47 protein-coding genes (1 of these 47 running past the window's edge) are annotated in these 49,295 nt (G+C 74.0%); 26 read left to right on the forward strand and 21 right to left on the reverse strand.

Going from position 1 to position 49,295, the window contains the following annotated elements; all coding sequences use genetic code 11:
• Nucleotides 1-190 carry the 5' end (the start) of an AAA family ATPase gene (locus GV155_RS03505; protein ID WP_201300042.1) on the reverse strand. Its footprint begins 1,013 nt before the window's first position, so the window shows 190 of its 1,203 coding nt (coding positions 1-190); the start codon lies at nucleotides 188-190; the stop codon falls past the left edge of the window.
• Between the two features lie 76 nt (nucleotides 191-266).
• Complete coding sequence (gene mdo / locus GV155_RS03510) at nucleotides 267-1,559, reverse strand: NDMA-dependent methanol dehydrogenase (protein WP_160005282.1); 1,293 nt, start codon at nucleotides 1,557-1,559, stop codon at nucleotides 267-269.
• Nucleotides 1,560-1,759: 200 nt separating this feature from the next.
• Between mdo and mftF the strand changes: the two genes are divergently transcribed.
• From mftF to GV155_RS03540, 6 genes are all read left to right on the forward strand, one after another.
• Nucleotides 1,760-3,235, forward strand: coding sequence for a mycofactocin biosynthesis glycosyltransferase MftF (gene mftF, locus GV155_RS03515; protein WP_160005284.1), 1,476 nt, complete (start codon nucleotides 1,760-1,762; stop codon nucleotides 3,233-3,235).
• Nucleotides 3,236-3,316: 81 nt separating this feature from the next.
• Nucleotides 3,317-4,588 carry a transcriptional regulator gene (locus tag GV155_RS03520; protein WP_160005286.1) on the forward strand — a complete coding sequence of 424 codons (1,272 nt, stop codon included), beginning with the start codon at nucleotides 3,317-3,319 and terminating at the stop codon, nucleotides 4,586-4,588.
• A 140-nt stretch (nucleotides 4,589-4,728) separates the two neighbouring features.
• Nucleotides 4,729-5,235, forward strand: coding sequence for a (2Fe-2S)-binding protein (locus tag GV155_RS03525; protein WP_160005288.1), 507 nt, complete (start codon nucleotides 4,729-4,731; stop codon nucleotides 5,233-5,235).
• Nucleotides 5,232-7,718 carry a xanthine dehydrogenase family protein molybdopterin-binding subunit gene (locus GV155_RS03530; RefSeq protein ID WP_160005290.1) on the forward strand — a complete coding sequence of 829 codons (2,487 nt, stop codon included), beginning with the start codon at nucleotides 5,232-5,234 and terminating at the stop codon, nucleotides 7,716-7,718. The genes GV155_RS03525 and GV155_RS03530 overlap by 4 nt, the downstream gene beginning before the upstream one ends.
• The gene (locus tag GV155_RS03535; protein WP_160005292.1) at nucleotides 7,715-8,569 is read left to right on the forward strand and encodes an FAD binding domain-containing protein; all 855 of its coding nucleotides are present in this window, start codon (nucleotides 7,715-7,717) and stop codon (nucleotides 8,567-8,569) included. The genes GV155_RS03530 and GV155_RS03535 overlap by 4 nt, the downstream gene beginning before the upstream one ends.
• Before the next feature lie 7 nt (nucleotides 8,570-8,576).
• Nucleotides 8,577-9,320 carry an SRPBCC family protein gene (locus tag GV155_RS03540; protein WP_160005294.1) on the forward strand — a complete coding sequence of 248 codons (744 nt, stop codon included), beginning with the start codon at nucleotides 8,577-8,579 and terminating at the stop codon, nucleotides 9,318-9,320.
• Nucleotides 9,321-9,415: 95 nt separating this feature from the next.
• Here GV155_RS03540 and gndA read toward each other — a convergent pair whose 3' ends face one another.
• From gndA to GV155_RS03555, 3 genes are all read right to left on the reverse strand, one after another.
• The gene (gene gndA / locus GV155_RS03545) at nucleotides 9,416-10,873 is read right to left on the reverse strand and encodes an NADP-dependent phosphogluconate dehydrogenase (RefSeq protein ID WP_160005296.1); all 1,458 of its coding nucleotides are present in this window, start codon (nucleotides 10,871-10,873) and stop codon (nucleotides 9,416-9,418) included.
• A 65-nt stretch (nucleotides 10,874-10,938) separates the two neighbouring features.
• Entirely contained in the window at nucleotides 10,939-11,571 is a 633-nt protein-coding gene (locus tag GV155_RS03550; protein ID WP_160005298.1) for an alpha-ketoglutarate-dependent dioxygenase AlkB, read from the reverse strand.
• Nucleotides 11,572-11,641: 70 nt separating this feature from the next.
• Entirely contained in the window at nucleotides 11,642-12,067 is a 426-nt protein-coding gene (locus GV155_RS03555; protein WP_160005300.1) for an SRPBCC family protein, read from the reverse strand.
• Between the two features lie 59 nt (nucleotides 12,068-12,126).
• Here GV155_RS03555 and GV155_RS03560 point away from each other — a divergent pair, with 59 nt between their 5' ends.
• The 3 genes from GV155_RS03560 to GV155_RS03570 all read left to right on the forward strand — a co-directional run bounded on the left by GV155_RS03560 (nucleotide 12,127) and on the right by GV155_RS03570 (nucleotide 16,381).
• Complete coding sequence (locus GV155_RS03560) at nucleotides 12,127-12,879, forward strand: ABC transporter ATP-binding protein (RefSeq protein ID WP_160005302.1); 753 nt, start codon at nucleotides 12,127-12,129, stop codon at nucleotides 12,877-12,879.
• A 6-nt stretch (nucleotides 12,880-12,885) separates the two neighbouring features.
• On the forward strand, nucleotides 12,886-15,441 hold the full coding sequence (locus tag GV155_RS03565; RefSeq protein ID WP_160005304.1) for an ABC transporter permease: 2,556 nt from the start codon (nucleotides 12,886-12,888) through the stop codon (nucleotides 15,439-15,441).
• Nucleotides 15,442-15,658: 217 nt separating this feature from the next.
• A complete protein-coding gene (locus tag GV155_RS03570) occupies nucleotides 15,659-16,381 on the forward strand; it encodes a GntR family transcriptional regulator (protein ID WP_160005306.1) in 723 nt (240 codons plus the stop codon).
• Between the two features lie 72 nt (nucleotides 16,382-16,453).
• Here GV155_RS03570 and GV155_RS03575 read toward each other — a convergent pair whose 3' ends face one another.
• Nucleotides 16,454-16,810 (reverse strand): hypothetical protein, encoded by a 357-nt coding sequence (locus tag GV155_RS03575; protein ID WP_160005308.1) that lies wholly within the window; start codon nucleotides 16,808-16,810, stop codon nucleotides 16,454-16,456.
• Between the two features lie 66 nt (nucleotides 16,811-16,876).
• Here GV155_RS03575 and GV155_RS03580 point away from each other — a divergent pair, with 66 nt between their 5' ends.
• Nucleotides 16,877-17,668 (forward strand): copper homeostasis protein CutC, encoded by a 792-nt coding sequence (locus GV155_RS03580; protein WP_160005310.1) that lies wholly within the window; start codon nucleotides 16,877-16,879, stop codon nucleotides 17,666-17,668.
• Nucleotides 17,665-17,925, forward strand: coding sequence for a DUF4031 domain-containing protein (locus tag GV155_RS03585; RefSeq protein ID WP_160005312.1), 261 nt, complete (start codon nucleotides 17,665-17,667; stop codon nucleotides 17,923-17,925). The genes GV155_RS03580 and GV155_RS03585 overlap by 4 nt, the downstream gene beginning before the upstream one ends.
• Before the next feature lie 22 nt (nucleotides 17,926-17,947).
• Here the strand turns inward: GV155_RS03585 and GV155_RS03590 are convergent, their stop codons facing one another.
• From GV155_RS03590 to GV155_RS03630, 9 genes are all read right to left on the reverse strand, one after another.
• Nucleotides 17,948-18,628 carry an HD domain-containing protein gene (locus GV155_RS03590; protein WP_236553929.1) on the reverse strand — a complete coding sequence of 227 codons (681 nt, stop codon included), beginning with the start codon at nucleotides 18,626-18,628 and terminating at the stop codon, nucleotides 17,948-17,950.
• A gap of 8 nt (nucleotides 18,629-18,636) precedes the next feature.
• The gene (locus GV155_RS03595) at nucleotides 18,637-19,506 is read right to left on the reverse strand and encodes an oxygenase MpaB family protein (protein WP_160010787.1); all 870 of its coding nucleotides are present in this window, start codon (nucleotides 19,504-19,506) and stop codon (nucleotides 18,637-18,639) included.
• Between the two features lie 163 nt (nucleotides 19,507-19,669).
• Nucleotides 19,670-20,878: a phosphoglycerate dehydrogenase gene (gene serA / locus GV155_RS03600; RefSeq protein WP_160005314.1), complete on the reverse strand. Its 1,209-nt coding sequence runs from the start codon at nucleotides 20,876-20,878 to the stop codon at nucleotides 19,670-19,672.
• 80 nt (nucleotides 20,879-20,958) lie between these two features.
• Nucleotides 20,959-21,654, reverse strand: coding sequence for a class I SAM-dependent methyltransferase (locus GV155_RS03605; protein WP_160005316.1), 696 nt, complete (start codon nucleotides 21,652-21,654; stop codon nucleotides 20,959-20,961).
• A complete protein-coding gene (locus tag GV155_RS03610; RefSeq protein ID WP_160005318.1) occupies nucleotides 21,651-22,466 on the reverse strand; it encodes an ABC transporter ATP-binding protein in 816 nt (271 codons plus the stop codon). The genes GV155_RS03605 and GV155_RS03610 overlap by 4 nt, the downstream gene beginning before the upstream one ends.
• On the reverse strand, nucleotides 22,463-23,467 hold the full coding sequence (locus tag GV155_RS03615; RefSeq protein WP_160005320.1) for an ABC transporter substrate-binding protein: 1,005 nt from the start codon (nucleotides 23,465-23,467) through the stop codon (nucleotides 22,463-22,465). Before GV155_RS03615 ends, GV155_RS03610 begins: the two co-directional genes overlap by 4 nt.
• Nucleotides 23,468-23,510: 43 nt before the next feature.
• The gene (locus GV155_RS03620) at nucleotides 23,511-24,626 is read right to left on the reverse strand and encodes a FecCD family ABC transporter permease (RefSeq protein ID WP_160005322.1); all 1,116 of its coding nucleotides are present in this window, start codon (nucleotides 24,624-24,626) and stop codon (nucleotides 23,511-23,513) included.
• Between the two features lie 117 nt (nucleotides 24,627-24,743).
• Nucleotides 24,744-26,387 carry a DNA repair helicase XPB gene (locus tag GV155_RS03625; protein ID WP_160005324.1) on the reverse strand — a complete coding sequence of 548 codons (1,644 nt, stop codon included), beginning with the start codon at nucleotides 26,385-26,387 and terminating at the stop codon, nucleotides 24,744-24,746.
• Between the two features lie 139 nt (nucleotides 26,388-26,526).
• Nucleotides 26,527-28,812: a helicase C-terminal domain-containing protein gene (locus GV155_RS03630; protein WP_160005326.1), complete on the reverse strand. Its 2,286-nt coding sequence runs from the start codon at nucleotides 28,810-28,812 to the stop codon at nucleotides 26,527-26,529.
• A gap of 39 nt (nucleotides 28,813-28,851) precedes the next feature.
• Between GV155_RS03630 and GV155_RS03635 the strand changes: the two genes are divergently transcribed.
• Nucleotides 28,852-29,706, forward strand: a complete 855-nt coding sequence (locus GV155_RS03635; protein ID WP_236553931.1) for a PP2C family protein-serine/threonine phosphatase — start codon at nucleotides 28,852-28,854, stop codon at nucleotides 29,704-29,706.
• Nucleotides 29,707-29,731: 25 nt separating this feature from the next.
• The gene (locus GV155_RS03640) at nucleotides 29,732-30,715 is read left to right on the forward strand and encodes an FHA domain-containing protein (protein WP_160005330.1); all 984 of its coding nucleotides are present in this window, start codon (nucleotides 29,732-29,734) and stop codon (nucleotides 30,713-30,715) included.
• Nucleotides 30,716-30,746: 31 nt separating this feature from the next.
• Here GV155_RS03640 and lepB read toward each other — a convergent pair whose 3' ends face one another.
• Entirely contained in the window at nucleotides 30,747-31,475 is a 729-nt protein-coding gene (gene lepB, locus GV155_RS03645; protein ID WP_236553933.1) for a signal peptidase I, read from the reverse strand.
• A gap of 81 nt (nucleotides 31,476-31,556) precedes the next feature.
• Here lepB and GV155_RS03650 point away from each other — a divergent pair, with 81 nt between their 5' ends.
• Nucleotides 31,557-32,138, forward strand: a complete 582-nt coding sequence (locus GV155_RS03650; protein ID WP_236553935.1) for a histone deacetylase — start codon at nucleotides 31,557-31,559, stop codon at nucleotides 32,136-32,138.
• Nucleotides 32,139-32,215: 77 nt separating this feature from the next.
• Here GV155_RS03650 and GV155_RS03655 read toward each other — a convergent pair whose 3' ends face one another.
• Together GV155_RS03655 and GV155_RS03660 are read right to left on the reverse strand one after the other, a co-directional pair.
• Nucleotides 32,216-32,752 (reverse strand): class I SAM-dependent methyltransferase, encoded by a 537-nt coding sequence (locus tag GV155_RS03655; protein WP_160005332.1) that lies wholly within the window; start codon nucleotides 32,750-32,752, stop codon nucleotides 32,216-32,218.
• Complete coding sequence (locus GV155_RS03660) at nucleotides 32,749-34,950, reverse strand: S8 family serine peptidase (protein ID WP_160005334.1); 2,202 nt, start codon at nucleotides 34,948-34,950, stop codon at nucleotides 32,749-32,751. The genes GV155_RS03655 and GV155_RS03660 overlap by 4 nt, the downstream gene beginning before the upstream one ends.
• Nucleotides 34,951-35,062: 112 nt before the next feature.
• Between GV155_RS03660 and GV155_RS03665 the strand changes: the two genes are divergently transcribed.
• Together GV155_RS03665 and GV155_RS03670 are read left to right on the forward strand one after the other, a co-directional pair.
• Nucleotides 35,063-35,692 carry an HAD family hydrolase gene (locus GV155_RS03665; protein ID WP_160005336.1) on the forward strand — a complete coding sequence of 210 codons (630 nt, stop codon included), beginning with the start codon at nucleotides 35,063-35,065 and terminating at the stop codon, nucleotides 35,690-35,692.
• A gap of 51 nt (nucleotides 35,693-35,743) precedes the next feature.
• Nucleotides 35,744-36,139 (forward strand): cold-shock protein, encoded by a 396-nt coding sequence (locus GV155_RS03670; RefSeq protein ID WP_160005338.1) that lies wholly within the window; start codon nucleotides 35,744-35,746, stop codon nucleotides 36,137-36,139.
• Nucleotides 36,140-36,169: 30 nt separating this feature from the next.
• Here the strand turns inward: GV155_RS03670 and GV155_RS03675 are convergent, their stop codons facing one another.
• Nucleotides 36,170-37,936: an MFS transporter gene (locus GV155_RS03675; RefSeq protein WP_160005340.1), complete on the reverse strand. Its 1,767-nt coding sequence runs from the start codon at nucleotides 37,934-37,936 to the stop codon at nucleotides 36,170-36,172.
• Between the two features lie 91 nt (nucleotides 37,937-38,027).
• Between GV155_RS03675 and GV155_RS03680 the strand changes: the two genes are divergently transcribed.
• The gene (locus tag GV155_RS03680) at nucleotides 38,028-38,801 is read left to right on the forward strand and encodes a DUF3027 domain-containing protein (protein WP_236553936.1); all 774 of its coding nucleotides are present in this window, start codon (nucleotides 38,028-38,030) and stop codon (nucleotides 38,799-38,801) included.
• A 27-nt stretch (nucleotides 38,802-38,828) separates the two neighbouring features.
• Here the strand turns inward: GV155_RS03680 and GV155_RS03685 are convergent, their stop codons facing one another.
• A complete protein-coding gene (locus tag GV155_RS03685) occupies nucleotides 38,829-39,467 on the reverse strand; it encodes a class I SAM-dependent methyltransferase (RefSeq protein WP_160005344.1) in 639 nt (212 codons plus the stop codon).
• Nucleotides 39,464-39,823, reverse strand: a complete 360-nt coding sequence (locus tag GV155_RS03690) for a DUF2530 domain-containing protein (RefSeq protein WP_236553938.1) — start codon at nucleotides 39,821-39,823, stop codon at nucleotides 39,464-39,466. Before GV155_RS03690 ends, GV155_RS03685 begins: the two co-directional genes overlap by 4 nt.
• A 65-nt stretch (nucleotides 39,824-39,888) precedes the next feature.
• Between GV155_RS03690 and GV155_RS03695 the strand changes: the two genes are divergently transcribed.
• The 9 genes from GV155_RS03695 (at nucleotide 39,889) to tuf (ending at nucleotide 49,186) form a co-directional block, all read left to right on the forward strand.
• A complete protein-coding gene (locus GV155_RS03695; RefSeq protein WP_160005346.1) occupies nucleotides 39,889-41,367 on the forward strand; it encodes an NCS2 family permease in 1,479 nt (492 codons plus the stop codon).
• A 488-nt stretch (nucleotides 41,368-41,855) separates the two neighbouring features.
• Nucleotides 41,856-42,269 (forward strand): acyl-CoA thioester hydrolase/BAAT C-terminal domain-containing protein, encoded by a 414-nt coding sequence (locus GV155_RS20385; RefSeq protein ID WP_201300044.1) that lies wholly within the window; start codon nucleotides 41,856-41,858, stop codon nucleotides 42,267-42,269.
• Nucleotides 42,266-42,754, forward strand: a complete 489-nt coding sequence (locus GV155_RS03705; protein WP_160005348.1) for a GNAT family N-acetyltransferase — start codon at nucleotides 42,266-42,268, stop codon at nucleotides 42,752-42,754. The genes GV155_RS20385 and GV155_RS03705 overlap by 4 nt, the downstream gene beginning before the upstream one ends.
• Nucleotides 42,755-42,908: 154 nt before the next feature.
• Nucleotides 42,909-43,352, forward strand: coding sequence for a MarR family winged helix-turn-helix transcriptional regulator (locus tag GV155_RS03710; RefSeq protein WP_236553940.1), 444 nt, complete (start codon nucleotides 42,909-42,911; stop codon nucleotides 43,350-43,352).
• The gene (locus tag GV155_RS03715) at nucleotides 43,353-44,648 is read left to right on the forward strand and encodes an MFS transporter (RefSeq protein WP_160005352.1); all 1,296 of its coding nucleotides are present in this window, start codon (nucleotides 43,353-43,355) and stop codon (nucleotides 44,646-44,648) included.
• 228 nt (nucleotides 44,649-44,876) lie between these two features.
• Nucleotides 44,877-45,251 carry a 30S ribosomal protein S12 gene (rpsL, locus tag GV155_RS03720; RefSeq protein ID WP_160010795.1) on the forward strand — a complete coding sequence of 125 codons (375 nt, stop codon included), beginning with the start codon at nucleotides 44,877-44,879 and terminating at the stop codon, nucleotides 45,249-45,251.
• Nucleotide 45,252: 1 nt separating this feature from the next.
• Nucleotides 45,253-45,723 carry a 30S ribosomal protein S7 gene (gene rpsG / locus GV155_RS03725; protein WP_160005354.1) on the forward strand — a complete coding sequence of 157 codons (471 nt, stop codon included), beginning with the start codon at nucleotides 45,253-45,255 and terminating at the stop codon, nucleotides 45,721-45,723.
• 86 nt (nucleotides 45,724-45,809) lie between these two features.
• Nucleotides 45,810-47,921, forward strand: a complete 2,112-nt coding sequence (fusA, locus tag GV155_RS03730) for an elongation factor G (RefSeq protein WP_160005356.1) — start codon at nucleotides 45,810-45,812, stop codon at nucleotides 47,919-47,921.
• Between the two features lie 68 nt (nucleotides 47,922-47,989).
• Nucleotides 47,990-49,186, forward strand: coding sequence for an elongation factor Tu (gene tuf / locus GV155_RS03735; protein WP_160005358.1), 1,197 nt, complete (start codon nucleotides 47,990-47,992; stop codon nucleotides 49,184-49,186).
• The last annotated feature ends 109 nt before the right edge of the window (nucleotides 49,187-49,295 follow it).

Raw genomic sequence — 49,295 nt, forward strand, 5'->3', positions numbered from 1 at the left:
GGGCCAGGCTGAGCGCGAGCTGCGTCTTGCCGACCCCCGCGGGCCCCTCGAGCAGCACCGGCTTGTCGAGCCGGGTCTGCAGGAAGACCGTGGTGGCCAGCCGGTCGTCGACCAGGTAGCCGTGCTCGGCGAAGCGGGCCTTGGTGTCGGCGACGTCGGCGAAGTCGGGTTCGGGTGCGGCGAGGGTCAACGTCAGCTCCGGGAGGTGGGTGGTGGGGAGACGGGTCGGGCGGCGCCGCGGTGCGGCGCCGCCCGGGGAGGACTGCTCAGATGAGCAGGTCGTCCAGGTCGCCGTTCATGCAGTGGTCGACCACGGGCTGCACCGTCTCGAAGGTGCACTCCTTGGCGTTGCCCGGCGTGCAGGCGTCACCGAGGACGTGGTTGGTGATCCGGGCCACGTCGGCCTCGTCACCGCTGATCACCTTGGCGTTCTCGTAGAACGCGGTCGGGCCCTGGCCCAGGCGGTTCTTGGAGTAGCTGTCGGCGGTCACGTCGACGAACCGCTCGGTGATCCCCACGTCGCGCAGCAGCCGGATCGACGCGGCGAGCGCGGCGTCGGCGGCCTGGATGTCGGTCATGCCGTGGGTGTCGATGTCCATCGCCCGGGCGATGTCGGCGAACCGCTTGTACTGGCTGGGCATGTTGAACGCCCAGACCCGCGGCAGCGCGATCGCGTTGTTCAGGCCGTGGTGGGTGTCGTAGAAGGCGCTCACCGCGTGCGAGATCGAGTGGATGATCCCGAGGCCGCCGGAGTTGAACGCCTGGGCGGCGATGTACTGGGCGTACATCATCCCCTCGCGGCCGGCGAGGTCCTGGCCGTTCCACACGGCCTGGCGCAGGTGCTCGTTGGTCAGCTTGATCGCGTGCAGCGCGTTGCCGAGCGAGGGCTGGAAGTTCAGCCGCGAGACGTACGGCTCGGAGGCGTGCGCGAGCACGTCGAACCCGCACTGGGCGGTGTAGTCCACCGGGCAGTCGAAGTAGAGGACCGGGTCGTCGATCGCCAGCGAGGTCACGGAGGCGTCGTCGAAGGCGACGTACTTGTGCGGGTTCTCGGGGTCGGTCGTGGTGTCGGTGATGACGTAGGCCCACGAGGTCTCCGAGCCGGTGCCGGCCGTGGTGGAGACCGCGATGTGCGGCGGGTTCTTCGGGTTCTCGGACATGTTGAAGCCCTCGAACTCGTTCACGTTCCGGCCGTCGTGCGCCACCGAGACGCGGGCGCCCTTGCAGGCGTCGTGCGAGGAGCCGCCGCCGATGGAGACGAACGAGTCGCAGGCGTTCTCCTGGTAGAGCTTCACCGAGTCCATGACGTTGTAGTCCTTGGGGTTGGACTCGACCTTGTCGTAGACCACCACCTCGAGACCGTGGTACTTCATCGACTCGACGATCTTGTGCACGATGTCGGTGCCGCGGAGGCCCGACGTCATGACGAGGGTCTTGCGGAAGCCCATCTTGAGGGCCTCCGGGCCGATCATCTCGTGCGCCCCCGGCCCCATCAGGGCTCGGGGGAACGGGTGGAACTCCTTGATCGGGAACGGCTTGAGCAGCTCGTCGACCTGCATGTCGGATCCTCCTGGGGTGTGGCGATGGGCTCTCGGCGGACGCTAGGAGTGACCCACCCCACACGCCAGACGAGGACCCGAAGACTCCTCCGCGGGCGGGGGCCGACCCTGCCCGTCCGGACAGGTCCCCCGGGTCCCCCGGACGGCGCGCCCCGGGGTCGGGTGGTCCGGGCGGCGGGGACCGGCCACGATGGCCCGCGATGACCACGCCGCCCCCGACCGCCGCGCCCACCGTTGCGCCCGCCGCCACGCCCGTCCCCGAGGGCACCGGTCTGCGCCTGCTGCCGGGTGCCCGGCTGGGCTCCCGCGCGGCGGACGGCAGCCGGACCCTGACGGGGTACGGGGCCGACCGCGTCCTGCGGCTGGTGCCCCGCGCGGCCGGGATCGTGGCCGGGCTGCCGGCGCTGGTCGAGGACCCCGTGGGTCGGCGGCTGGCCCGCACCCTGCTCGACGCGGGCGTGGCCGAGCCGTGGTGGCCTGACGCCCCGCCGGGCGACGACACCGTGGCCGACGTGACCGTCGTGGTGCCGGTGCACGACCGCCCGGACGAGCTGGCCCGGCTGCTGTCCGCGCTGCCTCGCGGGCTGCCGGTCGTGGTCGTCGACGACGCCTCGGCCGACCCCGGCGCGGTCGCGACCGTCGCCGCCGCGCACGGCGCCCGGCTGCTGCGGCACGCGGTCAACCGGGGTCCCGCCGCGGCGCGCAACACCGGCCTGGCCGCGGTCACGACGCCGCTGGTGGCGTTCGTCGACTCCGACGTGGTGCCCGACCCGGGCTGGCTCGGCACCCTGCGCCGGCACCTCGACGACCCGCTGGTGGCGGTCGCCGCGCCCCGGGTGCTCGCGCTCGCGGGGGCCCCGTCGGCGGGCCGCCTGGCGCGGTGGGTGGCGGCGTACGAGACCGACCGGTCCTCCCTCGACCTCGGCGCCCGCGCCGCCCAGGTCCGCCCCCGGGCGCCGGTCTCCTACGTCCCGAGCGCCTGCTGGCTCGCCCGGGTCGGGGCGCTCGGCGGCGGGTTCGCCGAGGAGCTGCGCAGCGGCGAGGACGTCGACCTCGTCTGGCGCCTGGTCGCCGGGGGGTGGCGGGTGCGGTACGAGCCCGCCGCGCGGGTGCGTCACGACCACCGCGCGGGGCCGGCGGCCTGGCTGCGGCGCAAGGCCTTCTACGGCGGCTCGGCCGCCGACCTGGCCCGCCGCCACGGCGACGCCGTCGCCCCGGTCGTGCTGACGCCCTGGGCGGCGGTCACCGCGCTCGCCCTGCTGGCCCAGCGCCGCTGGTCCCTGCCCGTCGCGGGGGCGGCGTGGGGCACCGCGATCGTCGTGCTCGCGCGGCGGCTGCCCGGGGAACGGCCGACCGCGGACGCCGCCGTCCTGGCCACCCGCGGCCTCGGGGCCGTCCTCACCCAGATCGCCGCGTCGCTGACCCGGCACCACTGGCCGCTGGCCGTCCTCGCCGCCACCCGCTCCCGCCGGGCCCGCAGGGCGGTGCTGGTCGCGGCCCTGGGGGAGGGCCTGTGGGACCACCACCGGGTCGGGGCGACGCAGCCGCGGGCGGCGTACGTCGTGGCCCACCGCCTCGACGACCTCGCCTACGGTGCGGGCGTCTGGGTCGGCGTGGCGCGCGCCCGCTCGCCGCGGGCGCTGCTGCCGGTGCTGCTGCGCCGTCCCTCACGCTAGACCGGCCTGCGATCGCGTGAGGGTCGTCACAGCACCGGTGCTAGGTTCGGCGCGACCGAGGGAAGAGCACCGGGGGAGCCGATGGGGACCGACGAGCTGCACAGCCGGAAGGTCCAGACGCTCAAGGCGTGGACCTCCTTCGTCGAGAACGGCGACTCCACCGACTCGGTGGTGCGACCCGAGATCCTCTCCAGCTGGACCCGCTCGGTGGCTGCCGTGCCGACCGGCGTCGAGGCCGCCCCGATGTCGGATGAGGACGAGACCGCGTCGCTGTGGCAGGACTCCCCGCTGCAGGAGGCCGTGGCCGGGGTCGAGGCCGAGCTGCGGCGCACCGCCGAGGACGGCGACCTCGTCCTGGCCGTGACCGACGCCCAGACCCGGATCCTGTGGACCTACGGCGGCCGCGTGATGCGCCGCAAGGCCGAGACCGTGAACTTCGCGCCGGGTGCCCGCTGGGACGACCAGTCGGTCGGCACCAACGCCCTCGACCTGGCGACCCGGATGGCCACGCCGTCGATGGTGTTCTCCGCCGAGCACTACGCCCCGATCGTGCACAACTGGGTGTGCTGGGCCGCGCCCGTCTTCGACCCCCACAGCGGCCGCCAGATCGGGGTCATCGACCTGTCGACGACCTGGGACCGCAGCCACCCGATCGGGCTGGCCACCGCGCGGGTGATGGCGCGGCTGATCGAGTCCGCGATGCCGCGCTCGGCCTACCAGCCGACCGCGCTGGAGGACCTCATCGGCCAGGCCGACGGCGGCCCGGTCGGCGACGCGCTCGAGTCCGAGCCCGGCCTGGTGATGCGCCTGCTCGGCACCGCCGAGGTGCGCCACGACGGCCAGCGGCTGCTGCTCAACCGTCGCCAGACCGAGATCCTCGCGCTGCTCGCGCTGCACCCCGAGGGACTCTCGCTGGACCGGCTGCACGCGCTGGTCTACGGCGACCAGGCCGTCACGCTCTCCACGCTCAAGGCGGAGGTCTCGCACCTGCGCTCCGCCCTCGGTGGCCAGCTGGCCTCGCGGCCCTACCGGCTCACGATGCCGGTGACCACCGACGTCGACCGGGTGCTGGACCTCCTGCGCGCGGGCCAGGTCGCCCGCGCCGTACGGGCCTACGGCGGCGACCTGCTGCCCGGCACCAACAGCCCGGCGCTGTCCGAGCTGGCCGACTACGTCGCCGTCGCCGTGCGGGAGGCGCTGCTGGTCGACCCGGAGCCGGCCGCGGTGCTGCGCTACGCCGACCTCGCGCCGTACGACGTCGAGGTCGTCGAGAAGTGCCTGTCGGTCCTGGGGGACCGTCACCACACCGCGAAGCCCCTGCTCAAGGGCAAGCTCGCGGCCGCCTCGCGCTGAGCCCGGGCCGGGGTGGCACCCCCAACCATCGGCCAACCGTCGCGACCTAGCGTCAGCCTCACGAGAGACCCACGTCACACGCGGGTCCGGTGACCGTCCGTGCTCACGCACGACAGCCCACGCAAGGGAGCGAGCAGGCCATGGCGAAGATCAGCCTCACCGTCGACGGAGCGAAAGTGTCCGACGACGTCGAACCCCGCACGACCCTCGTGCAGTACCTGCGCGAGAAGCTCGGCAAGACCGGCACGGTCGTCGGGTGCGACACCAGCAACTGCGGCGCGTGCACGGTGCACCTCGACGGCACCTCGGTGAAGTCCTGCAACGTGCTGGCCGTGCAGGTCGACGGCGCGTCGGTGACCACGATCGAGGGCCTGGCCAAGGACGGCCAGCTGCACCCGGTCCAGGAGTCCTTCCGCAACTGCCACGGACTCCAGTGCGGCTACTGCACGCCGGGGATGATCATGCAGAGCGTCGCCCTCCTGGAGGAGAACCCCGACCCCACCGAGGAGGAGATCCGCCTCGGTCTCGAGGGCAACCTGTGCCGCTGCACGGGCTACCAGAACATCGTCAAGGCCGTGCAGGAAGCGGCCGGCACGCGCGCCGGCGCCTCCACCGCCGGAGCCGTCGCAGAGGAGATGGACTCATGACCACCACCCAGGACCGTCCCGCCGTCGCCAAGGAGATCGGGCAGGAGCGCCGCCGCAAGGAGGACCAGCGCCTGATCACCGGGCGTACCCGGTGGACCGACAACATCGTGCTGCCCGGGATGCTGCACATGGCCATGGTGCGCAGCCCCTTCGCCCACGCGAAGATCACCTCGATCGACAAGTCCGCGGCGGAGGCCTCGCCCAACGTGGTCTCGGTGCTGACCGGCGCCGACCTCGGCGAGAGCCAGGGCGTGCTGATCAACGCCTGGGCGATCACCACCGACCAGGTCACCCCGACCCACCTGCCGTGCCCCATCGACAAGGTCAGCTTCGCCGGCGAGATCGTGGCCGTCGTGGTGGCCCGCACCCAGGCCGAGGCCCGGGACGCCGCCGAGCTCGTCGACGTCGAGTACGAGGAGCTCCCGGCCGCGCTGGACCTGAAGAAGTCCGCGAACGACGAGGTGCTCGCGCACCCCGACCTGGGCACCAACAAGTCCGCGTTCTGGAAGTTCGACTCCCTCGAGGCCGGCACCGGCAGCAGCATCGACGAGGCGATCGAGAAGGCCCGCACCGACGGCGTCGTCATCGAGCGCGAGTACCGCCAGCAGCGCCTCATCCCGGCGTTCATGGAGCCCCGCTCCACGGTGGTCGACCCGACCGGCGAGCAGATCACCATGTGGTCGGCCACCCAGGTGCCGCACATCCTGCGCTTCGCGCTGGCCGCGACCACCGGGGTGTCGGAGTCCAAGATCCGCGTCATCGCCCCCGACGTGGGCGGCGGCTTCGGCGGCAAGCTCCAGACCACCCCCGAGGAGTGGCTGACCTTCGCCATCGCCAACCGCCTGGGCAAGCCGGTGAAGTTCACCGAGACCCGCTCGGAGAGCCTGATGGTGGCCCACCACGGTCGCGACCAGTGGCAGAAGCTGACCCTGGCCGCCGACAAGGAGGGCAACGTCCTCGGTCTCAAGGTGGACCTGCTCGCCGACCTCGGGGCGTACGTCTCCCTCGTCGGTGGCGGCGTGCCCGTGCTCGGCGCGTTCATGTTCAACGCGATCTACAAGTTCCCGGCCTACCAGTTCAACTGCCAGACGGTGCTGACCAACAAGACCTGGACCGACGCCTACCGCGGCGCCGGGCGGCCCGAGGCCACCTTCGGCATCGAGCGGATGATGAGCGAGCTCGCCGCCGAGCTCGACATGGACCCGCTCGAGCTGCGCGAGAAGAACTGGATCAAGCACGAGGAGTTCCCCTTCACCACGGTGGCCGGGCTCGAGTACGACACCGGCAACTACGAGGCCGCCACCGCGCTGGCCCGCGAGATGTTCGGCTACGACGACCTGCGCGCCGAGCAGAAGCGTCGCCGCGACGCCGGCGACAAGGTCCAGCTCGGCATCGGCATCTCCACCTTCACCGAGATGTGCGGCCTGGCCCCCTCGCGGGTGCTCGGGCAGCTCAACTACGGCGCCGGCGGCTGGGAGCACGCGTCGGTACGCATGCTGGCCACCGGCAAGGTCGAGGTCGTCACCGGCGCCTCCGCGCACGGCCAGGGCCACGAGACGGCGTTCAGCCAGATCGTCGCCGACCGGCTCGGGGTCGCCTTCGACGACGTCGAGGTGCTGCACGGCGACACCCAGATCGCGCACAAGGGCCTGGACACCTACGGCTCGCGCTCCCTGGTCGTCGGCGGCGAGGCGCTGGTCAAGGCGGCCGACAAGGTCGTCGAGAAGGCCAAGCCGGTCGCGGCCCACCTGCTCGAGGCCTCGGTGGACGACATCGAGTTCGAGGGCGGCCGGTTCACCGTCCGCGGCACCGACCAGGGCCTGGCCATCGGGGAGATCGCCGCGGCGATGTTCTCGGCGCACGACTACCCCGAGGGCATGGAGCCGTCGCTGGACTCCGAGGCCACCTTCGACCCGGTGAACTTCAACTACCCCCACGGCACGCACCTGTGCGCCATGGAGGTCGACACCGAGACCGGTGCGGTCAAGATGCGCAAGTACGTCTGCGTGGACGACATCGGCACCGTGATCAACCCGTTGATCGTCTCGGGCCAGATCCACGGCGGCCTGGTCCAGGGCATCGCGCAGGCGCTGTGGGAGGAGGCGGTCTACGACGACGCCGGGACCCTGGTCTCCGGCTCGTTCGTCGACTACCTGCTGCCGACGGCCGCCGACACGATGAACTACGAGATCGACCACACCAGCACCCCGTCGATCACCAACACGCTCGGCACCAAGGGCGTGGGCGAGGCGGGCACGATCGCCTCCACCCCGGCCGTGGTGAACGCCGTCGTCGACGCCGTGCGCCACCTGGGCGTCAACGACATCCAGATGCCGTGCACGCCCGAGCGCGTCTGGAAGGCCGTCAACGGCGTCGGAGCGGGGGGCGAGGCCTCGACCGAGGGTGCCGCCGCCGCTCACTTCGACCCGGCGACCGGCATGGAAGGCACCACCGACCGCACCACTGGAGGGACGCAGGCATGATCCCCGCACCGTTCGAGTACCTCGCGCCCACCACGGTCGAGGACGCCCTCGCGGCCCTCGCCGAGCACGGCGAGGACGCCAAGATCCTCGGGGGCGGCCAGAGCCTCCTGCCGGTCCTCCGGATGCGCCTCAACGCACCCGAGATGGTCATCGACCTCGGCAAGATCGAGTCGATCCGGGGCATCCGCGACGACGGCGACGCCATCGTCATCGGCGCCATGACCACCCACGCGGCGGTCGGCTCCGACCCGCTCGTGGCCGAGCACGCCGCCCTGGTGAGCAGGGCCGTCGACCACCTGGCCGACGCCCAGATCCGCCACCGGGGCACCTTCGGCGGGGCCCTGGCCCACGCCGACCCGGCCGGTGACCTGGGAGCCCCGGCGCTCGCGCTCGGCGCCCAGTTCGTCATCGCCGGCCCGGGTGGCACACGGACCGTCGCGGCCGACGACTTCTTCATCGACCTCTTCGAGACCGCCATCGGGGAGGACGAGATCCTCACCGAGGTCCGGATCCCCAAGCACACCGGCTGGGGTGCGCACTACGAGAAGTTCGTGCGCGTGGCCCACCAGTGGCCGATCGTGGCCGTGGCCGCGGCGGTCCGGGTCGAGGGCGGCGTCATCGCCGAGGCCCGGGTCGGGCTGACCAACATGGGCAACACCCCGCTGCGTGCGCGCAGCGTGGAGGAGGCCCTGGTCGGCGTGCAGGCCACCGAGGACGCGGTGCGCGAGGCGGCCGGCAAGGCCGCCGACGGCACCAACCCGCCCTCGGACCTGAACGGCCAGGCCTCGTACCGCAAGCACCTGGCCACCGTGCTGACCCGGCGCGCCGTCGTGACCGCGGCGGGGGGCTGATCACTCGATGGACCTGTCCCACTCGTTCACCGTGCCCACCTCGGTGGACGCCACCTGGGCGCACTTCCAGGACCTGGGGGCGCTCGCGGAGTGCTTCCCCGGGGCCACCATCGGCGACTACGACGAGCAGAACTTCTCCGGCACGGTGAAGGTCAAGCTCGGTCCGATCGCCCTGGTGTACTCCGGGAGCGGCACCTTCGTGGAGAAGGACGACACCGCCCACCGCTTCGTGGTGGACGCCAAGGGCAAGGACAAGCGCGGCAACGGCACCGCCGGTGCCAAGGTGACGCTGTCGATGCAGGACGCCGACGGCGCCACCGACGTGCAGGTCCTCACCGACCTCAACGTCACCGGCAAGCCGGCGCAGTTCGGGCGCGGTGTGATGCAGGACGTCTCCGACAAGCTGCTCGGCCAGTTCGTGGCCTGCCTGGAGAAGACCCTGTCCGAGGGACCCGCGGAGGCCCCGGCCGCCGCGGTGACCGAGTCGGCGGCGGGAACCTCCGTCGGCGACGAGGCGCAGGGTGAGCCGGCCGTCGTGGCGGCCTCCCCGGCGGCCTCCGGCGGCGAGGCCCCGGCGACGGCTCCGGCCGCCCCGCGGCCTGCGGCTCCTCGCCCGGCACCGGCGAAGGAGGACGACGCGCTGGACCTCGGCGCGGCCGTCATCCCGATCCTGGTCAAGACCTACGGCCCGCAGGCGGCCATCGCCCTGGTGATCGCGGTCGTGGCCTACCTGGTCGGCAAGCGCCGCTGACACGCAGATAGTCCCTGACGAGATCGTCGCGGATCACCTCGATCCAGAACGATCTCGTCAGGGACTATCGCTATTTCAGGCCCGGACGGGTCCGGTCAGGACTGGTCCTCCTCGGACAGGTCCCCGGCCCACAGGGTGTGGAACGTGCCCTCGCGGTCGGTGCGCCCGTAGGTGTGCGCGCCGAAGTTGTCGCGCAGGCCCTGGATCAGCGCGGCCGGCAGCCGGTCGCGGCGCAGGGCGTCGAAGTAGGCCAGCGACGAGGCGAACGCGGGGACCGGTACGCCCACCCGTGCGGCCGTCGCGACCACCTCGCGCCAGGCGTCCAGCCCGTCGCGGACGGCGTCGGCGAAGTAGGGGTCGACCAGCAGCGAGGGCAGGTCGGCGCGCTCGGCGTACGCCTCGACGATCCGGTTGAGGAACTGCGCCCGGATGATGCAGCCGCCGCGCCAGATGGTGGCCATGTCACCGAGGTCGACGTCCCAGTCGTTCTCCTCGCTGCCGGCCTTGATCTGGTCGAAGCCCTGGGCGTAGGCGACCACCTTCGAGGCGTAGAGCGCCGCGCGGACCTGGTCGACGAAGGTGTCGCGGTCGACCTCGACGTCGGCGAGGTCCGAGCCGAAGGTCTCGGCCGCGGCCCTGCGCTGCTCGGTGTGGCCGGAGATGCTCCGGGCGAAGGTCGCCTCGGCGATGCCGGTGACCGGGACGCCGAGGTCGAGCGCGCTCTGCACGGTCCAGCGGCCGGTGCCCTTCTGCTCGGCGGCGTCGCGCACGACGTCGACGAACGGGGCGCCGGTGTCGCCGTCGGTGTGGGCGAGGACGTCGGCGGTGATCTCGATCAGGAACGACTCGAGGTCACCGTCGTTCCACTCGCGGAAGACCTGCGAGATCTCGGCCGGCTCGAGCCCGCCGACGGTGCGCAGCAGGTCGTACGACTCCGCGATCAGCTGCATGTCGGCGTACTCGATGCCGTTGTGCACCATCTTCACGAAGTGACCGGCCGCGCCGGGCCCCACGTGGGTGGTGCACGGGGTGCCGTCGACCTCGGCGGCGATCGAGGTCAGCACCGGCCGCAGGCGCTCCCAGGCGTGCTCGGAGCCGCCGGGCATGATCGACGGCCCGTTCAGCGCGCCCTCCTCGCCGCCCGAGACGCCCATCCCCACGAAGTGGAGGTCCTTCTCGGCCAGCGCGGCCTCGCGGCGCACGGTGTCGTCGTAGTGGGCGTTGCCGGCGTCGACCACGATGTCGTCGGGGTCCAGCAGCGGGACCAGCTCGTCGATCACGGCATCGGTCGGGGCGCCGGCCTTGACCATGATCACGATCGCCCGGGGACGCTCGATCGCGGCCACGAACTCCTCGAGGCTCTCGGTCGGCACGAAGTCGCCCTCGTCGCCGAACTCCTCGACGAGGCTCGTCATCTTGCCGGTGGTCCGGTTGTGGACGGCGATCGTGTGGCCCTGCCGGGCGATGTTGCGCGCGAGGTTGCGACCCATCACCGCCAGGCCGGTGAGGCCGATGGTGGCGCGGGCGTCGGTCGTGGAGGTGGTGTCAGCCATGTCCGACCCAACCCCGGAGGGTCCGCTGGTGTTCCGGGCCGAGGGGTGACCTGCCCGGGGCAGGGTCAGAACACGTTGAACGGGCGGAACTGCACCGACAGCCGCGGGCCGGCGGAGGCGACCTTCGGCACCGCGTGCTCCCAGGTGCGCTGGCAGGACCCGCCCATCACCACGAGGTCGCCGTGGCCCATCTCGAAGGACCGCGACGCCCCGCCGCCGCGCGGGCGCAGGGCGAGGCGGCGCGGGTCGCCGACCGAGACGATCGCGACCATCGTGTCGTGCGTGCTCCCGCGGCCGATCGTGTCGCCGTGCCAGGCCACCGAGTCGCGCCCGTCGCGGTAGTAGCAGCAGCCGGCGGTGCGGAACGGCTCCCCGAGCTCGGCCAGGTAGTAGGTGCTCAGCGCCTCGCGCGCCGCGGTCAGCACCTCGTGGGGGAGGTCCTCGTCGATCATGTAGGTGTGCACCAGGCGGGGGACGTCGACCAGCCGGTCGTACATCTGGCGCTGCTCGGCGCGCCAGGGCACCTCGCGCACGAGCGCGGCCATCACCTCGTCGGCGCGCGGCAACCAGCTGCGGCGCACGTCGACCCATGCGCCGTCGCCCAGCTCCACCCGCTCGACGCCGTCCAGCACGAGCCGGCCGGCCGCCGGGAGGGCCTCGTCGGCGGCGTCGGCGAAGAGCGTGGTCTGGAAGTCCATGCGGTGATGGTACGCCTCGCGTCGAACAGGTGTTCGACACGTAGTGCCCGCGTGTCGTCGGGTGGGCCGGTCAGCCGAGCGAGCGCCGGATCTGCTCGACCGTCTCGTCGGCGAGCGCCTCGACCCGCCGCCGGATCACCAGCGGCACGACCAGCTTGAGCGGGAAGGAGAAGTCGAAGGTGGCGCGGTAGTGCACCGCCGTGCCCCCGCCGTCGGCCCGGAACCACAGGTGGTCCGTGGCGGTCGTGCGCCCGTTGCGGCCCCGCAGCTCCACCTCGTTCGGCGGTCGGTGGGTGACGGTCTCGTAGACCAGCTCGACGCGGCGGCCGAGGAACTCCGAGGTGTTGGCCCACGTCGTGCCGAGCCCGCCGTCACCGGCGAGCCGGGTGGTGGTGACCGTGCCGGGGTCCCACTCCTGGGTCGTGGTGAAGTCGGCGAAGTAGGTGAAGACCTCCTCGACGGGGCGGTGGACGGTGAACCGTCGCTCGACGTGCATGCCGTGAGACTAGGCCCAGGGGTGGCGCCCGGTGAGGGGTGACCGGGCAGGCTGGTGGCATGAACACCGCCCCGCAGGCCGCCGCCCGGGTGCGGAACCTGACCAAGTCCTACGGCTCCGGCGACGCGCGCGTGGTCGCGCTGGACGACGTGAGCGTCGACCTCGAGGCCGGGCGTTTCACCGCTGTGATGGGGCCGAGCGGGTCGGGGAAGTCGACGCTGATGCACTGCTGCGCGGCGCTCGACCGGGGCGACTCCGGATCGGTCGTGATCGGGGAGCAGGAGCTGACCACGATGAAGGACGCCGCCCTGACCCGGCTGCGGCGCGAGGAGGTCGGGTTCGTCTTCCAGTCCTTCAACCTCGTCCCGACCCTCACGGCCCGGGAGAACATCCTGCTGCCGCTGTCCATCGCGGGCCGCAAGCCGGACCCGGGCTGGTTCGACGCCGTCATCGACACCGTCGACCTCCGCCCGCGGCTGACCCACAAGCCGAACGAGCTCTCCGGCGGCCAGCAGCAGCGCGTCGCCGTGGCCCGGGCGCTGGTGAGCCGCCCGCGGATCGTCTTCGCCGACGAGCCCACCGGCAACCTCGACTCACGCTCGGGCGCCGAGGTGCTCTCGCTGCTGCGGGCCGCGGTCGACGACCACGGCCAGACCGTGGTGATGGTGACCCACGACCCGGTCGCGGCGGCGTACTGCGACCGCGTGCTCTTCCTCGCCGACGGTCGCGTGGTGCGCGAGCTCGAGCGGCCCGACCGCGAGCAGGTCCTGTCGGTGATGGCCGACCTGGCCTCCGCCCCGCAGGCCGGCTGAGCCGTCGTGCTGGTCGCCAGCCTGAAGAGCCTGCTCGGGCGCAAGGTGCGCCTGGTGATGAGCACGTTCGCGATCGTCCTCGGCGTCGCCTTCGTCGTCGGGTCGCTGGTCTTCTCCGACACCCTCGACCGCAGCTTCACCGCGCTCTTCGACGCGACCGTCGGCGACGTCGTGGTCCGGCCGGCGGGCGGCGGCGCCACGGAGGGGGTGCCGGGCACGGTGACCGTGCCGGCCGACCTCGTCGACGCGCTGTCGGCGCTGCCCGGCGCTGCGCGCGCCGACGGCAACGTCGAGGCGGTCGGGGTCTACGTCGTCGGCGCCGACGGCAAGGTCGTCGGGGGCGTCGGCCCGCCCGCGCTCGGGGAGAGCTTCAGCGACGCCCCCGCGGCCGGCGGGCTCGAGGGCCTGAGCATCGTCGAGGGCCGCGCGCCCGCCGCCGAGGGCGAGGTCGTCCTGGACTCCCGCACCGCCGAGCAGGCCGGGTACGCCGTCGGCGACACCGTCCCGCTCCTCACCGCGACCGCCACGCCGCGGCTCGAGGCGGAGCTGGTCGGCCTCTCGGGCTTCCCCGGTGGCGGCTCCCTGAACGGCGCCACGCTGGCCTCGTTCTCCACCCCCGTGGCCCAGGACCTCTTCCTGCGGGGCGAGGACGCCTTCAGCGACGTGTGGGTCACCGCCGCCGACGGCACCTCCCAGGAGGAGCTGGCCGCGCAGGCCGCGGAGGTGCTGCCCGACGGGGTCGAGGCCGTGACGGGGGAGCAGGCCGCCGACGAGGCCGCCAGCGGGCTGCTCGAGGCGGTGTCCTTCCTGACCACCTTCCTGCTGATCTTCGCCGGCATCGCCCTGGTCGTCGGGGGCTTCCTGATCGTCAACACGTTCTCCATCCTGGTCGCCCAGCGCAGCCGGGAGCTGGCCCTGCTGCGGGCCCTCGGCGCCTCCCAGCGCCAGGTCACCGGGTCGGTGCTGCTCGAGGCGCTCCTCCTGGGTCTGCTCGGCTCCACCCTCGGCCTGGGTCTGGGGGTGCTGCTGGCGCTGGGCATCCGCGCCGTCTTCGGTCGGGTCGGCCTGGACCTGGCCGGGCAGGGGCTCGTCTTCGAGCCGCGCACGGCCGTGGCGGCGTACGGCGTGGGCGTCGTCGTGACGCTCCTCGCCGCCCTGCTCCCGGCGCTGCGCACCGCGCGGATCGCCCCGGTCCAGGCGATGCGCGACGACGTGGCGCTGCCCGAGAGCTCGCTGCGGGCCCGCTTCCTCGGCGGGGTCGTCCTGGCCGTCGTCGGGGCCGGGGTCCTGACGACCGGGCTGTTCGTCACCGTCCCCCGCGCGGGCTGGTGGGTCGGCGCCGGGGTGCTGCTGGTCCTGCTCGGGGTGGCCGCGGCCAGCCCGGTGCTGAGCCGCCCGCTGCTGCTCGGCGCACGCGCGGCGTACGCCCGGGTCTTCGGCAGCATCGGCAACCTGGCCGGGCAGAACTCGCTGCGCAACCCCCGTCGTACGACCGCGACGGCCTCGGCGCTGATGATCGGCCTGACCCTGGCCTGCACGATGGCGATCATCGGCGACTCCGCGAAGGCCTCGGTCGACCGGGCCGTCGAGGAGGGCTTCGTCGGCGACTTCGTGGTCAGCAACGTCTTCGCGGGTGCCTTCTCCCCGTCGGTGGCCGACGAGATGGCCGACGTCGACGGCGTTGCCGAGGTGGTGCGCCAGCGCGTGGTCCGCGCCGAGGTCGGCGGCGGCGTCGGGACCCAGGGGGTCGTCGGCACCGACCCCGGCAGCCTGGCCACCCTCGAGGTCGACGTGGTGGACGGCGACGCCGACCTGGCCCGCGGGACGGTGCTGCTGGAGGAGGGCTTCGCCGCCGACGAGGGCCTCGGCGTCGGTGACGAGCTCACGCTCGACGTGCCGGCGGGGGAGCGGTCCTGGCGGGTCGCCGGGCTGTTCGCCGAGAACCCGATCGTGTTCTTCCCCGTGCTGACCTCGGTCGCGACGCTGGACGCCGCCGGTTTCACGCCGCAGGACAACCTGGTCGTGGTCGACGCGGACGACCGTCTCGACGCCGCCGGTCGCAACGCCGTCCAGGCCGACCTCGAGGCCGTGGTGGCCGACCAGCCGATCGTCACCGTCAAGGACCAGGCCGCCTTCGCCGCGGAGCAGCGGGAGCCGGTCGACCAGTTCGTGCTGCTGATCTTCGCCCTGCTCGGCCTGGCGCTGCTGATCGCCGTGCTGGGCATCGTGAACACCCTGGCGCTGTCGGTCCTGGAACGCACCCGTGAGATCGGGCTGCTGCGGGCCATCGGGGTCACCCGGGGCCAGCTGCGCTGGATGGTCACGCTGGAGTCGGTGGTCATCTCCCTGCTGGGTGCGGTGCTCGGCGTGGTGCTCGGCGTCGTCTTCGGGATTGCGCTGATGTACGCGCTGCGCGACGAGGGGCTCGAGGTGATCAGCGTGCCGGTCGGGCAGCTCGGCCTGTTCCTCGCGCTGTCGGTGCTGGTCGGGATGCTCGCCGCGGTGCTGCCGGCCCGCCGGGCGGCGCGGCTCGACGTGCTCGGGGCGATCGCGACCGAGTGACCTCGACCGAGTGACCTCGACCGGCCCGGGACCGGGGATGCCCCCCTGGGTGTCGGCGTCCGACGGGCGGTCCAGCCCGCGAGACCGGGCCCCAGGCGTCCCCGGCGCCCGACCCCTCTGACCTGGGACGACACGTCTCTCGGCCGATCCGTCAGGGGTGGACGGGCTTGTGCCATTCGGGTGACGGGGGCCCTCTCCCGCACCTAGGGTGACCAGCGTGACCCAGACGACCTCCGAGCGCCGCACCGACGGCCGGGCCCTGAAGCACGTGCAGGTGCGTGAGTACGTCCGCGACCTGGTCGCCGGAGCCGCACCCGGTGCGGCGGCCCCCTCCGAGCGCGAGCTGGTCGCGATGTTCGGCGTGGCCCGGATGACCGTGCGCCAGGCGCTGGACACCCTGGTCACCGAGGGCGTGCTGGAGCGGATCCCCGGCCGGGGCACCTTCGTGGCCCGCCCGCAGCGCAACCGGGGCCGGATCAGCGGCTTCACCGAGGACCTCCGCCGCCGCGGCGTCCTCGCCGAGTCCCAGACCCTGCTGGCCCGCCGCGAGCAGGCCGGCCCGGGCGTGGCCCGCGCGCTCAGCCTCACCGAGGGCGACGCCGTCATCCACTGGCGCCGGCTGCGACGCGGTGACGGCACCGTGGTCTGCGTCGAGGACGCCTACCTCACCGAGATCCTGCTGCCCGGCTTCCTGCAGCAGGGCATGCCCACCAGCCTCTACGCCGACCTCGAGGCCCGTGGGCTGCGCCCGACCTGGGCCGAGGACTCGATCACCGCCGACGTCGCGGGCGCCGAGGAGGCCGCGCTGCTCGAGGTCGAGCCCGGCTCCGTCGTGCTGCGCCACTCGCGTCGGGCCGTGGCCGGCGAGAAGGTCGTCGAGGTCTCCCGCAGCGTCTACCGCGCCGACCGCTTCACCCTCTGGCTCCAGATCTGCGGCTAGCCCGCCGAGATGACGCTCGCGGACAGCCGAGATGACGCTTCCGGCGCGTCGAGGTGACGGTTGCGGCGCGGTTCAGCCGCGCCAGGACGCCAGCGCGCCGAGCGGGGACGCGACGGTGTCGCTCTCCTCGCAGACCCAGTGCGCGTCCGGCCCGCCGAGGTCGGGCTGGATGTAGAGCGCGTGCTCCGGGGTGTCCTCGCAGCCCAGGCACAGGGGCCACCGGCCGACCGTGTCGAGCAGCGCGTCCTGGACGTCCTGCGCCACGAGCCCGGCGACGTACACCTCGCCGGCCGGCCACTGCTCGGCCCACCAGGTGCGCGACGAGCAGGCCTCCTCGAGCGCCGAGACGGCGGCGGGGCTGGCCTGGCTCCGCGCCTCCAGGTCGGCCAGGACGCGCGCGCGGGCGGCGAGGATGAGGGCGACGTCCATGGGCCAAGTCTGCGTGGCCGGGCAAGGCGACCCGTCCGGGGGCCGGCCACGGCCTACCCTGGCCCCATGAGCGACGTCACGGCCGGGGGCCGCGCGGACCCCGCCGGGCCGCTGCCGGTCCGGGGCCTGCTCGAGGTCGCGGTGACCCACCCGCGCGACGTGCCGGGGTGCGTCGAGGGCGGGGCCGACCGGCTCGCCGTGGTCGCGCCGGGGGCGTCGTACGCCTCCGCGCCGGAGCCGGCCCTCGTCTCGGCCGTCGCCCGGTCCAGCGGGCTGCCGGTGCGCGCCCTGCTGCGGCTGCCCCCCGCCGACGGTGCCGCGCCGTACGCCGCCGACGCGGCCTCCCTGGACCAGCTCGCCGACCTCGCCCGGGAGTACGTCGCGCTGGGCGCCGAGGGCGTCGTCCTGGGGTTCCTCGACGCCGACCTCGAGGTCGACGTGTGGGCCTGCCGCGAGCTGCTGGCCGCGGTGCCGGGCACGCCGTGGACCTTCCACCGCGCCATCGACGACACCCTCGACCCGGTCCGCTCCTGGGGCCGCGTGGTCGACCTGCCCGGCGTCACCTCGGTGCGCTCCGGCGGGTCGCCGCAGGGCCTGGCCCAGGGCTACGAGGACCTGCTGGCCCTGGCGCGGCGCTCGCTCGAGGTCGCCCGGCTGCTGATGCCCGCCGGTGGCCTGGCCGCCGAGCACGTCCCGTGGTTCGCCCGCGAGGGCGTCCGTCAGCTCCACCTCGGCACGCAGGTACGCCCCGGCGCGAGCTACCGCTCCTACGTCGACGCGGGGTACGTCCGCTCGTGGCGCCGCCTGCTCGACGGCGCCGTCGACCGCGACCAGCGCACCGACTGGGCCGCCACGTGATCCTGATCGACCCCCCGCTGGTCGAGTGGCGCGGGAAGCGGTGGTCGCACCTGGCCTCCGACACCTCCTACGAGGAGCTGCACGCCTTCGCCCGCGAGGTGGGGATCCCCGAGCGCGGCTTCGACCGCGACCACTACGACGTGCCCGAGGAGTGGTACGCCGACGTCGTCGCGCGCGGCGCGGTCGAGGTGACCTCGCGGGTGCTGGTGGTCGCGCTGGTCCGCGCGGGGCTGCGGCGCCGCAAGAGCCAGGTCTGAGACACCCGGCCCGGGCCGGGGCTCAGGCCCGGCGGGCCACCTCGGCGGGCAGCAGGCGGTCGAGCTCGGCGAGGACGTTGGCGCGGGCCGTCTCCTCCCACGCCGCGGCGGCGCGGTCGGTGTGGAAGAGGCGGGGCTTCTCGAGCAGGTCGCCCAGCACCGCGGCCCGGCCGCGGGCGAAGTCCTCGTCGCCGACGTGGGCGTACTCCCGTCGCACGGCGGCGACGTACTCGGCGTACCGCTGCGGGCCGGCGGCCAGGATCGCCAGGTCGGCGTCGGAGAGCGCGCAGCCCGCGGCGTCGTCCTCGGCGGGCGCGTGGGTCTCGGTCATCCGGACCAGGCGGGCGACCTCGGCGACCACGTCGTCGGGGACCAGGCCTGGGAGGGCGTGCTCGGCCCACGACGCCGAGCGCTCCTCGGCGTCGCGCTCGCCGTCGTAGACGCCGTCGTGGAACCACGCCGCGAGACGGACCGCAGAGCCCTCGGCGCCCTCGGCGTCCGGGTCGTCGGCCAGGTCGTCGAGCCGGGCGAGGACCTCGTCGAGGTGGCGGAGGTCGTGGTAGCTGCGGTCGTCACCGCCGTAGGCCGCCAGCAACTCGGCCCGCAGCGTCTCGGCGGCGGGGTCCGGGTGGCCGGCCAGGGGCCAGGGCAGGTCGTGCGGCGCGCGCGGGAGGTCCCGCGGAGGATGGTCGGCGTCGGGCATCGCCCTATTCAAACAGCCTGGGGCTCGTCGACGGCAGCCGGCGGCGACATCGCCCACCGGATCGTGCCGGTCGCCAGCGACCCGAGGACGCGGACCACGGTCCGCTCCGTGACCGGCAGCCGCGGCAGGCGCAGGGGCAGGCGTGTCCAGCCCGGCATCAGGCCGACGGCGGCGGCGCACAGCACGGCGTACGGCGCCCGCGCGGCCAGCGGGAGCGGCGGCTTCAGCAACAGGTACCGGACGGCCTCCCGGGCCTCGGCGGTGCCGCGCAGCTCGGGGCGGAAGGCGGCCATCCGCTCGTCCAGCTCGGCCTCGGTCCGCGGCGGGTCGACGACCCCGAGGCGGGCGGCGACCTCGCCGACCTGCGCCACGTAGGTGTCGCGCTCGTCCTGGGTCAGCGTGGCGGCTCCGTAGACGGTGAAGGCGTGCAGGAAGCTGTCCACCTCGGCGACGTGGACCCACATCAGCAGGTGGGGGTCGGAGGCGGCGTACGCCGACCCGTCGGCCATCGTCCCGGTGACCCGGCGGTGGATCGAGCGGACGACGTCGACCGAGCGCTGAGCGTCCTCGGCGGTGCCGAACGTGGTGACGGCCAGGTAGTGGCTGGTGCGGGCCAGGCGCCCCCACATGTCGCCGCGGTAGCCGGAGTGGTCCGAGACCGCCTTCATCGCCGCGGGGTGCAGCGTCTGCAGCAGGACCGCACGCAGGCCGCCGACGAACATCGAGGCGTCACCGTGGACGACGTGGATCGGGCTGCCGGGCTCGAACCAGCGCTCGCCCTCGGTGTCGTGGATCCGCTCGCGGTGCTGGGGGCCGTCGGGGCCCGCCACCCGCGCGAAGATCGCCTCGCCGAGCCGGCTGCGCACGCCCTGGATCATGCTCACGAAAGTACCTGCCGTCCCCCTCACCCCCCGGGCCCCCGCGAGGGGTGGCCCGGGGGAGCGCCCGCCCCGGTCGTGTGCCTGAGCACGGTCAGGGGACCGTGCTGGGGCACACGACTCCGCGGGTCGGGCCGGACGGACCGCTCAGGCGGCGGACCGCTCAGGCGGCGGGCGCGCTCATCGTGCGCAGCAGCACCGTCTGCGGCATCGCGCGCAGGGCCTCGACCGTGCCGGCGTCGAGCGGGGCGGCGACGTCGGTGACGACGTAGCCCTGCTCGCCGCGGGTGGCCAGGGCCTGGCCGAGGATGTTGACCCCGGCCTCGGCGAAGGCGTTGTTGACCTCGGCCAGCACCCCGGGCACGTTCTGGTGCAGCAGGGTGACGCGGTGGGTGCCGGGCTCCGGGGCGGTGCCGGCGGCCGGGAGGTTGACGCTGAGCTCGGTCGAGCCGTGCCGGGCGTAGCCCACCAGCTTGCCGGAGACGAAGTGCCCGATCTCCTCCTGCGCCTCCTGGGTGGAGCCGCCGACGTGCGGGGTGAGGATCACGTTGTCCAGCCCGCGCAGCGGCGAGTCGAAGCGGTCGCCCTGGGCCTTGGGCTCGATCGGGAACACGTCCATCGCAGCGCCGGCGATGTGGCCCGACAGGATCCGCTCGCGCAGCGCCTCGGTGTCGACGAGCATCCCGCGGGAGGCGTTGATGAACAGCGAGCGCGGCTTCATCAGGTCGAAGAAGACCGGCCCGAACAGCCCGGCGTTGCCCGGGCGGCCGTCGACGTGCAGCGAGACGACGTCGGCGGTGGCCAGCAGCTCCTCGAGGCTGCCCATCCGGCGCGCGTTGCCGTGGGCGAGGCGGTCGGCGATGTCGAAGTAGACGACGCGCATCGCCAGCGCCTCCGCCACGACCGAGAGCTGCGAGCCGATGTTGCCGTAGCCGACGATGCCGAGGGTGCGCCCACGGATCTCGTGGCTGCCGGCGGCCGACTTGTCCCAGACGCCGTCGTGCATGCGGGTGGTCTTCTCGGCCAGGCGCCGCGCCAGCATGATGATCTCGCCGATGACCAGCTCGACCACGCTGCGGGTGTTGGAGTGCGGTGCGTTGAAGACCGCGACGCTGTGCGCGGTGGCCGCGGGCAGGTCGACCTGGTTCGTGCCGATGCAGAAGCAGCCGACCGCGTCGAGGTCGGGGGCGCCGGCGAAGACCTTGTCCGTCAGGTGGGTGTTGGAGCGGATCCCGAGCACGGACACGCCGGGCAGCGCGGCGAGCAGCTCGTCCTCGCTCATCGAGCCCTTCCGCAGCTCGACCTCGTAGCCGGCCTCCTCGAGACGGGCGACGGCGGCGGGGTGGATGTTCTCGAGCAGCAGCGCCTTCATAGGGCCAACGGTATGGGCTCCGGGCCCCGGGGCCCGCAACGGGACGTCATCCGGACGCCGCCCGGGACGCGTACGGGTGCTCAGGCGGGCAGCCGCGCGGTCACCAGGTGCTGCAGCCGCGGTTCGTGGCCGGGGGCCGCACCGGTCGCGAGGTCCAGCTCGAGCAGGGCCCGCAGCGGCGTCACCTCCACGTCGACGAGGCCGGCGGCGCGCAGCAGGTCCGCGGTCGGCTCGATCGAGGCGGCCTCGGCCAGCGGCAGGACCCGCCGGACGCGGTCGTCGTAGGCCGCGCCGAGCTCGCCCTCCGGGCCGGGCAGGCCCTCGGGGAACCAGGTGCTGTCGACCATCGCGACCCGCCCTCCCGGGCGGAGCAGCCGGTGCCACCGACGGACGGCCACGTCGGGCTCGCGCAGGGTCCACAGCAGGTAGCGGCTGACGAGGACGTCGAAGGTCCCCGGGAGGTCGGGGTCGGCGGCGTCACCGACGACGAACCGCGGCGGGTTGCCCATCGCCCCGGCGCGGCGCCGGGCCAGCCGCACCATCTCGGTGGACAGGTCCAGCCCGGTCACCCGGTGGCCCAGCCGGGCGACCGCGATCGCGGCGTGCCCGCTGCCGGTGCCGAGGTCGAGCACGTCGACGGGGTCGGCCGGCAGTGCGGAGGACCAGACGTCCGCCCAGAGCGCGGCCTCGGCGTCGCGGCCGGGCCGGTGCTGGGCGGCGTCGTAGGCCGGGGCGCGGTCGTCCCAGTAGGCGGTGATCTGCTGCTGGATGCTCATCGGGTCCCTCCGGCGGGGGTCGGGGTGGGCTGGGTCGGCTGGGTGGGCTGCGGTCGGAGCAGCAGGTGGGTCTCGCCGTCGACGACGAGCTGGCGCACCCGGATGCCGTAGACCGGTTCGAGCACCTCGGGCGTCAGCACGTCCGCGGCCTCCCCGGAGGCGACGACCCGTCCGCCGCCCAGCAGGACGACGTCGTCGCAGTAGCGCGCGGCCAGGGCGAGGTCGTGCAGCACCACCACGCTGGTGGTGGCGAGGTCGCGGACCAGCGTCATGACCTCGTGCTGGTACCGCACGTCGAGGTGGTTGGTCGGTTCGTCGAGCAGCAGGTGGGTGGCCTCCTGGGCCAGGGCGCGGGCGATCAGCACACGCTGCCGCTCCCCGCCGGACAGGCCGGCGAAGGCGCGCGGCCCCAGGTGGTCGGCACCGACCCGCCGCAGCGCGTCGGTCGCGGCCTCGTGGTCGGCGTCGCCGGTGCGCTGGAAGGTGCCCAGGTGCGGGGTACGACCGAGCAGCACCATCTCGCCGACGGTCATCGTCGACTCGCCCCCGTGCTCCTGGACGACGACGGCCAGCCGCCGGGCCGCCTCCCGCGGCCCGAGGTCGACCACGGTCTCGCCGTCGACCTCGACCCGCCCGGTGGGCGAGCGCAGGGCCGCGTGGAGCAGGCGGAGCAGCGTGGTCTTGCCGCTGCCGTTGGGCCCGATCAGGCCGAGCACCCGCCCGGCACGCGCGTCGACGTCGACACCGGTCAGCACCGGCGTCGAGCGGCGTCGCGTGCCGTAGGCGTAGGACAGGTCGCGCCCGGTGATCACGGCGAGCCCGGACCGTCGGGGTCGGTCGCGTCGATGATCTGCTCGAGCCCGTCGATCGCCAGCGGCGACGGCGGCTCGGTGAAGTTGAACAGCTGGGTGACCAGGGCGTCGTCGCGGACGGCGGTGAGGTCCTCGGCGCCGGGCAGCGAGGTCACCGCGTCCTCGACGGCCGCCGGGTCGCCGGCGCTGTGGAGCAGCACGAGGACGTCGGGGTCACGGCCGAGGAGCTCCTCGGGGCCGACCTCGAAGACCCGCTCGTCCACGTCGTCGAAGACGTTCTCGAACCCGGCCGCCTCGAGCTGGGGCTGGGCCATCGAGCCGGTGCCGTAGGCGTAGGTGACCCCGCCGCCGACGGTCGGGTAGAGCACCGCGGCGGTCCGCGCGGGACGGTCGGCGACCTCGGCCTCGAGGCCGGCGACCCGCTCCTGCATCGCCGTGACCGCCTCCTCGGCCCTCTCCGGCTCCCCGAAGACCTCGCCGTAGAGCGCGGTCTGCGACCAGACGTCGTCGTAGGACGGCCGGACGCCGGTCGTCTCGCAGAGCGCCGGCTCCTCGAGCAGCGGCACGCCGACGGCCTCCAGCGCCCCGCGGGAGAGGTTGTCCACCTCCCCGAGGACGAGGTCGGGGCGCTGGGCGACGACGACCTCCTTGCTGATCTGGAGGTGGCCGGAGGTGTCGAGCTGGTCGGTGAGCAGCGGGACCTGGTCGAGCTCCGCCAGGGTGGCCTCGTCGTAGTACTCCGAGGGGAACTCGCCCGCGCGAGCCACGACCCGGTCCATCGCGCCGAGCTCGTGCAGGAACGGGACGGCCTGGCTCTTGAGCATGACCACGCGCTCGGGCGGGGCGTCGAAGGTCAGCTCGGCACCGCAGTTCTCCACCGTCACCGGCTCGGCGAAGGCAGACGTGTCGGGGGCGCCGTCGGAGGCGCCGCCGGCACCGCAGGCCGAGGCCACGGCGGCGGTCGCCAGGACGGCGGTCAGCAGGAGCGGTCGTCGGGTCATCGGGGATCTCCTCGGGTCGGTGCGGAACGACGGTCGGTTCGCCTCAGGCGCTGGTGGCGTGGAGGCGGCGGATGAGCACGAGCAGGAAGGGGGCGCCGACGACCGAGGTGATGATCCCGATCGGGATCTCCTGCGGCGCCAGCAGCGTGCGGGCCGCGACGTCGGCCCAGACCAGCAGCACCGCGCCCATCAGGGCGGCCACCGGCACCACGCGGACGTGGGTCGAGCCGACCGCGCGACGCGCCAGGTGCGGCACCACCAGCCCGACGAAGCCGATGCTGCCGGCGGCGGCCACCACCACGGCCACGCAGAGCGAGACCACGACGAGGAGCAGCGTGCGGAACCGGTCGGGGCTGATCCCGAGGGTGTGCGCGGTCTCGTCGCCGACCGCGAGCGCGTCCAGGCCGCGACCCCACAGGGTCAGCACGGCGGTGGACAGCAGCACGACGACGACCACCGCGCCGAGGGCCCCGTCCCACTGGGCCAGGCCGAGCGACCCGAGCAGCCAGAACAGCACCGAGCGCGCGCCCTCGGCGGAGCCGGAGGCGAAGACCAGGAAGCTGGTCAGCCCGGACAGTGCGTAGCCGACGGCGACGCCGGCCAGCAGCATCCGGACGGAGGTGACCCGACCGCCGCTGCGGGCCACCAGGAAGACCAGCATCGAGGCGGCCAGCGCGCCCAGGAAGGCGCTGATCGACAGGGCGTACTGGCCGAGGCCGGCGAGCGCGCCGAACAGGATGGCCGCCGCGGCCCCGCTGGACGCGCCCGAGTTGATCCCGAGCAGGTACGGGTCGGCCAGCACGTTGCGGACCATGGCCTGGAGCGCGACGCCGCAGACCGCCAGGCCCGCTCCGACGGCCAGGGCCAGGAGCACCCGGGGGAGGCGGACCTGCCAGATGATCGCGTCCGCCGACGGGTCCCAGGTCACCTCGCCCGGGGTGCCGAGCAGGTGGTGCCCGAGGACCTGCAGCGTCGTGAGCGGGTCCACCGCGACGGCGCCCGCGCCGACGCCGGCCACCACGGTCAGGGCCAGGGCGACGCCGAGCCCGAGGAGCCAGGCGCTGGTACGCCGGGAGCGGGCGCGCAGGCCCAGCGGGTCCGCAGGAGGACCGGCGCTGGGCGGTGCGACGGCGACCGCGTCGAGGAGGTTGTTGCGCATTGTGTGCAACAACGTATCGCAGGCAGTAGTCTTCCGGGCATGGTGGTGGGCTCGCCACCGACGCCGTCCGCCCCGGGGCCTGGAGACCCGGGGCGGACGGCGCCCACCTCCCGGTGCTCAGGCGGCCGGCAGGTCCTCGGCGTCGACGATCCGGTAGGCGTACCCCTGCTCGGCCAGGAACCGCTGCCGGTTCTGCGCGAACTCCGCATCGACGGTGTCGCGGGCCACCACGGCGTAGAAGCGGGCGGTCTGGCCGCCGGCCTTGGGCCGCATCAGCCGGCCCAGGCGCTGGGCCTCCTCCTGGCGGGAGCCGAACGAGCCGGAGACCTGGATGGCCACCTCGGCCGAGGGCAGGTCGATCGAGAAGTTCGCGACCTTGCTGACCACCAGCAGGCCGATCTCGCCGGAGCGGAACGCCTCGAAGAGCCGCTGGCGCTCCTTGACCGTGGTGTCGCCCTTGATCAGCGGGGCGTCGAGGGTGGCGGCGAGCTCGTCGAGCTGCTCGATGTACTGCCCGATCACCAGGGTCGGCTGCCCGCGGTGGCGCTCCACGAGCTCGCGGACCACGCTGGTCTTGTGCGGCGTGCAGGCGGCCAGCCGGTAGCGCTCCTCGGGCTCGGCGGTGGCGTAGACCAGCCGCTCGTTCTCGGGCAGCGTCACCCGGACCTCGACGCAGTCGGCCGGGGCGATCCAGCCCTGCGCCTCGATGTCCTTCCACGGGGCGTCGTACCGCTTGGGGCCGATCAGGCTGAACACGTCGCCCTCGCGGCCGTCCTCGCGCACCAGGGTGGCGGTCAGGCCGATCCGGCGACGGGCCTGCAGGTTCGCGGTCATCCGGAAGATCGGCGCGGGCAGCAGGTGCACCTCGTCGTAGACGATCAGGCCCCAGTCGCGGGCGTCGAGCAGCTCGAGGTGCGGGTAGACGCCCTTGCGGCGCATCGTGAGCACCTGGTACGTCGCGATGGTGACCGGGCGGACCTCCTTGACGGCCCCGGAGTACTCGCCGATCTCGTCCTCGGTGAGGCTGGTCCGCTTGATCAGCTCGTCCTTCCACTGCCGCGCGCTCACGGTGTTGGTGACGAGGATCAGCGTGGTGGCCTTGGCGTGGGCCATCGCGGCCGCGCCGACCATGGTCTTGCCGGCCCCGCAGGGCAGCACCACGACGCCGGAGCCGCCGTTCCAGAAGGAGTCGGCGGCGTCGCGCTGGTAGTCGCGCAGCTGCCAGGAGGTCTCGTCGAGGTCGATCTCGTGCGCCTCGCCGTCGACGTAGCCGGCCCAGTCCTCGGCCGGCCAGCCCAGCTTGAGCAGGGCCTGCTTGAGGTTGCCGCGCTCGGAGGCGTGCACCACGACGGTGTCGTCGTCGAGGCGGGCGCCGAGCATGCCCTGGACCTTCTTGGCGCGCAGCACCTCCTCGAGCACGGGCCGGTCGGTGCTCGACATCACCAGGCCGTGGGTCGGGTGCTTCTCCAGGCGCAGCCGGCCGTAGCGCGCCATCGTCTCGGCGACGTCGACCAGCAGGCTGTGGGGCACGCTGTAGCGGCTGAACTCCAGCAGCGTGTCGACCACCTGCTCGGCGTCGTGCCCGGCGGCGCGGGCGTTCCACAGCCCCAGGGGGGTCAGCCGGTAGGTGTGGACGTGCTCGGGGGACCGCTCGAGCTCGGCGAACGGCGCGATCGCCTTGCGGCAGTCCGCCGCCCGCTCGTGGTCGATCTCGAGCAGGAGGGTCTTGTCCGACTGGACGATGAGGGGGCCGTCGTTCACCCCGGAAGCCTACGAGCCCGGCAAGCCCCCCGGTCACCCGCAGACGCCGATATGACGCTCGCGGACAGCCGAGATGACGCTCGCGGCGCCTCCAGATGACGGTTCCGGCGCCCCGGCCCGCCCCCGGCCCGGTCCGGGCTCAGTCCGGGACGGCCTGGACCGAGTGGATCCGGTGCACCGCGAAGGAGCGGACGTCGTCGGCGCGGTGGTCGTAGGCCACCAGGCTGCCGCCCTCGACCGAGCGCGGGTCGACCAGCCGGTCCGAGCGGGTGCCCTGGTTGTCGACGTAGGTGATCAGCACCGCCTCGCCGGCCTCGACGGCCTCGCGCAGGGCGGTGAGCGCCCCCGACGGGGTCAGCGAGGCGGGTGCGGCGCCGGCCTCGCCGCCGGTACGCACGCGCCCGGCCCGGTCGCCGGAACGGACCGCGCTGACCACGGCCCCGGCGGCGGCGCCCTGGCGCGCCGAGCGCACGGCGGTGGTGCGCTCCCGCGGGGCCCGCGCCCGCAGCAGGTCGGGCCGCGTCACCTGCACCGTGCCGTCGGCCGCCTCCACCACGGGCGCCGCACCGATCTCGCGCAGGCGGGGGAGCAGCACGTCGAGCGGGGTGTCGCTGACCACCACCGTCGGCGCGATCCGGCGCAGGCCGAGCGAGCCGGCCTTCGGGTGGTGCACCAGCGTGGTGAGCGCGGCCTCGTCGTCGGAGCGCAGGAACGCCTCGGCGTGGCCGAGCCGCACGGTGCCGTAGGTGCGCACGGTGTCGTCGACGAGGTACGTCAGCGGCTGCGGCACCGGGGTCCGGGAGATGGTGCCGAGGAACTCGTGCACCTCCGCGGCCGACCAGCCCACGTCGAGCGCGCGCCGCACCGACGCCGGGGTGAAGCGGTAGGTGGTCGCGCCGCCGCGCGACTCCACGTCGGCCAGCAGCTGCAGCCGACGGGCCAGCGACGACTCGAGCGGACCGGGGGCGACCGCGGTGAGGTCGGCCTGCACCAGCACGTGGTCGACCGGCTCGGGCAGCAGGTCCGCGAGGACGGGGCCGGGGTCCTCGCCGGCGACGAGCAGCGCGGCGTACGACGCGAGCCCGCCGAGCGCGACCAGCCCGAGCGAGGCGGCCTCGGTGAGGGCGTCGGCGAGCTCCTGCTCCCGCGCCGCCGGCCGCCGGGGCCGCAGCCAGCGCACCCGGGAGACCAGGGAGGGCACGCCGGTGCCCGCCGCGAGCACGGTGCCGTCCTCGAGGCCGTGCAGCGCGGCCAGCGCCATCGCGCGCGACTCGGTGACGGTGCGGCTGGTCAGACCCGGGGCCAGCGCGTTGCGGGGTTTGTCGGACTCGTCGCGGGTGCCGACGAGCGCGGGGGCGCGCGGCGTGGTCAGCCACGCGCGGGCCAGCGCGGCCCAGCGGGTGGAGGTGACCTGGGTCGACCAGGCGTCGAAGGCGTCGGTGGGCACCCACAGCGCGTTGCCGTCCCCGCCCGCGCGCTGCGCCAGCAGCCCGGCCGCGCCGGCGACCTCCACCAGCAGCGACGCGGTCGGCTCGTCGACGTGCAGCAGCCGTGCGGTCGCCTTGAGGTCGCGCACCCCGAGCCCGCCGCTGCGCAGCGCCGGCGCCGGGTCGGTGCCCCAGTGGTCCAGCAGGAGCTCGACCCGGCGGACCGTCTCGAACGCGGCACCGGCCGCGGTGCGGTCGACCAGGGCCGGCGAGCGCTCGGCGGTGACGAGCGGGGGGACGGCGTCGACCGGGTCGCGGGTGGTCCGACCCCCGCGCAGGACCAGGCCGACCTGGCCCGGCAGGACCACCGCGGACCCGCCGCGGGAGACCAGCAGCCGTCGGGCCAGCAGCTCCTCGGCCGGCGTGGCGGCGTCCTCGGCCGTCACCCGCAGCCGCGAGGCGCCGGCCGTGGCCTGGCCGCCGGAGCCCTCGACGTGGTCGAGCAGGGCGCGCGCCGCGGCGGAGAGCTGCGTGAGCAGCGGCGGCACCTCGTCCGCGTCGGGCGCCTCGGCGGCCGCCGGCAGCAGGCCGCTGACAGCCGCCCAGGCCGGCGCGAGGGCCAGGCCCTCGGCGACGCCGGACAGCGCACGGACCCCGGTCGGGGTCCACCAGGCCAGCGCCAGGTCGACCACGCGGTCCAGGGCCGCACCCGCCGCGGTCCCGTCGGCGTGCACCACCGCGAGCACCTCCTCGCGCGACGCGGGGCCCACCAGGGCGACCGCGTCCAGCACGTGCAGCTCGAGCCGGTCCAGCAGGTCCAGCGCGCGGAGCAGCGAGACCCGTACGGTGGCCCTCGACGCCAGCTGACCGAAGTCGTGAGGAGCCGGGGTGGCCAGATCGGGACGTGCGAGGAGCAGCCGGGTGAGACGTACGTCGTCCCACCCGCGCAGCTGGTCGGCCAGGGAGCGGTGCCCCGGGGCCTCGGTAGGAGTGCCCATCGGGCCAACGCTACCGACTCCCCGCGGCGGGGGTGCAGGGTGAGCGCCCCCGAGCAGGTCCGACTGGTGCACGGCGCGACCTCGCACGTCGGCCTGGTGCGCGAGGCCAACGAGGACTCCCTGCTGGTCAGCCCGCCCGTCTTCGTGGTCGCCGACGGCATGGGCGGCCACGACCGCGGGGACGTGGCGAGCGCGCTCGCCGTCGAGTCCCTGGCCGTCCTGGCCGGCCAGGAGCAGGTGGACGCGCGCGCCACCGCGGACGCCGTCGACGCCGCGCTGCGGGCCGCCCAGCAACGCGTGGCGGCCTACGACGCGGAGCAGCGGGCCGGCGGCGCACGCCGCTTCGCCTCCGGCACGACGGTGGTCTCCGCCGTGCTCAGCGCCTACGACGGCGCCCCGGTCTGGGTGGTCAGCAACCTCGGTGACTCCCGGGCGTACGGGTCCGACGGCACGTCGCTGGTGCGCCTCAGCGTGGACCACTCCCTGGTGCAGGAGCTCCTCGACGCCGGCTCGATCGCCCCCGAGCAGGCGCGCGAGCACCCCGAGCGCCACGTGGTGACCCGCGCGCTGGGGGCCTCGGGCGCCGTCGGCGCCGACCACGTGCTGGCGCGCCTCGACGTCGCACCCCGGCTGCTGCTGTGCTCCGACGGCATCACCGACCTCGTCGACGACGACACGATCGCCCGGCTGCTGGCCGCCGCACCGGGCCCCCAGGAGGCGGCCGACGCCCTGGTGGAGGCCGCGCTGGCCGCGGGCGGGATCGACAACGCGACCGCGGTCGTGGTCGACGTGGTGGGATGGACCGCCCCCGCCGCGGGGCGCCACGCCGCGACCGAGGTCCTGCCCGAGGGAGTGCCCGAGGCCGCGACCATGCCCATGCCCGTGCTCGACTGAGCACCTCCCGAGAGCGGAGACCCCGGTGACCGACACCGCCCCGACCTGGTCCTACGAGCCGGGGGAGCACCTCGCGGTGCTCGGCCCGCAGCTGGCCGTCGTCGTGCCCGCCGACCAGCCCGCCCTCGCCGCCCGGCTCTGGCGGGTGGTGGACGGGGGCGGCGACCTGCTCGCGGTCGTCGACGTCCTGGCCGCCGGTGGTCTCGGCGCGCTGGCCGGCGCGGCCGTGGTGGCGTGGGAGGGCGGTGACCGGCTGACGGTGCTGGCCCGCGGCACGGACCCGCAGGTCGTCGTGCGCAGCGGCGACGGCACCGCCCTGGTCGACGGCACCGGTGTGCGCACCTGGACCGAGCGCTCCTTCGAGCGGGTGCGGTCGGTGTCGGTGCTCGCCGGCGACCGCGGTCAGGAGGAGCAGGACGGACCGGTCGAGGTGCTCGGTCTCGGCGCGGGTCTGGTCCGCGTCTCCCGGGTCGCGCGGACCGTGACCGACCCGCTCGGCGGGGACGGGCCGGGCGCGGACACCGAGCCCGACCCGGTCACCGCCCCGGTGGCGCAGGGCCCGGTCGAGCCGCCCCAGCCGACGCTGCCCCCGGCCGACCAGCCGACCGAGGCGCACACCGTGCTGCCGGGGCCCTGGGGCCCCGCCCAGGCGCGCACGCCGCTCCTGCGGGTCTCGGACGGGCGGGAGGTGGTCGTCGACGCGGTGGTCGTGGTCGGGCGCTCGCCCGGTCCGCGCGACCGGCACGCGGGGGCGCCGCCGCGGATGCTGCGCCTGGAGAGCCCCCAGCAGGAGATCTCGGGCACCCACCTCGAGGTCCGCCCCGGCACCGGGCCGGACGCCGGTGCGGCGGTCGTGACCGACCTGGGCTCGACCAACGGCACGGTCGTCGAGCACGTCGACGGGCCACCGGAGGCGCTCGTGCCCGGGGTGGGCGTCGCGCTCGGGCCGGGGGCGGTGGTCCACGTTGGCGACGGGGTCACCCTGACCCTGCTCGGCCCCGGGGACTAGTCGCGCGGCCCGGGTCCCGCGGCCGGGGGCCCTACTCGGCCGCGCTGGGTGCCGGTACGTCCGCGAAGGCGTCCGGGCGGGAGACGAAGCGCGCGTGGCTGGGCGGCCAGGCCAGGGCGAAGACCTTGCCGACCACGAGGTCGTCGGCGACGTAGGCGTCGGACTCGTCGCAGTCCTCGCCCGGCCGCACGCACAGGCGTACCGAGGAGTCGGCCGAGGCGCTGCGGTTGTCGCCCATCACGAACAGCGAGTCGGCCGGCACGGGCCCGGCCTCCCAGTTGCACGAGCCTCCGGCCGGCATCGGCCCGTCGCAGAGGCGCTGCGGGGCGATGAAGTCGGACTCGTCCACGGGTTCGCCATTGATCTCCAGGCGGCCCTGCTCGTCGCAGCAGCGGATCACGTCGCCCTCGACGCCGATCACGCGCTTCACCAGGTGCCCGCCCGAGGGGTACAGCCCGATCGCGGACAGCGCCCGGGTGGGCAGGGAGGTGGGGCCGGAGTCCTCGCTCGGGCCCAGCCAGTCGCCCGGGTCCTCGAAGACCACGACGTCGCCGCGCTCGGGCGTCCCGTCGAACCAGTACGACGGCTTCTGCACCAGGATCCGGTCGTTGACGACCAGTCCGGGGCGCATCGAGGACGACGGGATGTAGAAGGCCTGGACGAAGAAGGTCTTGATGACCAGCGCGAGGACCACCGCGACGACCAGCAGGACGATGGTCTCGGCCCAGAGCGGCAGCTTGCGGCGGGCTCCGGAGGTCACGGGGGCAGAGCGTACGTCACCACGCGGCGGGCCGGAGGCGGTATGCGCACCCCGCCCGGCGGCTGGCTACCGTGGATCGCCGTGACCCAGGTCTGGTACGTCTCCTACGGCTCGAACATGTCCGCGGCCCGCCTCGCCTGCTACCTCGAGGGCGGGTGCCCGCCGGGCGGCTCGGCGGCCAACCCGGGCGCCCGCGACCGCACCCTGCCGACCCGGTCGGTGCCGGTCGACCTGCCCGGGACGACGTACTTCGCCGGCGACTCGCCGCAGTGGGGCGGCGGGGTGGCGTTCTACGACCACGACACCCCGGGGCCCACGGCCGCCCGCGGCTACCTGGTCACCCGCCAGCAGCTCGCCGACATCGCCGCGCAGGAGATGTACCGCGTCCCCGCCGACGGCGACCCGCTCGAGCAGGTGCTCCTCGAGCCGCTGCCCGCCGGCCGGCACACGGTCGGCCCCGGCCACTACGAGACGCTGGTCGAGGTCGGGCGCCACGAGGGGCTGCCGATGATCACCTTCACCTCCCCCCACGGCACCCACGCCGTCCCGCACGTCGCGCCCGGGCAGGCCTACCGCGACACCCTGGCGACCGGCCTGCGGGAGAGCCGTGGCTGGGACGAGGCGCGGTCGGCGGCGTACCTCGACACCCTCCTGCCGAGATGACGCTCGCGGACAGCCGAGATGACGCTCGCGGACAGCCGAGATGACGCTCGCGGCGCCTCGAGATGACGTTTCCGGCGTCAGGGGCGGCGGCGCGGGGGCTTCCGGGCGGTGACGACGACCTCGCCCGGCGCCATAGCCCCAGGAGCCGCTGCCGTCACGACCACCTCGTCGAGCAGCGCCTCGCCGAGGGCGGCGACCACCCGCCCGGCCGCGGTCGCGGGGACGGTGGCGACCAGACGGGCGTACGGGCGCAGGCCCGCGCGGAGCATGCGGGCGGTGCGGACCGGGTCGGTGGTGGTCGCCAGGACCCCGGGCGCCCACGCGAGGTCGTAGGCCTCGAACGGGAGGGTGGCCTGCTCGAGGTCGGCCTGCTCGTAGAGGACCCGCTCCTGGTCGCCCCCCGCCCGGGCGGCGACCGCGCGGGCGCGGCCCAGGGCATCCGGGTCCAGGTCGAGCGCGAGCACCGACCGCGCGCCTGCACCCACCAGCCACCGGGCGACCGCGCCGTCACCGCAGGCCAGGTCGACCACGTCGGCCCCCGTCACGTCGCCCAGCACGTCGCTCAGCGCACGGCCCAGCGCGTCGACGACCGGCTCACGGGCGTCAGGGGTCACGGCGCGACGACGACCGGGACCCGGGACCGGCTCCGGTCACCCCCGCGCCACACGACGTAGCCGTCGTCGGCGCGTGCCGGGCCCGTCCGGGTGATCGTCCAGGTCGCGGTCTCGCCCGGTCCGAGGCGCACGGCGAGCGGCCGGACCTGCACCGCGGTGGAGAAGGCCCGTGCCTCCGAGGAGAAGTAGAGGGCCTCGTCCGCGGTGTTGCGGATCGTGCGGGTGGCGACGCGGTCACCGCCGGCCAGCAGCACGGAGGGCGTGTTGGGCGCCCGCCCGTCACGCTCCAGCCAGGCGCGGTAGCCACCCACGGGCTGCGGGTAGTCGAGGCGGACGTCGGCGGCCCGGTCGGCGTCGACCCCGCCGGCGCCCGAGGTCAGCGGCGACCCGCCGCTCGCGGCCAGCGCGCGGGTGGCCAGCGCCGAGCGGACGCGGACGGCGTCCCAGCCGGGCTCGCGGGCGCGCAGGGCAGCTGTCGCGCCGGCCGTCCAGGCGGTGGCCGCGGAGGTGCCGGCCACGACGCTCCACCCCGGGCCGCCGTCGGCGGTGGGGACGGCCCCCAGCAACCCGCTCCCGGGGGCTGTCAGGTCCGGCTTGAGGACCGCTCCCGCGGGGTCGCCCGCCGCGGACCGTGCGGCGGGCCCCGAGGCGCGGTCGCGCCCGGTGACGACGAGGGCCGCCCGGGCCTGCGGGGTACGCCGCAGCGCACGCAGCAGGGTGCGGCCGTCGGCGGCCGCGAGGTGGACGGTGGGCACGCTGTGGAAGTCGGCGAACAGCGAGCGGCCGCTGCGGTTGACGAGCACCATGCCGGCACCGTCGGCCAGGGCGACGGTGCCGGACTTGTCGACCCGCCCGACGGAGCCGCGCTCGCACACCACCACGGCGCCCGACACGACGGAGGCGTCCAACGACCCCGGGGCGCAGACCGCGGCGCGACCCGGGGCGGTGCCCTCCGCCGCAGCCGCCCGACCGAGGACGAGCGGTCCCGGGGGCAGCCCGTCCCTCGCGGCGGTCAGCCCGCGCAGCGTGGGCCCACCGACGACGCGGACCAGCCCGACCGGCTCGGACCCGGGTGCGGCCCCGACCGTGGTGACCCAGGGGACGTCGTGCGCCGCGGGGAGCGCCGGGTCGTTGCCCGCGGCCGCGAGCACGGCGACGTCGGCCTCGGCCGCGCCCAGCAGGGCCCGCTCGAGGGTGTCCACCGCCGCGCCGGCGGCGGTCCCGCCGCCGACCGAGAGGCTCAGCACGTCGACGCCGTCCTCGACCGCCCGGTCGACCGCGGTCACGAGGTCGGCCGTCGAGCAGCCGTCGTCGTCGGGGTCGGGGGCGCTCCAGCACGCCTTGTAGACGGCGAGGCGGGCGTCGGGCGCCTGCCCCCCGGTCGTGGTCGGCAGCTGGCCCGGGACCCGGACCGGCACGCCCGCGTTGCCGGCGGCGATCGAGGCCATCTGGGTGCCGTGGCCGAGGTCGTCGCGCGGCGAGATGCTGCTGCCGGAGCGGAGGGACTCGCGCCCGAAGCCCTCCACGAACCACTGCGCCCCCGCGATCTTGCCGCCGCAGTCCGAGGGGGCCCACCCGGCGTCGCCGGCGCCGCCGGCGCAGCCGCCGGTGAAGCCCGCCGGCTCCCTGCCGAGCGAGGGCAGCGTGGCGAACGAGGCCGAGCGCGGTGCGATGCCGGAGTCGACGACGCCGACGACCGTGCCCCGCCCGCCGGCGGCGGGCCCGCCGCCCCCTGCCCCGGAGGGGCGAGCAGCAGCGGCGCGGGCGCCGGCAGGGGCGCCGGCCAGTGGGCGTACGTCGTCGGCCTCGACCAGGGTCACCCGCGGGTCCGCGGCCAGCAGCCCGGCCTGGCCGCGGTCGAGCCGGACTGCGACCCCGTCGAGCGCGGTCGTCCAGCGGTAGACCGGGGCTGGCGCGCCCACGGCGGCGAGCACGGCGTCCTGGCGCTCCCGCATCTGCTCGCGTGCGACCGCGTCGCTGCCGGAGCGCCCGGACGTGCCGGGGCCGGTCAGCGTCACCAGGTGCAGGCGGGTCGAGGGGTCGCCGACCGCGGTGCCGTGGTCGGCGCCGGCCGGTGCCGCGGCGAGGAGGGTGGCCCCGACCCCGCCGGCCAGGACACCGGTCAGGGCGGCGACGAGGGCGACGGCGACGCCGCCGCGCGCGCGGCGTAGGCCGGTCGTCCCTGCGGTCCGCGGCACGTCGCCCCCTGCATCTCCCCGGCCCAGAAGAGGCCCGGCTGTCGTCGGAACCTCCCATTGTGTCCCACCCGCCCCACCGGTGCACGCGATCGTCCCTCCTACCCTGTCCGGCATGAGCACGACGATCGGGTTCGACCTCGACATGACCCTGATCGACACCCGCCCGGGGTTCCGGGCGACGCTGGCCGCGCTGGGCGACGAGCTCGGGGTGGCGCTGCCGCTCGACGACCTGTCGGAGCGCCTCGGTCCGCCCCTGGACGCGACGCTGGGGCCGTACGTCGACGCCGCCGCCCTGCCGGCCGCGATCGCCCGCTTCCGGGTGCTCTACGTCGACCACGCGATCACGCCCGTGGCGGTGCTGCCCGGCGCCCACGAGGCCCTCGCCGCGGTGCACGACCGTGGGGGCCGGGTGGTGCTCGTGACCGGCAAGTACGCCCCCAACGCCCGCCGCCACGTCGACCACCTCGGTCTCGCGGTCGACGTCCTGCACGGCGAGGTCTGGGGCGTGGGCAAGGCGGCCGCGCTGCGGGAGGAGGGCGCGGTGGCCTACGTCGGCGACCACGTGCACGACGTCGAGGGCGCCCGGGCGGCCGGCGTGCTCAGCGTGTCGGTGCCGAGCGGGGGCTGTGACGCGGCGGAGCTGCACGCGGCCGGGACCGACGTGGTGCTCACCGACCTGGCCGACCTCGCCGGCTGGCTGGACGCCCGGTGGCCGGGCGGGCTCGCCGCGACCGGCCGGTAGTCTCCGAGGTCGCTCCCGGTCCCGGGAGCCTCAGACCGGGAGGATGCCGCCGTGCCCACTGGCAAGGTCAAGTGGTTCGACACCGAGAAGGGCTTCGGGTTCCTCTCGCAGACCGAGGGCCCGGACGTCTACGTCCGCGCCGAGGCGCTGCCCGAGGGCGTCACCACGCTCAAGGCCGGCACCCGGGTCGAGTTCGGCATCGCCCAGGGCCGCCGGGGGGACCAGGCGCTGCAGGTGCGCGTGCTGGACGCGCCCACCTCGGTGGCGCGCAACCAGTCCCAGGCCAAGCGCCGCCGGCCCGACGAGATGGTCCCGATCGTCGAGGACCTGATCCGGCTGCTGGACGACGTGGGGGAGTCCTACCGCCACGAGCGGCACCCGGACCCGCGCACGGCCCGCCCGACGGCGAAGCTGCTGCGCGCGCTGGCCGACCAGCTCGAGCAGTAGCCCGACCGCCCGAGCGGCCCGCGCGCGACCTCAGAGCGGCGCGAGCCGGCCCTCGTCGGCCTGCGAGCGCGGCCGTCCGAGGAGCACGAACGCCGACCAGGCGACCAGCACCGCGCACGCCAGGCCCAGCCCGAGCTGCGGCACCAGGGGCAGCACGATCCCGACGAAGCCGCCGACGACCCAGGCCAGCTGCAGCGTGGTGTCGCTGAGCGCGAACGCGCTGGCCTGCACCCGGGCCGGCACGCCCTCCTGGATGGTCGCGTCGAGCGACACCTTGCCCAGCGACTGCGCCAGGCCGGCCACCAGCCCCAGCCCGAAGAGCGTCGGCAGGCCGTAGAACAGCGCACCGAGCAGCGCGATCGCGGCGTCGGCGAGCAGGGCGACGACCACCATCGTGGCGGGGTCGATCCGCTTGGCCAGCGAGGCCGCCAGGATGCCGAGCGCGTTGCCGATGCCGGCGCCGGCGGCGACGACGCCGAGCAGCAGCTCGGGACGGTCCTCCCACCCGTCGATCGGGTTCTCGCGCAGCAGGAACGCCATGAACATGATGAGGAACCCCGACATCCACCGCGGTCCGCAGTTGGCCCGCAGCGCGAAGGCGACCGACGCCGGGATGCGGGTGCTCCGCCGCTCCCGGGCCCTGCGTCGGGCACCCTCGCGTCGCGTCTCGTGGGGCGCCTCGTGGAGCGGCTGCTCCAGGGTCGGGTCGGTGGCCTGCTCGGCGGTCCGGCCGGCGGTCTGCTCGGCGGTCAGGTCTTCCGGGTGGGGGTCCGGCTCGAGCCCGGCGTCGGGGTCCAGCGGCCCCCCGTCGTACGACGCGGGGACCACCTGGAGGGGCACGGTCGGCTCGGCGGCCGCGACGTCGCGCCGGTCCGCACCGGGCCGCAGGTCGCGGTCCCCCTCAGGGTCGGGAGCGTGGTCCGGGCGCTCCCGCATCGACATGGCCGCCTCGCCCTCCGAGGAGTCGACCCTGCCCGGCAGCAGGATCGCCAGCACCGTGGCCACGACGAACAGCAGGAAGGCGTAGCGCAGCGCCCACTCCGAGCCGGCCGTCGCGGCCAGGGCGGCGATCGGCGCCGAGACCAGCGCACCGACGATGCCCGAGAGCGACACCCGGCCGTTGGCCTTGACCAGGGTCAGCGACGACGGCAGCAGGCGGGGGACGGCGGCCGCGCGGGTCACGCCGTACGCCTTGGACGCCACCAGCACGCCGAGGGCGGCGGGGAACAGCAGGGCGGAGTCGCTCGTGACGGCGCCCGCGAGGACCCAGCAGAAGAACGCGCGCAGGGCCATCGTCGCGCCGATCGCCCAGCGCCGGCCGTGGCTGAAGCGGTCCAGGAACGGCCCGATCAGGGGCGCGACGATCGCGAAGGGCAGCATCGTCAGGACCAGGAAGAGCGTGACCTGCCCGCGGGCCTCGCCGGTCGGGACCTGGAAGAACAGGGTGCCGGCCAGGGCGATCGCGACCGCGGCGTCCCCGGCGGTGTTGAAGGCGTGCATCTCGATCAGCCGCGAGAGCCCGGACTGGTCCGCGCCCTCCGCGCGCGCCGCGCGCCGGGCCTGGAAGACGGTGAAGCGGCCGGCGCGACCGGTCACCCGGGCCGCGCCGCCGACGCCACGACCGGTCGCCCGGACCCCGCCCGCCACGCCGCTGCCCAGGCCCCGGGCCACCCGGCCGGCCCGTCCCGCCCGGCCGGTCGGCGGGGTCGTCGGCGGGGTCGCCGACGGGGTCGCCGGCCCCTCCTGCGGACCCGGGTCGGTCCCGGAGGGGGAGGTGCCGGGGTGGTCCGAGCTCATGGGTCCATCCTGCCTCTCCCGGGGACGCCGTCGTGGGACACCCCGACCCCCGCGCTGGAACCGTGCGGCCCGATCCGTCACACTCTGCGGCGTGAGGACCCTGACGCGACGCCCGCCCGACGCGACCGCCGCCGGTGCGGTCGACCTCGCCCGCTCGGCGCTGCTGGAGGAGGTCGGGGCCGGCGACGTGGGCGACCACCTCGGCACCGACAACGAGGGCGACCGTCTGGTCACGCACCGCTTCGGCTGCACCCGCACCGGCTACCGCGGGTGGCACTGGTCGGTCACGGTGGTCCGGGCCTCCCGCCAGAAGAACGTCACGGTCGACGAGATCGTGCTGGTCCCCGGCGACGAGGCCATCGTGGCCCCGGCCTGGGTGCCCTACCGCGAGCGGATCCGCCCCGGTGACCTCTCCCCGGGCGACCTGCTGCCGGTGGAGGAGGAGGACCCGCGCCTGGTCCCGACCTACTCCTTCGGCGACGACCCCCTGGACGCCGACGAGAAGGCCCAGGTCCGCCAGGTCGCCGGCGACCTCGGCCTGGGCCGGGTCCGCACCCTCTCGCCGGAGGGCCGCGACCTCGCCGCCGAGCGGTGGTACGACGGCGACCCCGGCCCCGAGGCCCTGATCGCGAAGTCCGCGCCCCAGTCCTGCGACGGGTGCGGCTTCCTGGTCCGCCTGGCCGGGCCGCTCTCGCTCATGTTCGGGGTGTGCGCCAACGGCGACGCCAACGACGACGCCCGCGTGGTGTCCCTGGACCACGGGTGCGGCGCGCACTCGGAGGCCTCGCTGGGCCGCAAGCACGACCCGCAGCCGCTGCCCGAGCACGTCCTCGACACGCTCCTGGACGACGTCGAGACCTTCTAGGGCGCGGCCCCGGCCTCGGTCCCGTCCTCAGGCAGGGGCGACGCGGTCGGTGGTGCGGGCGAGCACCCACACGGCGTAAGCCTGCGCGGGCGGGTGCAGCTCGTAGGAGCCGTACCGGGCGTCGACGTGCAGCCCTGCGGCCGCCGCGTCGGCAGTGAAGTCCTCGGGCGCGTAGTCGCGACTCGTGGTGGGGCCGTCCACCGGGTGGAAGCCGACCAGCACCCGGCCACCGGGCGCCAGGAGGTCGTGCAGGCGCCGCAGCACCGCGACCTCCGTGCCCTCGGCCACGAAGACCATCACGTTGCCGACGGCGACCACGAGGTCGTAGGCCTCCGGTGCGCCCGCCGCCGCCAGCATGCCGGCGTCCACGTCGAGCACGTCGACCGGCAGCACCGCCAGGTCGGGGTAGGTGGCCTGCGCCCGGGCCACCAGACCGGCGTCGGGCTCGACGGCCAGGACGTGGTGCCCGCGCTGCTGCAGCGCCGCCGCGACGCGACCCATGCCGGCGCCGGCGTCGAGCACCCGCGCCCCCCGGGGGCACAGGGCGTCGGCCAGCCGGGCCTCGCCGTCGACGTCCTCGCCGTCGGCGACCAGCGTCGCGAAGGTCTCGGCGTAGTAGTCGTTGTCGGACCCGCCGGCCGCCCAGCGGGTCGGAGGGGCGGTCACGGTCCGGGGACCGGCGGGTCGGTCGGCACCGGGGGCTCGGGGGCGACGGCCGTCGCGGCCTCGGCCGCGTCGACCTGCACCTCGCGGTCCCGGCGGACCCGACGGTGCCGGCGGCAGTACTCCAGGCCGAGGAAGCCCAGGCCGACCCCCGCCAGGCAGGTCCACAGCCACCACAGCCGGCCCGAGGACTCCAGCTGGCCGTAGAAGGGCAGCAGGGCCAGGAAGGTGAGGAGGAAGAGGGCGATGCCGACCTCGACGGTGCGGACCCCGTCGACGTCCAGCGGCTCGACGTCGGCGACGAGGTAGGTACGACGGCCGATCTCGTGCGCCACCGGTTGGTCGTCGCGCAGCTCCACGGGCCTCACGCTAGCCGAAACACACCCGTCACCAGCGCGGTCCCCGGTTCTGGCACCCTGCTGCCGTGACGCACACGCCCAGCGCCCCGAGCGCGCGCCCCACCGGCCTCGACCGGTTCTTCTCGATCTCGGCCCGTGGCTCGACCGTGGCCAGGGAGCTCCGCGGCGGTGTCGTCACCTTCGTGACGATGGCCTACATCGTGGTCCTGAACCCGCTGATCCTCGGGTTCGTGCCCGACATCGACGGGCAGTTCCTCGGCGGTGGCGCCGAGCCGAACCTCCCGGCGATCGCGGCGGGTACGGCGCTGGTGGCCGGCGTGATGAGCATCCTGATGGGGACGGTGGCCAACTTCCCGCTGGCCATCGCCACCGGGCTGGGCCTGAACGCCTTCGTCGCGGTCGCGATCGCGACCCAGATGACCTGGGCCGACGCGATGGGCCTGGTGGTCATCGAGGGCCTGCTGATCCTGGTGCTGGTGCTGACCGGCTTCCGCGCCGCGGTGTTCCGGGCCGTGCCCGGGCAGCTGAAGGTCGCGATCTCGGTCGGGATCGGGCTGTTCATCGCGCTGATCGGCTTCGTCGACGCCGGCTTCGTCTCCCGCATCCCCGACGTCGCGCAGACGACCGTGCCGGTCCAGCTCGGCACCGGCGGGCAGCTGCAGGGCTGGCCGGTCGCGGTCTTCGCGATCGGGCTGGTGCTGGTCGTCGCGCTGTGGGTGCGGCAGGTCCGCGGGGCGATCCTGATCGCGATCGCCGCCGCGACCGTGCTGGCCGTGGCGGTCGAGGCCGTCCTCGGGCTCGGCTCGGCCGCCGAGAACGGCCCCGGCGGCTGGATCCTGACCGTGCCGAGCCTGCCGGACTCGTTCGGCTCGCTGGCGGCCCTGCCGGACTTCGGCACGCTGGGGGAGTTCAACCTGCTGGGGTCCTTCGACCGGATCGGCGTCGTGGCCGCGCTGCTGCTGGTCTTCAGCCTGATGCTGGCCGACTTCTTCGACACCCTCGGCACGATGACCGCGATCGGGGCCGAGGGCGGGCTGCTCGACGCCGACGGCACGCCCCCGCGCACCCAGCAGATCCTGGTCGTCGACTCCCTGGCCGCGGTGGCCGGCGGTGTCGGCGGGGTCTCCTCCAACACCAGCTACATCGAGTCGGCCGCCGGGGTCGGCGAGGGTGCCCGTACGGGCCTGGCCTCCGTGGTCACCGGCGTGCTGTTCCTGCTCACGGTCTTCCTGGCGCCGCTGGTCGCCGTCATCCCCTCGGAGGCGGCCGTCCCGGCGCTCGTGCTGGTGGGCTTCCTGATGATGCAGCAGGTCGGCGAGATCACCTGGTCCGACCCCGAGATCGCGATCCCGGCGTTCCTGACCATCGTGCTGATGCCGTTCACCTACTCGATCAGCGTCGGCATCGGCGCCGGCTTCGTGGCCTTCGTGCTGATCAAGCTGGTGATGGGCAAGCCCCGCGAGATCCACCCGCTGATGGGCCTGGTGGCCGCGCTGTTCCTGGTCTACTTCGCGATCGAGCCCCTCACCGCCCTGCTCACCTGAGCCGAGATGACGCTCGCGGACAGCCGAGATGACGGTTGCGGCGCGTCGAGATGACGATTCCGGCGCGTGCCAGGGTGGTCCGGTGCTGCCGCCGACGTCCCTGAGCCTGCACCGACCGACCCGTCCGACGGGTGCGGCCGTCCTGGTCCTCGCCGGCTCGAGCGGGGCCCGGGAGGACGACCGGGCCGCCCTGCTCGCCGAGCACGGCGCGGTGGCACTGGCGCTGCGGTGGTTCGGCGGCCCGGGACAGCAGCCGGCGCCGTACGACGTCCCGCTCGAGACGTTCCACGTGGCGGTCGACCTGCTCGAGCGGGAGGGCGACCGCCTCGGGGTCCTCGGCTCCTCCTTCGGTGCCGAGGCCGCCCTGCTGACGGCCGCCCGCGACCCCCGCCTGCTCCACGTGGCGGCGCTGGCTCCCACCCCGGTGGTGTGGGCGGGCACCGACGAGGCGCCGGGCCACCTCGCACTGGACCTGGCGTGGCGACCCGGTGCCGTACGTGCCGTTCGACGCGACGTGGGTGCCGAGCACGGACCCGCCCGCGTTCCGCACCCTCTACGAGCAGAGCCTCCGCGCCTCGGCCGACCGGGTCCCCGCGGCGAGCATCGCCGTCGAGGACGTCCGTGGCGAGGTGCTGGTGGTGGGCGGCGAGGACGACCAGGTCTGGCCGGGGGCCGACTTCGCCCGGGCCGTGGCCGACCGGCGGCGCGCCCACGGGCTCGACACGGCGGTCGTCACCGCGCCGGGGGCCGGCCACCGGGTCGTCCTGCCGGGGGAACGTCCCGTACGCCGGGGGCGCGCCATGGCCCGGGGCGGCACCCCGGCCGCCGACGCCGCGCTCGGGCTCGCCGCCTGGCCACACCTGTGCCGCGTGCTCGGCCTGCGCACGGAGGAGCCCCGATGACGACCCCGATCGCCACGCTCGACCTCGGCCGACAGCGGTACGCCGTGCACCGCGCGCGCCGCACGGACCTCCCGGCCCTGGTCCGGCTCCTGCGCGACGACCCGCTCGGCCGGACCAGGGAGGGGAGTGACGTCGGGCCGTACGAGACCGCCTTCGAGTCCGTCGACCGCGACCCGGCGCACCTGCTGGTCGCCGTCCGGGACGCCGACGACGCGGTGGTCGCGACGCTCCAGCTGACCCTGCTCCCGGGGCTGTCGCGCGGGGGAGCGACCCGGCTGCAGGTGGAGGGCGTCCGGGTCCACGCCGACGTCCGGGGAGCCGGGCTGGGTGCGGCGCTGCTGACCTGGGCGGCTGCGTGGGGACGCGAGCAGGGAGCGACGCTGGCGCAGCTGACGACCGACGAGCGGCGCCCGGACGCGCGCCGCTTCTACGAGCGGCTCGGCTGGGTCGCCACCCACACCGGCATGAAGCTCCCCCTCGCCTGACCCGGACCGGCACCCCGGGCACCCCGGGCGCGCCGGAACCGTCATGTCGCCGCGCCGCAACCGTCATCTCGGTGCGCCGCAACCGTCATCTCGGCTGTCCGCGGGGGTCATCTCGGCGGAATGCTTAGCAAGAGCAATGACTTATGCTCATGACATGCCGACCGTCGCCCACGCCGCCCGCACCGACGCGGGGCTCGCCTCCGAGCTCCGCCTCTCCGTCATGCGCCTGCGTCGCCGGCTCTTCACCGAGCGCCACCCCGACAACGAGCTCTCGCTCGGGGCGATGACGGTCCTCGGCTGCCTCTTCCGCCACGGCGACCTGCCGGTCGGCGAGCTCGCGGCCCGCGAGCTGGTCCAGCCGCCGAGCATGACCCGCACCGTCAACGCCCTGGCCGACCTCGGCCAGGTCGAGCGACGCCCCCACGACAGCGACCGCCGCCTGGTCGTCGTCCACCTCACCGACCTCGGCCGCGCCACGGTCCTGGCCGACCGCCGTCGCCGCGACGCCTGGCTCGCCCGCCGCCTGCGCGACCTGACCCCCGAGGAGCGCGACGTCCTGCGCCGGGCCGCCCCGCTCCTGGAGAGGCTGTCCAGCTAAGTGAGCCCCACCTTCCGCTCCCTGGCCCACCCCAACTACCGCCGCTACGCCGCCGGCAACCTGATCTCGAACACCGGGACCTGGATGCAGCGCGTGGCCCAGGACTGGCTGGTCCTGCTGCTGGCGACCAACGACGCCGCCGCGATCGGCATCACCACCGGGCTGCAGTTCCTGCCGTTCCTGCTGCTCTCGCCGTTCGCCGGCCTGGTCGCCGACCGGATGCCCAAGCGCCGGATGCTGCAGCTGACCAACATCGGCATGGCCGCACCCGCGATCGTCCTGGGCCTGCTGGCCGTCACCGGGACGGCCCAGCTCTGGCACGTCTACGTTCTGGCCTTCCTGCTCGGGGTGGCCTCGGCCTTCGACGCCCCGGCCCGGCAGTCGTTCGTGTCCGAGATCGTCGACGCCGACGACCTCTCCAACGCCGTGGGCCTCAACTCCGCCGGGTTCAACGCAGCCAGGCTGATCGGCCCCGCGGTCGCCGGCCTCTCGATCGCCGCGCTCGGCTCCGGCGTGCAGGCCACCGGGTGGGTGATCCTGCTGAACGGGCTGTCGTACGCCGCCCCGGTCTGGTGCCTGGCCGCGATGGACCCCCGGCTGCTGCACGTGGCCACCCCGGTGGGTCGCAGCCCCGGGCAGATCCGGGAGGCCGTCTCGTACGTCCGCGGCCGCCCCGACCTGCTGCTGATCATGGGCGTGGTGCTCTTCGCGGGCATGTTCGGGCTGAACTTCCAGATGACCTCCGCGCTGATGGCCACCGAGGTCTTCGACAAGGGGTCGACCGAGTTCGGGCTGCTCGGGACGTTCCTGGCCGTGGGGTCCCTCGGCGGGGCGCTGGTCGCGGCCGGCCGGGTCCGGGTGCGGCACCGGCTGGTCGTGGGGGCCGCGCTGACCTTCGGCGCCGTCGAGGTCGTCGCCGGCCTGGCCCCGGTCTACTGGGTCTACGCGGCGCTCTGCCCGGTCCTCGGCCTGACCGCGCTGACGATGATGACCAGCGCCAACACCTTCATGCAGATGAACACCGACGACGGCATGCGCGGGCGCGTGATGGCGCTCTACCTGATGATCTTCATCGGCTCGACCCCGATCGGAGCGCCCCTGATGGGCTGGGTCGGGGAGGTCCTCGGCGCCCGGTGGACCCTGATCGGCGGGGGAGCGGCCACCATGCTCGGGGTCGGGGCGACCAGCGCCGCCTACCTGCTGCACCACCGCCGTACGCTCGCGCGTGGCGGGCCGGACACCGACGACCGCGACGGCGACCGCGACGAGGCCCGGAGGGCCGCGGCCGCGTTTTGACCCTCCTGGGGCCGCCCGGTAGCCTCGGTTCTCGTGTCTGGGTCACCCAGACCGTCGAGCGCGCCCCCGAGGGTCCCGAACCGGGTCCCACCCGCAGATCTGACGAGTACGGCCCTCCAGGCCGCTCGCGGGCGGGGTGCGGTCCGCGGCACACACAGCAGCAGCGCAGTACCGCCGTGCCCGGCAGGTCGCCGGGTTCTGATGAGCAACAGGAAAGAGAACCACCAGGTGCCCACCATCAACCAGCTGGTCCGCAAGGGCCGTGCCGACAAGGTGTCGAAGAACAAGACGCCTGCGCTCAAGGGTTCGCCCCAGCGCCGCGGTGTCTGCACCCGCGTCTACACCACCACCCCGAAGAAGCCGAACTCCGCCCTGCGCAAGGTCGCCCGCGTGCGCCTGTCCAGCGGCGTCGAGGTCACCGCCTACATCCCCGGGGTCGGCCACAACCTCCAGGAGCACTCCATCGTGCTCGTCCGCGGCGGCCGGGTGAAGGACCTCCCCGGCGTCCGCTACAAGATCATCCGCGGCTCGCTGGACACCCAGGGCGTCAAGAACCGTAAGCAGGCCCGCAGCCGTTACGGCGCGAAGAAGGAGAAGAGCTGACATGCCGCGCAAGGGTCCCGCTCCGAAGCGCCCGATCGACATCGACCCGGTCTTCGGGTCCCAGCTGGTCAGCCAGCTCGTGTCGAAGGTGCTCATCGACGGCAAGAAGCAGGTTGCACAGCGCATCGTCTACACCGCGCTCGAGGGCTGCCGCGAGAAGAACGGCACCGACCCGGTGATCACGCTCAAGCGTGCGCTGGACAACGTGAAGCCGGCCATCGAGGTCAAGTCGCGCCGCGTCGGTGGCGCCACCTACCAGGTCCCGATCGAGGTCAAGGGCACGCGCGGCACCACGCTCGCGCTGCGCTGGCTCGTCGGCTACGCCGCGGACCGTCGTGAGAAGACGATGGCCGAGCGACTGATGAACGAGATCCTCGACGCCTCCAACGGCCTCGGTGCCGCGGTGAAGAAGCGCGAGGACACCCACAAGATGGCCGACTCCAACAAGGCCTTCGCCCACTACCGCTGGTGACCCCCGGGCGCCGGCCCCCGACGTACGACACGGGCCGGCCGGCCCCGACCACCCCCGTCCTCGACGCAAAGGAAGCGTGAGCCCTCGTGGCTGTCGACATCACCACAGACCTGAACGTGGTCCGCAACATCGGGATCATGGCGCACATCGACGCCGGCAAGACGACCACCACCGAGCGGATCCTCTTCTACACCGGTATCTCCTACAAGATCGGTGAGGTCCACGACGGCGCGGCCGTCATGGACTGGATGGAGCAGGAGCAGGAGCGTGGCATCACGATCACCTCCGCCGCCACCACGTGCTGGTGGAAGAAGCACCAGATCAACATCATCGACACCCCCGGCCACGTGGACTTCACCGCCGAGGTCGAGCGCTCGCTGCGCGTCCTCGACGGCGCGGTCGCGGTCTTCGACGGCGTCGCCGGCGTGGAGCCCCAGACCATGACGGTCTGGCGCCAGGCCAACAAGTACTCCGTGCCGCGGATGTGCTTCGTCAACAAGCTGGACCGCACGGGTGCGGACTTCTTCCGCTGCGTCGACATGATGGTCGACCGGCTGAACTCCACCCCGCTGGTCCTGCAGCTGCCGATCGGTGCCGAGTCCGACTTCCTCGGGGTCGTCGACCTCGTCGGGATGCGGGCGCTCACCTGGCGCGGCGAGACCACGATGGGTGAGGACTACACCGTCGAGGAGATCCCGGCCGAGCTGGCCGAGCAGGCCGCGGAGTACCGCGAGAAGCTGCTCGAGACCCTCTCGGACGCCGACGACGTGATCATGGAGAAGTTCCTCGACGAGGGCGAGTTCTCCGTCGAGGAGATCGAGGCCGCGATCCGTCGCGCCACGCTGGCCGACAAGGTCAACCCGGTCCTGTGCGGCACTGCCTTCAAGAACAAGGGCGTCCAGCCCCTGCTCGACGCGGTCGTGAAGTACCTCCCCTCGCCCCTCGACGTCGAGGGCATCGTGGGCCACTCGGTCAAGGACGAGGACGTCGAGATCGTCCGCAAGCCCTCGGACGACGAGCCGTTCTCCGGCCTGGCCTACAAGATCGCCTCCGACCCGCACCTCGGGAAGCTGATCTACATCCGCGTCTACTCCGGCAAGCTGGAGGCCGGTTCGACCGTGGTGAACTCGGTCAACGGCCGCAAGGAGCGGATCGGCAAGGTCTACCAGATGCACGCCAACAAGCGTGAGGAGATCGCGTCGGTCGGCGCCGGGCAGATCGTGGCCGTGATGGGTCTGAAGGACACCAAGACCGGTCACACCCTCTCGGACCCCCAGCACCAGGTCATCCTCGAGTCGATGACGTTCCCGGCCCCGGTGATCGAGGTCGCGATCGAGCCCAAGACCAAGAGCGACCAGGAGAAGCTGGGCACCGCGATCCAGCGCCTCTCCGACGAGGACCCCACGTTCACCGTCAAGGCGGACGAGGAGACCGGCCAGACCATCATCGCCGGCATGGGCGAGCTCCACCTGGAGATCCTGGTCGACCGGATGCGTCGCGAGTTCCGCGTCGAGGCCACCGTCGGCAAGCCGCAGGTGGCCTACCGCGAGACCATCCGCAAGGAGGTCGTCAAGCACTCCTACACCCACAAGAAGCAGACCGGTGGGTCGGGGCAGTTCGCGAAGGTCGTCATCAACCTCGGGCCGAACATCGACCCCGAGACCGGCACCGGCGCGGGCTACGAGTTCGTCAACAACGTCTCGGGTGGCCGCGTGCCCCGCGAGTACATCCCCTCGGTCGACCAGGGTGGGCAGGAGGCCATGGAGTTCGGCGTCCTCGCCGGCTACCCCATGGTCGACGTGAAGTTCAGCCTCGAGGACGGCGCCTACCACGACGTCGACTCCTCCGAGCTGGCCTTCAAGATCGCCGGGAACCAGGCCTTCAAGGAGGCCGCCCGCCAGGCGAAGCCGGTCCTGCTCGAGCCGATGTTCGCCGTCGAGGTCATCACCCCCGACGACTTCCTCGGCACCGTGATCGGTGACATCAACAGCCGTCGCGGCCAGATCCAGGCGCAGGAGGAGCGGCACGGCGACATGGTCGTCAACGCCCTCGTGCCGCTGTCGGAGATGTTCGGGTACGTTGGCGACCTGCGGTCGAAGACCTCGGGTCAGGCTTCCTACTCGATGGAGTTCGACTCGTACGCCGAGGTTCCCACGAACGTCGCCGACGAGATCATCAAGAAGGTGCGCGGCGAGTAGCGTCCGCGCTCCTCGGCACACGCACACACGTACGAGTCAGTCAACAGACACATCAGGAGGAGCCACAAGTGGCTAAGGCGAAGTTCGAGCGGAACAAGCCGCACATCAACATCGGCACCATCGGTCACATCGACCATGGCAAGACGACGTTGACCGCAGCGATCTCGAAGGTCCTGCACGACCAGGACCCGGTCGGCAACCCCAACACCGAGGCCTTCGACATGATCGACAAGGCCCCGGAGGAGCGTCAGCGCGGCATCACGATCTCGATCGCACACATCGAGTACCAGACCGCGGGTCGCCACTACGCCCACGTCGACTGCCCCGGTCACGCCGACTACATCAAGAACATGATCACCGGCGCGGCCCAGATGGACGGCGCGATCCTCGTGGTCGCCGCCACCGACGGCCCCATGCCCCAGACGCGTGAGCACGTGCTGCTCGCCCGCCAGGTCGGCGTGCCCGCCCTGGTGGTCGCGCTCAACAAGTGCGACATGGTCGACGACGAGGAGCTCATCGAGCTCGTCGAGATGGAGGTGCGCGAGCTCCTCTCCGAGTACGAGTTCGACGGCGACGACATCCCCGTCGTGCAGGTCGCTGCCTTCCCGGCGCTGAACGGTGACGAGAAGTGGGGCCAGTCGGTCCTCGACCTCATGCAGGCCGTCGACGACTACATCCCGACCCCGGCCCGCGAGACCGAGAAGCCCTTCCTCATGCCCGTCGAGGACGTCTTCACGATCACCGGTCGCGGCACGGTCATCACCGGTCGCATCGAGCGCGGCATCGTCAAGGTCAACGAGGAGGTCGAGATCATCGGCATCCGCGAGAAGTCGCAGAAGTCGACCGTGACCGGCGTCGAGATGTTCCGCAAGCTCCTCGACGAGGGCCAGGCCGGCGAGAACGTCGGGCTGCTCCTGCGCGGTACCAAGCGCGAGGACATCGAGCGCGGCATGGTCGTCATCAAGCCGGGCACGACCACCCCGCACACCAACTTCGACGCGAGCGTCTACATCCTGTCGAAGGAGGAGGGTGGCCGTCACACGCCGTTCTTCAACAACTACCGTCCCCAGTTCTACTTCCGGACCACGGACGTGACCGGTGTCGTGACGCTGCCCGAGGGCACCGAGATGGTGATGCCCGGTGACAACACCGAGATGACCGTCGAGCTGATCCAGCCGATCGCCATGGACGAGGGCCTGCGCTTCGCGATCCGTGAGGGTGGCCGCACCGTCGGTGCCGGCCGCGTCACCAAGATCACCAAGTGACGCACCCCGCGACCTAGTCGCACCTGCACCACCACGAGAGGCCTCGCCCGTCGGGCGGGGCCTCTCGTGCGTCCAGCAGCCCTGCACCGCCCCCCGTACCCCCCAGCCC

Origin of the sequence: Nocardioides sp. AX2bis (assembly GCF_902506435.1) — a bacterium.
Lineage (GTDB): Bacteria > Actinomycetota > Actinomycetes > Propionibacteriales > Nocardioidaceae > Nocardioides.

Coding starts and splice junctions, on each gene's coding strand:
- mdo (WP_160005282.1), bottom strand. CDS start 1,559: ATGCAGGTCGACGAGCTGCTCAAGCCGTTCCCGATCAAGGAGTTCCAC.
- mftF (WP_160005284.1), top strand. CDS start 1,760: ATGACCACGCCGCCCCCGACCGCCGCGCCCACCGTTGCGCCCGCCGCC.
- GV155_RS03520 (WP_160005286.1), top strand. CDS start 3,317: ATGGGGACCGACGAGCTGCACAGCCGGAAGGTCCAGACGCTCAAGGCG.
- GV155_RS03525 (WP_160005288.1), top strand. CDS start 4,729: ATGGCGAAGATCAGCCTCACCGTCGACGGAGCGAAAGTGTCCGACGAC.
- GV155_RS03530 (WP_160005290.1), top strand. CDS start 5,232: ATGACCACCACCCAGGACCGTCCCGCCGTCGCCAAGGAGATCGGGCAG.
- GV155_RS03535 (WP_160005292.1), top strand. CDS start 7,715: ATGATCCCCGCACCGTTCGAGTACCTCGCGCCCACCACGGTCGAGGAC.
- GV155_RS03540 (WP_160005294.1), top strand. CDS start 8,577: ATGGACCTGTCCCACTCGTTCACCGTGCCCACCTCGGTGGACGCCACC.
- gndA (WP_160005296.1), bottom strand. CDS start 10,873: ATGGCTGACACCACCTCCACGACCGACGCCCGCGCCACCATCGGCCTC.
- GV155_RS03550 (WP_160005298.1), bottom strand. CDS start 11,571: ATGGACTTCCAGACCACGCTCTTCGCCGACGCCGCCGACGAGGCCCTC.
- GV155_RS03555 (WP_160005300.1), bottom strand. CDS start 12,067: ATGCACGTCGAGCGACGGTTCACCGTCCACCGCCCCGTCGAGGAGGTC.
- GV155_RS03560 (WP_160005302.1), top strand. CDS start 12,127: ATGAACACCGCCCCGCAGGCCGCCGCCCGGGTGCGGAACCTGACCAAG.
- GV155_RS03575 (WP_160005308.1), bottom strand. CDS start 16,810: ATGGACGTCGCCCTCATCCTCGCCGCCCGCGCGCGCGTCCTGGCCGAC.
- GV155_RS03580 (WP_160005310.1), top strand. CDS start 16,877: ATGAGCGACGTCACGGCCGGGGGCCGCGCGGACCCCGCCGGGCCGCTG.
- GV155_RS03590 (WP_236553929.1), bottom strand. CDS start 18,628: ATGCCCGACGCCGACCATCCTCCGCGGGACCTCCCGCGCGCGCCGCAC.
- GV155_RS03595 (WP_160010787.1), bottom strand. CDS start 19,506: ATGATCCAGGGCGTGCGCAGCCGGCTCGGCGAGGCGATCTTCGCGCGG.
- serA (WP_160005314.1), bottom strand. CDS start 20,878: ATGAAGGCGCTGCTGCTCGAGAACATCCACCCCGCCGCCGTCGCCCGT.
- GV155_RS03605 (WP_160005316.1), bottom strand. CDS start 21,654: ATGAGCATCCAGCAGCAGATCACCGCCTACTGGGACGACCGCGCCCCG.
- GV155_RS03615 (WP_160005320.1), bottom strand. CDS start 23,467: ATGACCCGACGACCGCTCCTGCTGACCGCCGTCCTGGCGACCGCCGCC.
- GV155_RS03620 (WP_160005322.1), bottom strand. CDS start 24,626: ATGCGCAACAACCTCCTCGACGCGGTCGCCGTCGCACCGCCCAGCGCC.
- GV155_RS03630 (WP_160005326.1), bottom strand. CDS start 28,812: ATGGGCACTCCTACCGAGGCCCCGGGGCACCGCTCCCTGGCCGACCAG.
- GV155_RS03665 (WP_160005336.1), top strand. CDS start 35,063: ATGAGCACGACGATCGGGTTCGACCTCGACATGACCCTGATCGACACC.
- GV155_RS03675 (WP_160005340.1), bottom strand. CDS start 37,936: ATGAGCTCGGACCACCCCGGCACCTCCCCCTCCGGGACCGACCCGGGT.
- GV155_RS03705 (WP_160005348.1), top strand. CDS start 42,266: ATGACGACCCCGATCGCCACGCTCGACCTCGGCCGACAGCGGTACGCC.
- GV155_RS03710 (WP_236553940.1), top strand. CDS start 42,909: ATGCCGACCGTCGCCCACGCCGCCCGCACCGACGCGGGGCTCGCCTCC.
- rpsG (WP_160005354.1), top strand. CDS start 45,253: ATGCCGCGCAAGGGTCCCGCTCCGAAGCGCCCGATCGACATCGACCCG.